36 protein-coding genes, 2 pseudogenes and 1 riboswitch are annotated in these 45,411 nt (G+C 71.5%); of the genes and pseudogenes, 17 read left to right on the top strand and 21 right to left on the bottom strand.

Translation table 11 applies throughout. The features are described from left to right. Positions 1–38 precede the first annotated feature (38 nt). Positions 39–263 (top strand): annotated as a pseudogene (locus ACFWEE_RS29115) (helix-turn-helix domain-containing protein); the annotation flags it as partial. Between the two features lie 20 nt (positions 264–283). Here the strand turns inward: ACFWEE_RS29115 and ACFWEE_RS29110 are convergent. The 6 genes from ACFWEE_RS29110 to ACFWEE_RS29085 form a co-directional block, all read right to left on the bottom strand. Beyond that, the gene (locus tag ACFWEE_RS29110; protein ID WP_386893560.1) at positions 284–1,684 is read right to left on the bottom strand and encodes an aminotransferase class V-fold PLP-dependent enzyme; all 1,401 of its coding nucleotides are present in this window, start codon (positions 1,682–1,684) and stop codon (positions 284–286) included. A 172-nt stretch (positions 1,685–1,856) separates the two neighbouring features. Then, positions 1,857–1,974, bottom strand: a riboswitch (SAM riboswitch). Positions 1,975–2,102: 128 nt separating this feature from the next. Next, positions 2,103–3,167: an anthranilate phosphoribosyltransferase gene (gene trpD / locus ACFWEE_RS29105; RefSeq protein WP_386893558.1), complete on the bottom strand. Its 1,065-nt coding sequence runs from the start codon at positions 3,165–3,167 to the stop codon at positions 2,103–2,105. Between the two features lie 126 nt (positions 3,168–3,293). Then, positions 3,294–4,919 (bottom strand): cytochrome bc complex cytochrome b subunit, encoded by a 1,626-nt coding sequence (locus tag ACFWEE_RS29100; RefSeq protein ID WP_386893556.1) that lies wholly within the window; start codon positions 4,917–4,919, stop codon positions 3,294–3,296. Then, on the bottom strand, positions 4,916–5,971 hold the full coding sequence (locus tag ACFWEE_RS29095) for a Rieske 2Fe-2S domain-containing protein (protein WP_386893554.1): 1,056 nt from the start codon (positions 5,969–5,971) through the stop codon (positions 4,916–4,918). Before ACFWEE_RS29095 ends, ACFWEE_RS29100 begins: the two co-directional genes overlap by 4 nt. Next, a complete protein-coding gene (locus ACFWEE_RS29090; protein ID WP_386893552.1) occupies positions 5,968–6,777 on the bottom strand; it encodes a c-type cytochrome in 810 nt (269 codons plus the stop codon). The genes ACFWEE_RS29095 and ACFWEE_RS29090 overlap by 4 nt, the downstream gene beginning before the upstream one ends. A gap of 57 nt (positions 6,778–6,834) precedes the next feature. Next, positions 6,835–7,455 (bottom strand): heme-copper oxidase subunit III, encoded by a 621-nt coding sequence (locus ACFWEE_RS29085; protein WP_266703481.1) that lies wholly within the window; start codon positions 7,453–7,455, stop codon positions 6,835–6,837. Positions 7,456–7,642: 187 nt separating this feature from the next. Between ACFWEE_RS29085 and ACFWEE_RS29080 the strand changes: the two genes are divergently transcribed. Beyond that, the gene (locus ACFWEE_RS29080) at positions 7,643–8,053 is read left to right on the top strand and encodes a hypothetical protein (RefSeq protein ID WP_386893549.1); all 411 of its coding nucleotides are present in this window, start codon (positions 7,643–7,645) and stop codon (positions 8,051–8,053) included. A gap of 57 nt (positions 8,054–8,110) precedes the next feature. Here the strand turns inward: ACFWEE_RS29080 and ACFWEE_RS29075 are convergent, their stop codons facing one another. From ACFWEE_RS29075 to coxB, 4 genes are all read right to left on the bottom strand, one after another. Beyond that, positions 8,111–9,376 (bottom strand): Ig-like domain-containing protein, encoded by a 1,266-nt coding sequence (locus ACFWEE_RS29075; protein WP_386893547.1) that lies wholly within the window; start codon positions 9,374–9,376, stop codon positions 8,111–8,113. Positions 9,377–9,522: 146 nt separating this feature from the next. Continuing rightward, complete coding sequence (locus ACFWEE_RS29070) at positions 9,523–9,921, bottom strand: cytochrome c oxidase subunit 4 (protein WP_327175310.1); 399 nt, start codon at positions 9,919–9,921, stop codon at positions 9,523–9,525. Next, positions 9,918–11,651 (bottom strand): cytochrome c oxidase subunit I, encoded by a 1,734-nt coding sequence (ctaD, locus tag ACFWEE_RS29065; RefSeq protein WP_386893545.1) that lies wholly within the window; start codon positions 11,649–11,651, stop codon positions 9,918–9,920. Before ctaD ends, ACFWEE_RS29070 begins: the two co-directional genes overlap by 4 nt. Continuing rightward, positions 11,648–12,613 (bottom strand): cytochrome c oxidase subunit II, encoded by a 966-nt coding sequence (gene coxB, locus ACFWEE_RS29060; protein ID WP_386893543.1) that lies wholly within the window; start codon positions 12,611–12,613, stop codon positions 11,648–11,650. Before coxB ends, ctaD begins: the two co-directional genes overlap by 4 nt. A 272-nt stretch (positions 12,614–12,885) precedes the next feature. On the opposite strand from coxB, the gene ACFWEE_RS29055 reads away from it, so the two are divergent. Beyond that, positions 12,886–14,277 carry a cysteine desulfurase/sulfurtransferase TusA family protein gene (locus tag ACFWEE_RS29055; RefSeq protein WP_386893541.1) on the top strand — a complete coding sequence of 464 codons (1,392 nt, stop codon included), beginning with the start codon at positions 12,886–12,888 and terminating at the stop codon, positions 14,275–14,277. A gap of 60 nt (positions 14,278–14,337) precedes the next feature. Here the strand turns inward: ACFWEE_RS29055 and ACFWEE_RS29050 are convergent, their stop codons facing one another. Beyond that, positions 14,338–15,312: a carbohydrate kinase family protein gene (locus tag ACFWEE_RS29050; RefSeq protein WP_386893539.1), complete on the bottom strand. Its 975-nt coding sequence runs from the start codon at positions 15,310–15,312 to the stop codon at positions 14,338–14,340. A 156-nt stretch (positions 15,313–15,468) separates the two neighbouring features. Here ACFWEE_RS29050 and ACFWEE_RS29045 point away from each other — a divergent pair, with 156 nt between their 5' ends. Together ACFWEE_RS29045 and ACFWEE_RS29040 are read left to right on the top strand one after the other, a co-directional pair. Further along, positions 15,469–15,666 (top strand): hypothetical protein, encoded by a 198-nt coding sequence (locus ACFWEE_RS29045; RefSeq protein ID WP_327175315.1) that lies wholly within the window; start codon positions 15,469–15,471, stop codon positions 15,664–15,666. A gap of 275 nt (positions 15,667–15,941) precedes the next feature. Next, the gene (locus ACFWEE_RS29040) at positions 15,942–17,345 is read left to right on the top strand and encodes a hypothetical protein (protein WP_386893537.1); all 1,404 of its coding nucleotides are present in this window, start codon (positions 15,942–15,944) and stop codon (positions 17,343–17,345) included. 116 nt (positions 17,346–17,461) lie between these two features. Here ACFWEE_RS29040 and ACFWEE_RS29035 read toward each other — a convergent pair whose 3' ends face one another. Further along, positions 17,462–17,818: an iron-sulfur cluster assembly accessory protein gene (locus tag ACFWEE_RS29035; RefSeq protein WP_266703501.1), complete on the bottom strand. Its 357-nt coding sequence runs from the start codon at positions 17,816–17,818 to the stop codon at positions 17,462–17,464. Positions 17,819–18,082: 264 nt separating this feature from the next. Between ACFWEE_RS29035 and nadA the strand changes: the two genes are divergently transcribed. After that, positions 18,083–19,279: a quinolinate synthase NadA gene (nadA, locus tag ACFWEE_RS29030; protein WP_327175317.1), complete on the top strand. Its 1,197-nt coding sequence runs from the start codon at positions 18,083–18,085 to the stop codon at positions 19,277–19,279. Between the two features lie 88 nt (positions 19,280–19,367). Here nadA and ACFWEE_RS29025 read toward each other — a convergent pair whose 3' ends face one another. From ACFWEE_RS29025 to ACFWEE_RS29005, 5 genes are all read right to left on the bottom strand, one after another. Continuing rightward, complete coding sequence (locus ACFWEE_RS29025; protein WP_386893534.1) at positions 19,368–22,532, bottom strand: efflux RND transporter permease subunit; 3,165 nt, start codon at positions 22,530–22,532, stop codon at positions 19,368–19,370. Positions 22,533–22,749: 217 nt separating this feature from the next. Continuing rightward, complete coding sequence (locus ACFWEE_RS29020) at positions 22,750–23,439, bottom strand: response regulator (RefSeq protein WP_386893532.1); 690 nt, start codon at positions 23,437–23,439, stop codon at positions 22,750–22,752. Then, the gene (locus ACFWEE_RS29015) at positions 23,436–24,692 is read right to left on the bottom strand and encodes a sensor histidine kinase (protein WP_386893530.1); all 1,257 of its coding nucleotides are present in this window, start codon (positions 24,690–24,692) and stop codon (positions 23,436–23,438) included. The genes ACFWEE_RS29020 and ACFWEE_RS29015 overlap by 4 nt, the downstream gene beginning before the upstream one ends. A 207-nt stretch (positions 24,693–24,899) precedes the next feature. Further along, positions 24,900–25,178, bottom strand: coding sequence for a hypothetical protein (locus tag ACFWEE_RS29010; protein ID WP_386893528.1), 279 nt, complete (start codon positions 25,176–25,178; stop codon positions 24,900–24,902). Positions 25,179–25,186: 8 nt separating this feature from the next. Then, entirely contained in the window at positions 25,187–25,972 is a 786-nt protein-coding gene (locus ACFWEE_RS29005) for a PspA/IM30 family protein (protein ID WP_386893566.1), read from the bottom strand. A gap of 310 nt (positions 25,973–26,282) precedes the next feature. Here ACFWEE_RS29005 and ACFWEE_RS29000 point away from each other — a divergent pair, with 310 nt between their 5' ends. The 3 genes from ACFWEE_RS29000 to ACFWEE_RS28990 all read left to right on the top strand — a co-directional run bounded on the left by ACFWEE_RS29000 (position 26,283) and on the right by ACFWEE_RS28990 (position 28,986). After that, on the top strand, positions 26,283–26,879 hold the full coding sequence (locus ACFWEE_RS29000; RefSeq protein ID WP_386893526.1) for a DUF3043 domain-containing protein: 597 nt from the start codon (positions 26,283–26,285) through the stop codon (positions 26,877–26,879). Positions 26,880–26,938: 59 nt separating this feature from the next. After that, positions 26,939–27,682: a class I SAM-dependent methyltransferase gene (locus tag ACFWEE_RS28995; RefSeq protein WP_386893564.1), complete on the top strand. Its 744-nt coding sequence runs from the start codon at positions 26,939–26,941 to the stop codon at positions 27,680–27,682. Positions 27,683–27,903: 221 nt separating this feature from the next. Further along, positions 27,904–28,986, top strand: coding sequence for a S1C family serine protease (locus ACFWEE_RS28990; protein WP_386893524.1), 1,083 nt, complete (start codon positions 27,904–27,906; stop codon positions 28,984–28,986). 223 nt (positions 28,987–29,209) lie between these two features. Here ACFWEE_RS28990 and ACFWEE_RS28985 read toward each other — a convergent pair. Next, positions 29,210–29,416, bottom strand: a pseudogene (locus ACFWEE_RS28985) (hypothetical protein); the annotation flags it as partial. 283 nt (positions 29,417–29,699) lie between these two features. Here ACFWEE_RS28985 and ACFWEE_RS28980 point away from each other — a divergent pair. Next, entirely contained in the window at positions 29,700–30,902 is a 1,203-nt protein-coding gene (locus ACFWEE_RS28980; RefSeq protein ID WP_386893522.1) for a bifunctional adenosylcobinamide kinase/adenosylcobinamide-phosphate guanylyltransferase, read from the top strand. 73 nt (positions 30,903–30,975) lie between these two features. Here ACFWEE_RS28980 and ACFWEE_RS28975 read toward each other — a convergent pair whose 3' ends face one another. Then, complete coding sequence (locus ACFWEE_RS28975) at positions 30,976–31,947, bottom strand: SGNH/GDSL hydrolase family protein (RefSeq protein ID WP_386893520.1); 972 nt, start codon at positions 31,945–31,947, stop codon at positions 30,976–30,978. Positions 31,948–32,263: 316 nt separating this feature from the next. On the opposite strand from ACFWEE_RS28975, the gene cobT reads away from it, so the two are divergent. After that, the gene (gene cobT / locus ACFWEE_RS28970; RefSeq protein WP_386893518.1) at positions 32,264–33,388 is read left to right on the top strand and encodes a nicotinate-nucleotide--dimethylbenzimidazole phosphoribosyltransferase; all 1,125 of its coding nucleotides are present in this window, start codon (positions 32,264–32,266) and stop codon (positions 33,386–33,388) included. A 7-nt stretch (positions 33,389–33,395) separates the two neighbouring features. Here cobT and ACFWEE_RS28965 read toward each other — a convergent pair whose 3' ends face one another. After that, complete coding sequence (locus tag ACFWEE_RS28965; RefSeq protein WP_386893517.1) at positions 33,396–34,157, bottom strand: hypothetical protein; 762 nt, start codon at positions 34,155–34,157, stop codon at positions 33,396–33,398. Between the two features lie 88 nt (positions 34,158–34,245). On the opposite strand from ACFWEE_RS28965, the gene ACFWEE_RS28960 reads away from it, so the two are divergent. Next, positions 34,246–35,025 (top strand): adenosylcobinamide-GDP ribazoletransferase, encoded by a 780-nt coding sequence (locus ACFWEE_RS28960; RefSeq protein ID WP_386893516.1) that lies wholly within the window; start codon positions 34,246–34,248, stop codon positions 35,023–35,025. 67 nt (positions 35,026–35,092) lie between these two features. Here ACFWEE_RS28960 and ACFWEE_RS28955 read toward each other — a convergent pair whose 3' ends face one another. Beyond that, positions 35,093–35,944, bottom strand: coding sequence for an endo alpha-1,4 polygalactosaminidase (locus ACFWEE_RS28955; RefSeq protein WP_386893562.1), 852 nt, complete (start codon positions 35,942–35,944; stop codon positions 35,093–35,095). A gap of 357 nt (positions 35,945–36,301) precedes the next feature. Here ACFWEE_RS28955 and ACFWEE_RS28950 point away from each other — a divergent pair, with 357 nt between their 5' ends. The 5 genes from ACFWEE_RS28950 to aceE all read left to right on the top strand — a co-directional run bounded on the left by ACFWEE_RS28950 (position 36,302) and on the right by aceE (position 45,337). Next, positions 36,302–37,843 carry a leucyl aminopeptidase gene (locus ACFWEE_RS28950; RefSeq protein WP_386893514.1) on the top strand — a complete coding sequence of 514 codons (1,542 nt, stop codon included), beginning with the start codon at positions 36,302–36,304 and terminating at the stop codon, positions 37,841–37,843. Positions 37,844–38,236: 393 nt separating this feature from the next. Further along, positions 38,237–39,625, top strand: coding sequence for a dihydrolipoyl dehydrogenase (lpdA, locus tag ACFWEE_RS28945; protein WP_386893512.1), 1,389 nt, complete (start codon positions 38,237–38,239; stop codon positions 39,623–39,625). Between the two features lie 56 nt (positions 39,626–39,681). Further along, a complete protein-coding gene (sucB, locus tag ACFWEE_RS28940; protein WP_386893510.1) occupies positions 39,682–41,433 on the top strand; it encodes a 2-oxoglutarate dehydrogenase, E2 component, dihydrolipoamide succinyltransferase in 1,752 nt (583 codons plus the stop codon). A 150-nt stretch (positions 41,434–41,583) separates the two neighbouring features. Next, the gene (locus ACFWEE_RS28935; protein WP_386893508.1) at positions 41,584–42,207 is read left to right on the top strand and encodes a GntR family transcriptional regulator; all 624 of its coding nucleotides are present in this window, start codon (positions 41,584–41,586) and stop codon (positions 42,205–42,207) included. A 448-nt stretch (positions 42,208–42,655) separates the two neighbouring features. Next, positions 42,656–45,337: a pyruvate dehydrogenase (acetyl-transferring), homodimeric type gene (gene aceE / locus ACFWEE_RS28930; protein ID WP_386893506.1), complete on the top strand. Its 2,682-nt coding sequence runs from the start codon at positions 42,656–42,658 to the stop codon at positions 45,335–45,337. Positions 45,338–45,411: the final 74 nt, after the last annotated feature.

Here is a 45,411-nt window from a genome sequence, read left to right as displayed (position 1 = left end):
GTGCATCGGAATGGTCCACTGGTGAGGATGGTGATCGGATGGCCGAGACAGAGGCAGCCCTACGCACGCTTGCGCACAACGTCAGGACGGCCCGCACCCGCGCGGGACTGTCCCTGGACGAGCTGGGCCGGCGCGCGAAGGTCAGCAAGGGGGCTCTGGTCGGCCTGGAGAAGGCTCAGGGAAATCCGAACTTCGCCACCCTGGTCCGGCTGGCCGACACCCTCGGCGTCTCGGTGTCCGCCCTCATGGAGGGACCGGCCGAAGTGCTGCCGGGCCGCCGCCGTCAGAGCTGCGCGGCGCCCCGGTCCGGAACGCAACGGCCGCCCTCGGTGCGGTACTTCCACTGCGCGCCCTCGCTCACCAGCTCGGTGACGGCGCGGACGAAGCGGTCCACGTGCTCGTCCGGCGTACCGGCGCCGAAGCTGACGCGGATGGCGTTCAGGGAGCGCTCGCCCGGCTCGGCCTCCGGCGCCCCGCACTCGCCCGGGTCCTGCGGGTCGCTGCCGAGCAGGGTGCGGACCAGCGGGTGGGCGCAGAACAGGCCGTCACGGACGCCGATGCCGTACTCGGCGGAGAGCGCGGCGGCGAAGTGGGAGCTGTTCCAGCCCTCCACCACGAAGGAGATGACGCCGACGCGCGGGGCGTCGTCGCCGAAGAGCGAGAGCACCTTGACCTGCGGCACCTCGGCGAGGCCGGCGCGGACCCGGGCGACCAGCCGCTGCTCGCGGGCGACCAGGTTGTCGAAGCCGGCCTCGGTGAGGGCCTTGCAGGCGGAGGCGATGGAGTAGACGCCGATGACGTTGGGCGAACCGGCCTCGTGGCGGGCGGCGGTGGTGTGCCACTCCACGTCCACGCCGCCGTCGGTGCGCCGGGCGACCTTCTTCGAGGCGCCGCCGCCGGCCAGGTAGGGCTCGGAGTCCTGGAGCCAGTCGGCGCGGCCGGCGAGGACGCCCGAGCCGAAGGGGGCGTACAGCTTGTGGCCGGAGAAGGCGACCCAGTCGACGTCGAGTCCGGCGATGTCCACCGGGTGGTGCGGGGCTAGCTGGGCGGCGTCCAGCACGATGCGGGCGCCGTGCGCGTGGGCGGCGGCGGCCAGTTCCTTGACCGGCCACAGCTCGCCGGTGACGTTGGAGGCGCCGGTGACGCAGACGAGGGCCGGGCCGTAGGGGTCGCGGTCGGCGAGCGCACGCTCCAGGGTCTCGACGGCCTGCTGCGGGGTGCGCGGGGCGTTGAGGTAGGTGACCTTGGCGTCGCGCCAGGGCAGCAGCGAGGCGTGGTGCTCGGTCTCGTACACGAACACCTCGCAGTCGGCCGGGATCACGGCTGCGAGCAGGTTGAGGGAGTCGGTGGTCGAGCGGGTGAAGATCACCTGGTCGCCGGGGCGGCAGCCGAGGAACTCGGCGACGGTGGCCCGGCTGTTCTCGAAGAGGTCGGTGGAGAGCTGCGAGAGGTAGCCGGCGCCGCGGTGCACGCTGCCGTAGTACGGCGCGTAGGCGGCGACGTCGTCCCAGACCCGCTGGAGCGCCGGGGCGCTGGCCGCGTAGTCGAGGGCCGCGTAGGTGACTTCGCCCCCGGTGACGAGGGGGACGGTGACGTCCTTGCCGAGGACCGGCAGCGGGGCACAGTCCGCGTCGGCGGAGGCGGCGGGCGCGGAGGCGTTGAGGGCAGCAGAGGACACGGACATGGCGAACTCCCGTAATACGCAGGCGAATTCACCGCGCCGGCGGGTACGCGGCAGCGCGGTGCAAAAGGTGAAAGGGGTGCGGAGAAGGGCGTTGCGCCCTATCGCATTCGCGTGCTCACAGAAGGCTCCCTAGGGACCAGGACCCCGGGGGCTGGCATTCGAGATGCCGAGGGGCCCGCGCTTGCCGCAGACCTCGCTGCCTACGGCCTGGTCTTCACCCGGGGCACCCCGCCACGGACGGAGGGTTGCCGGACAGCGGGCCGGGGCCGTAGTCGCTGTCACTCATGACCTGCCAGCATCTTGCCACACGTGTCCACGAACGCAAGGGCGCAGTCCGCGATACGGACTGCGCCCCTTCGTGCACGTACGGACGGAAAACGCCGGGCGGCACGGAACCGCTCGGGCGTCGCCGGAGTTTTCAGGCGTTGCTGGCCGCCACCCAGCGCTCCAGCGCGCGGTGCGCGGCCCCGGAGTCGATGGACTCGGCGGCAGCGGCGATCTTGGCCCCGATCCGCTCGGTGAGCGTGCCCTCGCCCGGGTCCAGCGCCACCAGCGCCGCCGCCGAGTTCAGCAGCACCGCCTCGCGCACGGCACCCTTCTCACCGTCCAGCACCCGGCGGGCGACGTCCGCGTTGTACGAGGGGTCCGCGCCGCGCAGCGCCTCGACCGGCACCAGCTCCAGCCCCACGTGGCGCGGGTCGAAGGCCTCCTCGCGCACCTCGCCGTCCCGGACCACCCAGACCCGGGAGGTCGCGGTGGTGGTCAGCTCGTCCAGTCCGTCGTCGCCGCGGAAGACGAGCGCGGAGTTGCCGCGCTCGGCGAGGACGCCGGCCACGATGGGCGCCATCCGCAGATCGGCGACCCCGACGGCCTGGGCGCGGACGTGGGCCGGGTTGGTGAGCGGGCCGAGGATGTTGAAGGTGGTCTGGGTGCCCAGCTCCTTGCGGGCCTTGGCCGCGTACCGCAGGGCCGGGTGGAACTTCACCGCGAAGCAGAAGGTGATGCCCGCCTCGGCCGCCACCTCGGCGACCCGCTGCGGGGTCAGCTCCAGGTTGACGCCGAGCTTCTCCAGGACGTCGGAGGCACCGCTGGCCGAGGAGGCGGACCGGTTGCCGTGCTTGACGACCTTGGCTCCCGTTCCGGCGATCACGATCGCGGACATCGTGGAGATGTTGACCGTCTTCGCGAGGTCGCCGCCGGTGCCGACGATGTCGACCGAGGGTCCGGGCACCTCGATGGTGCGGGCGTGCGCGTACATCGCGCGGACCAGACCGCTCACCTCGGCGACCGTCTCGCCCTTGGCCCGCAGCGCGATGGCGAAGCCCGCGATCTGCGCGTCGGTGGCGTCCCCGCTCATGATCCGGTCCATGGCCCAGGCGGTGTCGTCCGCGTCGAGGTCCTGGCCGCGCAGCAGGGGCGTCAGTACGCCGGACCAGGAACGGTCCGCCGCGCTGTCGCCGCCGTTCGGGGTCACAACGTTCATGGTCCGCTCCAAGAATCCACAGCCGGAAAGGGGGGTGTCCGTCCACCCTATCGGGGCCCGGGAACGACGAAGAGCCCCGTCCGGCGAATGGACGGGGCTCTTCGCTGTGGCGATCAGTTCAGGCGATCAGTGGTGACCGTGGCCGCTGGTGATCTCCTTGTACTCCTCGGCAGTGGGCTTGGCGATCTGGTTGTGCTCGCCGTAGTAGCCCTTGCTGAGCTTGGCGCGCAGCTTCGTGAGGGCCGAGACCTTGCGCTCGACACCGTTCTCGTCGACCGTGGGGCCGATTTCGAGCGGGGTGTACTGCTCGTGCGCGGTGAGGGTGTGCAGCTGACCCGGGCTGAGCGGCTCGTGGACCTCCACGAACTCACCGTGCGGCAGGCGCTTGATGAGCCCGGACTCGCGTCCGTGCAGCACCTTCTCCTTGTCACGGCGCTGGAGGCCGAGGCAGATCCGCTTGGTCGCGATGAACACGAGCACCGGGACCACGAAGAACCCGACCCGCACGAACCAGGTGATGGCGTTGATCGACAGGTGGAAGTGCGTGGCCCACAGGTCGTTGCCGCCGCCGACGAGCAGGACGAAGTACCAGCTGATCCAGGCGACACCGAACGCGGTGCGCGTCGGCGCGTTGCGCGGCCGGTCCAGGATGTGGTGCTCGCGCTTGTCGCCGGTGACCCAGGACTCGATGAACGGGTACACCGCGATCGCGGCCAGCACCAGCGGGAAGATGACCAGCGGGATGAAGACGCCCAGGACGAGCGTGTGACCCCAGAGGTTGATCTCCCAGCCCGGCATGACACGGATCAGGCCTTCGGAGAAGCCCATGTACCAGTCGGGCTGCGCACCGGTGGACACCTGGTCCGGCCGGTACGGGCCGATGGCCCAGATCGGGTTGATCGAGGCGATGGCGGCGACGACCGAGATGACACCGAAGACCAGGAAGAAGAACCCTCCGGCCTTGGCCATGTAGACCGGCAGCAGCGGCATGCCCACGACGTTCTTGTTCGTACGGCCGGGGCCCGCGAACTGCGTGTGCTTGTGGTAGAAGACCAGGATCAGGTGGCCGACCAGCAGGCCCATCATGATGCCCGGGAGCAGCAGGATGTGGATCGAGTAGAACCGGGCCACGAAGTCGCCGCCGGGGAAGTTCCCGCCGAACAGGAAGTACGCGAGGTACGTGCCGACGATCGGCACGGACAGGATCGCGCCCTGCATGAAGCGGACACCCGTACCGGAGAGCAGGTCGTCCGGGAGCGAGTAACCGGTGAAGCCGGTGAACATGCCCAGCACGAACAGCAGGAACCCGAAGAGCCAGTTGATCTCACGCGGCTTGCGGAACGCGCCCGTGAAGAACACGCGCATCATGTGCACGAACATGCCGGCCAGGAAGATCAGCGCGGCCCAGTGGTGGATCTGCCGCACGAGCAGACCACCGCGGACGTCGAAGCTGATGTTCAGCGTCGACGAGTAGGCCTCGGACATCCGGATGCCCTGCATGGGCTCGTACGGGCCGTTGTAGACGACCTCGTTCATGCTCGGGTGGAAGAACAGCGTCAGGTACACACCCGTGAGGATGATGATGATGAAGCTGTAGAGGCAGACCTCGCCCAGCATGAAGGACCAGTGGTCCGGGAAGATCTTGCGCATGTTGGCCTTGGCCAGGCCGTAGATGCCCAGTCGGCCGTCCGCCCAGTCGGCGACCCGCTCACCCGCGGGGGCCTTGCGCGTGGTTTCCGTCGTAGTACTCATCCGCGCTCCCAGAAGGCAGGACCGACGGGCTCTTCGAAGTCACCGAGAGCTTCGAGGTCGCCCTCGCTGCTCACGCCGATCCGCAGCTGCGGAAGCGCGTGCCCGGCCGGACCGAAGATGACGCGGGCGCCGTCGGAGAGGTCGAAGGTGGACTGGTGGCACGGGCAGAGCACGTGGTGCGTCTGCTGCTCGTACAGGCTGATCGGGCAGCCGACGTGGGTGCAGATCTTGGAGAAGGCGACGATGCCCTCGTGCGCCCACTCGCGCTCGCGCTTGTCCTTGATGTCGTCCGGCTGAATGCGGACGATCATCAGGGCGGCCTTGGCGATCTGCGACTGGAAGTCCTCCGCGTCCTCCTCCAGGCCCTCGGGCATGGCGAAGGTCAGCGAACCGACCACGACGTCCTCGGGACGCAGCGGCTCCATCGTGTTCATGTTGATGAGCTTCTTGCCGTTCGCCCACAGGGTCGAACGGAGCTTCTTCTCCGGCAGCGGACCCAGGTCGCGCAGCAGCATGACGCCGGAGAGCGGCACCAGGGCCAGCGCGCCGAACATCGTGGTGCGGATCAGCTTGCGCCGACCGATCACCGACTCCTCGGCACCGGCCTTGAAGTCCGCGAGGACCTGCGCCTTGACCTCGGGCGTCGCCTCGATCGGGTGACGGTCCGCGGGGGTCTCGACGTCGGACATCAGGGTGCGCGCCCAGTGGACGGCGCCCGCACCGATGGCGAAGAGCGCCACGCCCAGGGTGAGACCCAGGGAGAAGTTCAGCGCGCTCACATGGCCGAACGGCCAGATGTAGACGATCTTGTCGACCGGGAAGATGACGTAGGAGGCGATGAACGCCACCGTCGCCAGCATGGACAGGATGAACAGGTACGCGACGACTCGCTCGGAGCGGTTCGCGGCACGTTCGTCGATGTCCTGGATGCGCGGCTTGTGGGCCGGCAGCCCCGGGTCGGCGAACGGATCGCCCGTACCCACGACCGCGCCGTGCGCGGCGTCCTGCTCGGTGAGCAGGCTCTTCTCTGGATTCTCTTCTTGGCTACTCATGACTTCTTGGCCTTAGCGGTGTGGGCCGCGACCCAGACGGCGACGGCGATCAGGAGGCCCAGACCGAAGATCCATGCGAACAGGCCTTCGCTGACCGGACCGAGGCCACCGAGCGACAGACCGCCCGGGCTCTCGCTGTTGTCACCGTTCACGGTCTTGATGTACGCGATGATGTCCTGCTTCTGCTGCTCGGGCATCGTCGTGTCGGGGAAGGAGGGCATGTTCTGCGGGCCGGTCTGCATGGCCTCGTAGATGTGCTTGGGGCTCGTGCCTTCCAGGCTCGGGGCGTACTTGCCGTCCGTCAGCGCGCCGCCCTCACCCGTGAAGTTGTGACACTGGGCGCAGTTGGTGCGGAACAGGTCACCGCCCTTGGCGATGTCCGCACCTTCGGGGCTGACCTGCTTCTCGGTCGGCGTGATCGGACCGGCGCCGAGCGACGCGACGTACGCCGCGAGCTGGTCGATCTCGTCCTGCGAGTAGATGACCTTCTTCGCAGGGATCTGGGCACCCGGCTGCTGCGCGGGCATCCGGCCGGTGCCGACCTGGAAGTCGACCGCGGCGGAGCCGACGCCGACCAGCGAGGGCCCGTCGGTGGTGCCCTGACCACTGGTTCCGTGGCAGCTGGCGCAGCCGACGGTGTAGAGCTTCTTGCCCTCCTCGATGGGGAGGGACTGGACGGATTCGTCTGCCTGCGCCTTGCCCGCAGGCGCAAACGCGGCGTACAGCCCCCCGGTAGCCGCCAGCGCGAGGAGTAGTACGACGACGGCCGCCAGTGGATGGCGTCGTCGTGCGGAGAGCTTTTTCACGGATTACCCCGGTGTCAGGATCTTCTGCGTCGATGATGGGTGGGTGCGAGCGCCCGGTTACTTGATCATGTAGATCGTCGCGAAGAGGCCGATCCACACGACATCGACGAAGTGCCAGTAGTAGGACACGACGATGGCTGCGGTCGCCTGTTCGTGGGTGAACCTCTTGGCCGCGTACGTTCTGCCGAGAACCAGCAGGAAGGCGATGAGACCGCCTGTCACGTGCATGCCGTGGAAGCCGGTGGTCAGGTAGAACACCGAGCCGTACGGGTCCGAGGACAGGGAGAGCCCGTCCGTCTTGACCAGCTCGGTGTACTCCACGACCTGGCCGCCGATGAAGATCGCACCCATGACGAACGTGATGATGAACCACGTCCGGAGCTTCTTCACGTCGCCCCGCTCCGCGGCGAAGACGCCGAGCTGGCAGGTGAGAGAGGAAAGCACCAGGATCGTGGTGTTCGTCGCGGAGAACGGGAAGTTCAGATGGTCGGCCATCTCCTTCCAGTGATCCGGTCCCATCACCGATCGCAGGGTGAAGTACATCGCGAAGAGGGCCGCGAAGAACATCAGCTCGGAACTCAGCCAGATGATGGTTCCGACGCTGGTGAGGTTCGGCCGATTGACCGACGGGTGCGCGTGCCCGGTTTCTACTGTCGTTGCTGTCGCCACGACCGACATTATGTCGGTCGCTTATCCCGCCCTCACTCCCGGGGGTGCCGTTCGGTGTGTCAGAGGGGTGTGTCCTCCCCGAACGGCCCAGCGAATCGACGTCATTAGCGGTGCTGACGGGCTGTCGGCGGGAGTACGATCCGCGCATCGGTTCATGCCCCGAGAGCCCCGACGACACAGCTGTCACGGAGGAACAATGCAGGCGACCGCCACGGTCCTGGTCTACAGCGACGACGCCAACGTCCGCGAGCAGGTGAAGCTCGCCACCGGGCGACGGCCCGCGGCCGACGTCCCCGAGGTGCGGTTCCTGGAGTGCGCGACGCTGCCCGCCGTGCTCTCCGCGCTGGACGCGGGCGGCGTCGACGTCTGCGTGCTGGACGGCGAGACGGCGCCCGTGGGCGGCATGGGCGTGTGCCGGCAGATCAAGGACGAGGTCTTCCACTGCCCGCCGGTGCTGCTGCTGATCGGGCGCCCGCAGGACGCCTGGCTGGCCACCTGGAGCCGCGCGGACGCCGCGGTGACCCTCCCGGTGGACCCGGTCGAGTTCGCCGACGCCCTGGCGGCCCTGGTGCGCGGGCGGCTCCAGCCGGCGGCCAAGGCCTCCTGAGGCCGTCCGCACACCGGGGCCGCACGGTCGTCCCGGGAGGCGGCGCACCCCCCGGCGTCAGACCTGGGGGCGCAGCCGCGCCGCCAGAGCCGATGTCTGGGGGTGTGCTCCGGCTCCGAGCGTGGCGTTCCGCAGGGCGCTGCCCTTCTGCCAGGCCTCCCAGGAGACGTTCCAGTCCCCGAACCCGTTGTCGAAGGGGGTCATGGTCTCCCCCTCGCTGCCGACGACCTTGACCACGTCGCCCTCGCGCACGGTGTCGAAGAACCATTCGGCGTTCTCCGTGCTCATACCGGTGCAGCCGTGGCTGACGTTGGCGCTGCCCTGGGAGCCGACGGACCACGGCGCGGCGTGCACGTACTCGCCGCTCCACGTCACCCGGGTGGCCCAGTAGACGGGCAGGTCGTACGACTCCGCGGAGCCCTCCGCGATGCCGACGGTCTCCCCGCGCATCCGGACGAACGCCTCCTTGCCGAGCACGACCTTGACGCCGTTGCGGGTGGAGAAGCCGGGCTTCCCGGTGGTGACCGGAATGGTGTTGATCACTTCTCCGTTGCGGAGCACGGTCATCTCGTGCTCGGAGGCGTCGGTGATGGCCTCGATGCGGTCGCCGATGCTGAGGTGCAGCGGCTTGACCTCGGCGCCGTAGAGGGCGTTGGTCACCTTGATGCCCTTGAAGTTGCTGGACACCTCGACCGCCGCACCGGCGGGCCAGTAGTCCTGGGGCCGGTAGTGCAGGATCTTGTCGTCCACCCAGTACCAGGAGCCGGTGACGGCGGGCGTGGAGCGGACCTTGAGGGCGCGTTCGACGGCGGCCCTGGCGGCCTTGTCGGTGACCGGAGCGCTGAGTTCCGCCGTGATGGGCTGTCCGACCCCGTACGTGCCCGCCTGCGGGCCGAAGGAGACGTGCAGGAGCTTCTTCGGGGAGGTGGTCTCGAAGGTGAGGGTACGGCGGCCGGGGGCGCCGTCCTCGTCCTCGGTGGTGACCTTCACCTCGTACCGCGCGCCGGCGGCGAGCGGGGCGGTGGAGTGCCAGCGTTTCCCGTCGGCGGCGAGTTCACCGGCCAGACGGCGGCCGGTGCTGTCCGCGGCCGTCACATCGGTGATGCGTCCCTCGTCACCCTTGACGGTGACTTCCAGGGGCTTGTCGGGGTCGGCCTTCCCGTTCGGGGCATGGCCGTTGAAGGAGACCTGGTCGGCCGCGTCGAACGGCTTGGCCGAGAGCGGGTGACCATCGGGCTCTCCACAGGCGGTCGCACCGGCGACCAGGGTCACGACCAGCAGGGAGCAACTCACTACGGAGCGGGTGCGCGGCGTGTCGTTCATGAACCCACGCTAAGAAGATTCATCCGATCCAGCGCGTTCTGTGACTGCAAACGAGGGGCCCGGACCGCTCGTGCGGAGCGGTCCGGGCCCCTCGGGGGGTCCTGCTGGTAATGCGGTGTCACCCGGCGGGTGTCACGGAGCGGGTGTCACTGGGTGCGGTTCTCACCGCGGTAGTACTCGAACACCCAGCCGAAGAGACCGATGGCGAGCATCGGGGCCGAGAAGTACGCCAGCCACCAGCCGAAGGCGATGCTCATGAAGAGCAGCGCGCCGCCGATCGCCAGGGAGAGCGGCTGCCAGCTGTGCGGGGAGAAGAACCCCACGTCGCCGGCCTCGTCGGCCACGTCGGCTTCCTTGTTGTCCTGGGCCATCTGGTCGACCCTGTTGGCCGTGAAGGCCAGGTAGAAGCCGATCATGATGGACAGCCCGAAGGCCAGGACGAGGGCGGTGGTGCCGACCGGCTCCTTCGACCACACGCCGTACGTGATGGCCATGATCAGGATGAAGACGCTCAGCCAGATGAACAGCTTGCCCTGGATCTTCACTTGCCTGCCTCCTTACCACCGGCGAGAACCTTGTCCTCGGAGTGGTGGCCGAGCTGCTCCAGCGCGGCGATCTCCGGGTGGTGCAGGTCGAACGCCGGGGATTCGGAACGGATCCGCGGCAGGGTGATGAAGTTGTGGCGCGGGGGCGGGCACGAGGTGGCCCACTCCAGCGAACGGCCGTAGCCCCACGGGTCGTCGACCTCGACCTTCTTGCCGTACTTGGCGGTCTTCCACACGTTGTAGAAGAACGGCAGGATCGACAGGCCGAGCAGGAACGAGGAGATCGTCGAGATCGTGTTCAGCGCGGTGAAGCCGTCGGCGGCGAGGTAGTCCGCGTAGCGACGCGGCATGCCCTCGGCACCGAGCCAGTGCTGCACCAGGAACGTGCCGTGGAAGCCCACGAACAGCGTCCAGAACGTGATCTTGCCGAGCCGCTCGTCCAGCATCTTGCCGGTGAACTTCGGCCACCAGAAGTGGAATCCGGCGAACATCGCGAACACCACGGTGCCGAAGACGACGTAGTGGAAGTGCGCGACGACGAAGTACGAGTCCGAGACGTGGAAGTCCAGCGGCGGCGAGGCCAGCAGGACACCGGTCAGACCACCGAAGAGGAAGGTGATCAGGAAGCCGACCGACCAGAGCATCGGCGTCTCGAAGGACAACGAGCCCTTCCACATCGTGCCGATCCAGTTGAAGAACTTCACACCGGTCGGTACCGCGATGAGGAACGTCATGAAGGAGAAGAACGGCAGGAGCACGCCGCCCGTCACGTACATGTGGTGCGCCCACACCGTCACGGAGAGACCCGCGATGGCGATGGTGGCCGCGATCAGGCCGATGTAGCCGAAGAGCGGCTTGCGGCTGAAGACCGGGATCACTTCGGAAATGATTCCGAAGAATGGCAGAGCGATGATGTACACCTCTGGGTGTCCGAAGAACCAGAAGAGGTGTTGCCAGAGCAATGCGCCGCCATTGGCCGCGTCGAATACGTGGGCCCCGAATTTTCTGTCCGCTTCCAACGCGAAGAGCGCGGCGGCGAGGACCGGGAAGGCCAGCAGGACCAGGACGGCCGTCAGCAGGACGTTCCACACGAAGATCGGCATCCGGAACATCGTCATGCCGGGAGCGCGCATGCAGATGATCGTGGTGATGAAGTTGACCGCACCGAGGATCGTGCCGAATCCGGAGAAGGCCAGACCCATGATCCACATGTCGGCGCCGACACCCGGCGAGCGGACGGCGTCCGACAGCGGGGAGTAGGCGAACCAGCCGAAGTCCGCGGCGCCCTGCGGGGTGAGGAAGCCACCCACCGCGATGAGCGAACCGAAGAGGTACAGCCAGTACGCGAACATGTTCAGCCGCGGGAACGCCACGTCGGGCGCGCCGATCTGCAGCGGCATGATCCAGTTGGTGAAACCGGCGAACAGCGGCGTCGCGAACATCAGCAGCATGATCGTGCCGTGCATCGTGAACGCCTGGTTGAACTGCTCGTTCGACATGATCTGCGTACCCGGACGGGCCAGCTCGGCGCGCATGAAGAGCGCCATCAGGCCACCGATGCAGAAGAACGCGAACGAAGTGACCAGGTACATCGTGCCGATCGTCTTGTGGTCAGTGGTGGTCAGCCACTTGACGACGACGTTTCCCGGCTGCTTGCGCCGTACCGGCAGTTCGTCCTCGTACGAGTCGTCTGCTGCCGCGGCACCCTGGGGTTCGTTGAGGATGCTCACAGTTTGTTGGTCTCCGCATTCCTGGCGGGGTCAGTCTGCTCGATGCCTGACGGCACGTAGCCCGTCTGCCCCTTCTCCGCCAGCTCCTTGAGGTGCTGCTGGTAACGCTCGGGAGAGACAACCTTGACGTTGAAGAGCATCCGGGAGTGGTCGACGCCGCAGAGTTCGGCGCACTTGCCCACGAAGGTGCCCTCCTTGTTCGGAGTGACCTCGAACGCGTTGGTGTGGCCCGGGATGACGTCCTGCTTCATGAGGAACGGCACCACCCAGAAGGAGTGGATGACGTCACGTGAAGTGAGGATGAAGCGGACCTTCTCCCCCTTCGGCAGCCACAGGGTCGGACCCGGGTTGCCGGTCTGGGGGTTGCGCGTGCCCGGGATTCCCGCGTCGTAGACGCCGCCGGCGCCCTTCGGGAAGTCCGCGAGGTAGCGGTCGGGAATCGAGGAGAGCTCCTCGGGCGTCTTGGTGGTGGCCGGCGAGCCGTCCACGTCCTCGACGTAGTTGAACGCCCAGCTCCACTGGTAGCCGACCACGTTGATGTTGTGGACGGGCTTGGTGGAGAGGGTGAGGAGCTTCGATTCATCGCGCGCGGTGAAGTAGAAGAGCACCGAGACGATGATCAGGGGGACCACTGTGTACAGCGCCTCGATGGGCATGTTGTACCTGGTCTGCGGAGGAACCTCTACCTTGGTCCGGCTACGCCGGTGGAAGAAGGCACTCCAGAGGATCAGCCCCCAGACGAGGACACCCGTGGCGAGCGCTGCCGCCCACGAGCCCTGCCAGAGGGAGAGGATCCGAGGGGCCTCTTCCGTTACCGGGGTAGGCATACCAAGGCGAGGGAAATCCTGCCAGTTGTACGAACAACCGGAGGCCGTCGCCAGGACCAGGCCCGCAGTCAGCACCTGCGGCAGCTTCCGCCGCATCGGGCGCCGCGACGAGCGGTCGGAGCCGTTGGGACTCACGTAGCGCCTTCCCGAGAGTCTCGCCCGCTACGGTCGGCGCGCCCGTATGTCTCTGGTCGGTCGCCGCCCTGTCGCGGGCAGGGGTTTGGATGTTTATGCGGACCAAACCCTACTGGACGCTATTTGGGGTCGCGCGGGGAGGGTGCCCAACGCGCCGTCCGACACCCCGAAGGGGTGGAATCCCGGCTTCCGGGCGCCATCTGACGTTCCTTCTCCTGCGTTCGCGGACGGCCGCGAGCGGCGGTGGCCGGCCCGCGGGCTAGCGTGACCGGGTGCCCTACTTCGACGCCGCCTCCTCCGCGCCCCTGCATCCCGTGGCCCGTCAGGCCCTGATGGCCTCCCTGGACGAGGGCTGGGCCGATCCCGCCCGGCTCTACCGGGAGGGACGGCGGGCCCGGATGCTGCTGGACGCCGCCCGCGAGGCGGCGGCGGAGGCGGTCGGCTGCCGCCCGGACGAGCTCGTTTTCACCCCTTCGGGGACGGCCGCGGTGCACGCGGGAATTGCCGGGGCTCTTTCGGGCCGTCGGCGTGTCGGCCGGCATCTGGTCGCGTCGGCGGTCGAACACTCGTCGGTTTTCCATGCCGCGGCCACGCACGAGGCCGCCGGGGGGTCCTTCACCGAGGTGCCGGTGGAACGGACCGGAGCGGTGGATTCCGCGGTGTTCGGCGCCTCCCTGCGCGCGGACACCGCGCTCGCCTGCCTCCAGTCCGCCAACCACGAGGTGGGGACCGAGCAGCCGGTGGCGGCCGTCGCCGCGCACTGCCGGGAGGCGGGGGTCCCCCTGCTCGTGGACGCGGCGCAGTCGCTGGGATGGGGGCCGGTCGCGGAGGGCTGGTCGCTGCTGACGGCGAGCGCCCACAAGTGGGGCGGCCCGGCGGGCGTCGGCCTGCTGGCGGTGCGCAAGGGGGTCAGGTTCGCGCCCCGGGGTCCGGCCGACGAGCGGGAGTCGGGGCGGTCGGCCGGCTTCGAGAACCTGCCGGCGATCGTGGCCGCCGCCGCCTCGCTGCGCGCGGTGCGCGCCGAGGCCGACGCGGAGGCGGCGCGGCTGCGGGCCCTGGTCGGCCTGGTCCGGGCACGGGTGGCGGCCGGGGTGCCGGACGTCGAGGTGGTGGGCGACCCGGAGCGGCGCCTGCCGCACGTCGTCACCTTCTCCTGCCTCTACGTCGACGGGGAGACCCTGCTGCACGAGCTGGACCGGGCCGGTTTCTCCGTATCGTCCGGTTCGTCCTGCACCAGCAGCACACTGACACCCAGCCATGTACTGAAGGCGATGGGGGTGCTCTCGGAAGGGAACGTCCGGGTGTCGCTGCCGTCGGGCACCGCCGCCCCGGACGTGGAGCGGTTCCTCGACGTGCTGCCCGGAGTGGTCGCCGGGGTACGGGAGCGGCTCGGGGTTCCGGCGTCCGCCGGGGCCGTCGGGGGTGCCACCGCGTCGGCCGCGTCGCTGGTGGTGGACGCGCTGGGCCGGCGCTGCCCGATCCCGGTGATCGAGCTCGCCAAGGTGATCGGTGACGTCCCGGTGGGCGGCACGGTGACCGTGCTCGCCGACGACGAGGCGGCCCGGCTGGACATCCCGGCCTGGTGCGAGATGCGGGAGCAGGAGTACGTGGGCGAGCGGCCCGCGGAGCGCGGGGCGGCGTACGTGGTCCGCCGGCTGAGCTGAGGCTTCTCCGTACGGTCCGGGCCGGGCCGGGCCGGGCCGTACGGAGAAGCCCGCGGCGGATCAGGCGAGGTGCGCGCGGACCTCGTCGGCGGCCTCGTGCCCGTACGCCTTGGCGAAACGGTCCATGAAGCGGGAGCGGCGCAGGGTGTACTCCTGGGTGCCGACCGTCTCGATGACCAGGGTGGCGAGCATGCAGCCGACCTGGGCGGCGCGCTCCAGGCCGACGCCCCAGGCGAGGCCGGAGAGGAAGCCCGCGCGGAAGGCGTCGCCGACGCCGGTCGGGTCGGCCTTCGTCTCCTCGTCGGGGCAGCCGACCTCGATGACCGGCTCGCCCGCGCGCTCGATGCGCACCCCGCGGGCGCCGAGGGTGGTGACCCGGTGGCCGACCTTGGCCAGGATCTCCTCGTCGGTCCAGCCGGTCTTGGACTCGATGAGCCCCTTCTCGTACTCGTTGGAGAAGAGGTAGGTGGCGCCCACCAGCAGTATCCGGATCTCTTCGCCGTTCATCCGGGCGATCTGCTGGGAGAAGTCCGCGGCGAAGGGGATGCCCCGGCTGCGGCACTCCTCGGTGTGGCGGAGCATCGCCTCCGGGTCGTCGGCGCCGATGGAGACGAGGTCGAGGCCGCCGAGGCGCTCGGCGACGCTCTGCAGCTCGATCAGCCGGGCCTCGCTCATGGCGCCCGTGTAGAAGGAGCCGATCTGGTTGTGGTCGGCGTCCGTGGTGCAGACGAAGCGCGCGGTGTGCAGCACCTCGGAGATGCGGACCGATCCGGTGTCCACGCCGTGCCGGTCGAGCCAGGCGCGGTATTCGTCGAAGTCGGATCCGGCGGCGCCCACCAGCACCGGGGAGGTGCCGAGCTGCCCCATGCCGAAGCAGATGTTGGCGGCGACCCCGCCCCGGCGCACGTCCAGGGCGTCGACCAGGAAGGAGAGCGAGACCGTGTGCAGCTGGTCCGCGACGAGCTGGTCGGCGAACCGGCCGGGGAAGGTCATCAGATGGTCGGTGGCGATGGAGCCGGTGACTGCGATACGCACGGGAGGCTGCTCCTGCGGGGGGGGCGGGGGGACGCGTGGGCGTTCCGGGACGGCGTGACATCTCACGCTACCCGTTTCCGCACCAAGCACCGATGGGTTGAAACTACCCGATAGTAGGTCTTTCTACCCAGGGGGATCGGTGCGTACGGTGCGGATATGCCCACACACAGCGTTGTGTCCGAGACCGAGACGAGCCTGGCCGATCTGAGGGGTGACTGCGTGCGGATGGCTCCGCACTGGGTCGTTCCGCCGAAGACTGCCACGCCGCCCGTCGCGCCGTCCCTGATTCACGGAGTCACGGTGCCGCCCGCGTCCGCCCGGCTGATCGAGGCGACGGAGGAGTACGGGGGCTGACGGCCCCGCCCCGGGACCTCGCGGAGCCCGGCCCTCCCGAGCCCGCCCCGGCCCTGGGGCCCCGCGAGCCCGACCCCGGCCCCCGCGCCCGCCCCGGTCCGGTCCGGTCCGGGCGGGAGGCTTCGCCGGTCCCGGGGCCGAACTCCCGTTCCTGGGGGAGAGATTGACCCCCGGGAAGGAACCGATCGCCGCTCCGCTCCGTCACATCCCCGTCCCCCACCCGGGGACGGGGCGGGAGCGTCCGCCCCCGGAAGCGACGGCGAAGGAGCTCTCCGGTGAGCATCGAGCGATCCGACGAGGAAGCGCCCGCCCCCCGACGGCCCACGGCCCTGATCGGCGCGGTGGTGGCCGCGGTGGTGCTGGCCGGGGGCGGCGGAGCCTGGTGGGCGGCCACGGCGGACGACGGCGGGCACGGGACGGAGAAGACGGCCGCCTCGGCACCCGCGTCCGCGTCCCCGGACCCCCTGAACATCTCCCCACCGGACGATCCGCCGGTACCGGGCTTCGCGCCCGGCGAACCCGCCCCCACGGGCGTGGTCTACCGCGCCACCGGCGACCTGCCGCGGGGCCCGGCAACGGCTCCGGTGAGCCGGACGGCCGCCACCGTGCCCCTCGCCGAGGCGGCCCGGCTCGCCCGGGCCTTCGGCATGGCGGGCACCCCGACGGCGCAGGACGGCTACTGGCGCCTGGGGGCGGGCGGCTCGAAGCCCTATCTGGAGGTCTCCCAGGAGGCACCGGGGACCTGGAAGTACCTGAGCGGCACCGGCGGCCTCTCCCCCTGCCCGTCGGACGCGGTGTGCGCCGACGGCGCCCCGGACCGCGCCCCGGTGAGCCCGCAGGCGGCGAGGGAGGCGGCCCGTCCGGCGCTCGACGCCCTGGGCCTGGGCGACGCCGCGCTCGGTGACGGCGGACTGCTGGGCGGGCAGCGGGTGGTCCGCGCCGATCCGGTGGTGGACGGGCTGCCCACTCTCGGCTGGTCCACCGACGTCCAGGTGGGGCCGGACTCCGCGGTGACCGGCGCTTCGGGCCGGCTGCTGCTGCCGACGGCCCGGGACGGCGATGCCGCCTACCCGGTGGTGGACGCGGCTGCGGCCCTGGCCTCGCTGAACGCCGCGCAGGGGTCCACGGCCGCCCCGGCCTGCGCGACGGCCGAACCCCTGGAGCGCGCGGAAGGCGGCCCGAAGACGGCCGGACCGGAGTGCGTACCGTCCTCCGGGCGCACCGCGCCTCCGACGGCGATGACGGTCCAGCGGGCGGTGTTCGGGCTCTCGGCGCAGCTCGTGGACGAGCGGCCGGCCCTCGTGCCGTCCTGGCTCTTCACCGTGCGGCCGGAGGCGGGCGGCCCGGTCTCCGCGGTCGCCCAGGTCGCCGTCGCCCCCGCCTCCCTGGAGGCGCCGTCGGCTTCGCGGCCGGCCCGCGGCGTGACGCCGGTCTCGTACACCGAGCACGGGCGGACGCTGGAGGTGACGTTCTGGGGCGGCGTGTGCGGCAGCTACACGGCGAGCGCCGAGGAGGACCGTACGGAGGTCAGGGTCACGATCACCGAGCCGCGGCCGGAGCCGGGGACGGCGTGCGTGGCGGTCGCCGAGCGGGTGACCGTGGCGGTGGTCCTGGACGCTCCGCTCGGCGGGCGGTCCGTCCTGGAGACGGCGTCGGGCGAGCCGGTCCCCCGCGCGTGAGAGCGGCGCGCACGCACGACGAAGGCGGCCCCGGAACTTCTTCCGGGGCCGCCTTCGTACGTTCTCGATCCGCGGCCGGTCCGTGGACCGGGCGCCTTCAGAGCACCGGTGAGGGTTTAGCTGAAGGAGTCGCCGCAGGCGCAGGAGCCGGTGGCGTTGGGGTTGTCGATCGTGAAGCCCTGCTTCTCGATGGTGTCGACGAAGTCGATCGAGGCACCGCCGAGGTACGGGGCGCTCATGCGGTCGGTGACGACCTTGACTCCGTCGAAGTCCTTCACGACGTCGCCGTCGAGCGAGCGCTCGTCGAAGAAGAGCTGGTAGCGCAGGCCGGAGCAGCCGCCGGGCTGTACGGCGACGCGCAGGGCGAGGTCGTCGCGGCCCTCCTGGTCCAGCAGGCCCTTGACCTTGGCTGCGGCGGCGTCGGACAGGAGGATGCCGTCGCTCACGGTGGTGGTCTCGTCCGATACGGACATCTGCTTCTCTCCCGGGTTGTACGGACTGCTTGCCGACGGTGCAACCGTCGCGCGCGCGGATTCATTCCGCGCCCGCGTCCGTCTGTTCTTTTTTCATGCTCGCACACGGCGCGCGCGAGGGTATGCGTCACATCGACGGTAACGACGTCGTCAAACTGACGCGATCCGGCTATCATAGATAACGTCAAATAGACGAAAAGACTCCCGGCGCCGACCCTCGGCCTCACCGAACGCCTCCGCCGCGCTCATCAATGACAAGAAAGGGTGCGTGACGTGACCACGGCCCACCCCCCTGTGGAACTCGATGTTCAGCCGTCGCCCCTGGCCCTGCTCCTGCTCGGCCGTGAGGCCGACCCGAGGAGCGAGCGCGGTGTGGAGTGCCCCGGCGACCTGCCCTCCCCCTCCGACCCGGACCTGGTGGAGCGCGCCCGCGCCGCCAAGGAGAAGCTCGGGGACAAGGTGTTCGTCCTCGGCCACCACTACCAGCGCGACGAGGTCATCCAGTTCGCGGACGTCACCGGCGACTCCTTCAAGCTGGCCCGTGACGCCGCCGCCCGCCCGGAGGCCGAGTACATCGTCTTCTGCGGTGTGCACTTCATGGCCGAGTCCGCGGACATCCTGACCGGTGACGACCAGAAGGTCGTGCTGCCCGACCTGGCGGCGGGCTGCTCGATGGCCGACATGGCCACCGCCGAGCAGGTCGCCGAGTGCTGGGACGTGCTGACCGAGGCGGGCGTGGCCGACCGGGTCGTCCCCGTCTCGTACATGAACTCCTCCGCCGACATCAAGGCGTTCACCGGCCGCCACGGCGGCACCATCTGCACCTCCTCCAACGCCGAACGGGCGCTGGAGTGGGCTTTCGAGCAGGGCGACAAGGTCCTCTTCCTCCCCGACCAGCACCTGGGCCGCAACACCGCCGTCCGGGACATGGGGATGTCGCTGGAGGACTGCGTCCTCTACAACCCGCACAAGCCGAACGGCGGCCTGACGGCGCAGCAGCTGCGCGACGCGAAGATGATCCTGTGGCGCGGGCACTGCTCGGTGCACGGGCGCTTCTCGGTGGAGTCCGTGGAGGACGTCCGCGCGCGCATCCCCGGCGTCAACGTCCTGGTGCACCCGGAGTGCAAGCACGAGGTCGTCGCGGCGGCCGACCAGGTCGGCTCGACGGAGTACATCATCAAGGCGCTGGAGGCGGCCCCGGCCGGCTCCAAGTGGGCCATCGGTACGGAACTGAACCTGGTGCGCCGCCTGGCGAACCGTTTCGCCGCCGAGGACAAGGAGATCGTCTTCCTCGACAAGACCGTCTGCTTCTGCTCCACGATGAACCGCATCGACCTGCCCCACCTGGTCTGGACGCTGGAGTCGCTGGCCGAGGGCAAGCTGGTCAACCGGATCGAGGTCGACCCGGAGACCGAGAAGTACGCCAAGCTGGCGCTGGAGCGGATGCTCGCGCTGCCGTAGGGCGCCCGGCACGGCCAAGAAGGGCCCGGCTTCCGCACTCCCGTGAGGAGAGTGCGGAAGCCGGGCCCTTCCGGTTGCCGCAGCGGGGTCAGACCCCGGAGTGGGCCGCCTCGCGGGAGCCGTCCGTGCCCGTGCCGGAGCCGGAGTCGCCCTGCGCGGGGACCTCGCCCTTCGCCGCGCGCTTGGCCGCCTTCCTCTTGGCCCGGCGCTCCTTGCGCAGCTCCACCATGGCGTACAGCGTCGGCACCAGCAGGAGCGTCAGCAGGGTGGAGGTGATGAGACCGCCGATCACGACGACGGCGAGCGGCTGGGAGATGAACCCGCCCTCACCGGTGACGCCGAGCGCCATCGGCAGCAGCGCGAAGATCGTCGCCAGCGCGGTCATCAGGATCGGGCGGAGCCGGTGACGGCCGCCCTCGACGACCGCCTCGACGACGCCCATGCCCTGGGACCGGTACTGGTTGATCAGGTCGATCAGCACGATCGCGTTGGTGACCACGATGCCGATGAGCATCAGCATGCCGATCATCGCCGGGACGCCCATCGGGGTGCCGGTGATGATCAGGAGGCCGAGCGCGCCGGTCGCCGCGAACGGGATGGAGACCAGCAGGATCAGCGGCTGGATCAGCGAACGGAACGTCGCGACCAGCAGCATGAACACGATCGCGATGGCCGCCAGCATGGCCAGCGCGAGGTTCTTGAACGCGTCGTCCTGGTCCGAGGTGACGCCGCCGATGGTGGCGGTCGCGCCCTCCGGGAGGTCCAGCGCCTTGAGCTTCGAGGACAGCTCGGTGCTGACCGCGCCGGTGTTCTCCTCGGTGGGCCGGGCGGTGATGGTGGCGGCGCGCTGTCCGTCGATCCGGGTCATGGAGACCGGGCCGGGGACCAGCGCGACGTCGGCGATCTGGCCGAGCTTCACCTGGCCGGCCGGGATCTCCTTGAGCTGGGCCAGAGTGGTGGCGGGCGTCGCGGACCGCACGACGATGTTCCGCTCGGTGTCGTCGAGCATGGCCTTGCCGGAGTTCGTACCGCCGACCGCGCCGGTGACGAGCGCACCGATCTTGGTCTGGTCGTAACCAGCGGCTGCGGCCTTGTCGTTGGCCCGGACCGAGATGCGCGGCACGCTCTGCGACAGGTCGCTCTGGACGTCGGTGACACCGTCGATCTTCGCGACCTCGGCGCGCACCGCCTCGGACGCCTTCTTGAGCACGTCGGCGTCGGCGGCCTTGACCACGACGCTCAGGTCCTGGCTGCCGAAGCCGCCGCCCGCCGCGATGCTGGTCTGGCCGATGCCGTCCAGCTTCGCGAGAGCGTCCTCGATCCGCTTCTGGGTGGCCTCGTACTCGCCGGAGTCCTTGAGAGTGATCTGGTACGAGGCCTGGTTGGCGCCCGTGCCACCGCCGAAGGCGGCCATGAAGCCGGAGGAGCCGACGGTGACCTGGTAGTCCTTCACGCCCTTGTCGGCGGCGATGACCTTCTCGACCTTGCGGGCCGCCTCGTCGGCCGCGGCGAGGCTCGTCCCCGGGGTCAGCTTCTGGGTGACGGAGAGGACGTCCTGCTCGCCCTGGTCGAAGAAGTTCGTCTTGAGCAGGGGTGCCATGCCGAAGGTGCCGAGCAGGACCACCAGCGCGATCACCACGCTGGTGACGCGGCGGCGGGTCGCGAAGCCCAGGACGGGGACGTAGAACCGCTGGAGCCGGCTCGTCGCCTCCTTCTCCTCGGCCTTGCGGCGGGCCTCGTCCGGGTCCTCGGCGGTGCCCTTGGGGGCACGCAGGAACCAGAAGGACAGGACGGGGACCACGGTCAGCGAGACCAGCAGGGAGGCCAGCAGCGCCGCGGTGACGGTGATCGAGAACGAGCCGAAGAGCTGGCCGACCATGCCGCCGACGAGGCCGATCGGCAGGAAGACGGCGACGGTGGTGAGCGTGGAGGCGGTGACCGCTCCGGCCACCTCCTTCACCGCGGCGACGATCGCCGCGTGGCGCTCCTCGCCGTAGCCGAGGTGCCGCTTGATGTTCTCCAGGACGACGATCGAGTCGTCGACGACGCGGCCGATCGCGATCGTGAGCGCCCCGAGGGTCAGCATGTTGAGCGACAGGTCGCGGGTCCACAGCACGATCAGCGCGAGGACCACGGAGAGCGGGATGGAGACCGCGGTGACGAGCGTGGAGCGGATCGACGCCAGGAAGATCAGGATCACCACGACGGCGAAGACCAGGCCGAGTGCCCCCTCGGTGGTCAGGCCGGAGATCGCCTTGGAGACGGCCGGACCCTGGTCGGTGACGACCGTCAGCTCGGCGCCGGAACCCAGGTCCTTGCGCAGGTCGGGGAGGATCTTCTCGACCGCGTCGGAGATCGCCACGGCGCTGCCGTCCTGGTCCATCGTCGCCATCACGGCGAGGCTGGGCTTGCCGTTGGTGCGGGTGATGGAGACCGGGGCGGCCTCCTCCTGCTTCACGGTGGCGATGTCACCGAGGCGGACCGGCTTGCCGGGCTTGCCGACCTCGGCACCGGGGACGATCCGGACGTCCTCGATCTGCTGGAGCGAGGTGAACCCGCCGCCGACCTGGATGGTGCGGCTCTTGCCGGACTCGGCGAAGGAGCCGGCAGCGGTGGTGGCACCCGCCGCCTGGAGCGCCGGGGTGAGGGACGACTGGGTGAGCCCGGCCGCCGCGAGCTTCTTGACGTCGGGGACGACGGTGACCTGCACGTCCTGGACGCCGTTGACGGCGACCTGGCCGACGCCGTCGATGTCCTCCAGCGCGGGCACCACGGTGTGGTCCAGCTGGTCGGCGAGCGCCTGCTGGTCCTTGTCCGAGGTGACGGCGAGGACCACGGTCGGGATGTCGTCGGTGGAACCGGCGATGACCTGCGGGTCGACGCCCTCGGGGAGCTGGTTGCGCGCCCGGTTCACGGCCTGCTGGATGTCGGCGACGAGCTGCTTGGTGCCCTCGTCCCCGAAGTCGAAGCTGGCCATGACGACGGCGTTGCCCTCGCTGGCGGTCGAGGTGACGCCCTCGATGCCGTCGACGGCCTTGATGGCGTTCTCGAGCGGTTCGACGACCTGCTTCTCGACCACATCGGGGGACGCCCCCTGATAGGGCGCCAGGACCGACACCATCGGCAGCTCGATGGTCGGCAGCAGCTGCTGCTTGAGCTGGGGGATCGCTATCGCCCCGAAGACGAGCGCGACGACGGAGATCAGCCCGATCAGGGCCCGTTGCGCGAGGCTGAACCTTGACAGCCAGGACATGGGTTACGTCTCTCTTCTGTGGCGTACGCGGTGACGGGCGGATGCGTGAGTCGAAGGGGACACACCCGGCCCACTCTTACGATCCCTGACGTCCCGCGGCCGGACGTCGGCCCCCCGGGTGCTTTTCACGGCCTCCGTGTACCGCAGCTGGAGTACGCCGTCTCCACCCGGTCCGCACCCCCGGCGGTACCTCCCGCCCGCGCCGCCCGGCGCCGGGTCACGCGCTCCGGGGGCGTACGAGTCCCGACTCGTAGGCGATGACGACCAGTTGGGCGCGGTCGCGGGCGCCGAGCTTCGCCATGGCCCGGTTCACATGGGTCTTGACGGTGAGCGGGCTGACGGCGAGGCGTTCGGCGATCTCGTCGTTGGAGTGCCCGGCGGCGACCTGGACCAGCACCTCGCGTTCGCGGACGGTGAGCGCGTCCAGCCGTTCGGCGTGGGCGGCGGCGTCGGGCAGCTCGTCCGAGGAGGCCGCCTGCGCGAGGAAGGTGGCGATCAGCCCCTTGGTGGCGGCCGGGGAGAGCAGCGCCTCCCCGGCGGCGGCGACGCGTATCGCCTGGAGGAGTTCCTCGGGTTCCGCCCCCTTGCCGAGGAAGCCGGAGGCCCCGGCCCGCAGCGACTCCACGACGTACTCGTCCACCTCGAAGGTGGTCAGCATGACGACCCGTACGCCGGACAGCGCCGGGTCCGCGCCGATCAGGCGGGTCGCGGCGAGGCCGTCGGTGCCGGGCATCCGGATGTCCATCAGGACGACGTCGGGTGCGGTGGCGCGGGCGAGCTCCACCGCCTGGGCGCCGTCGGCCGCCTCGCCGACGACCCGCATGTCGGGTTCCGAGTCGACCAGCACCCGGAACGCGCTGCGCAGCAGCGCCTGGTCGTCGGCGAGCAGCACCCTGATCACGCTCACGCGAGTCCCCCCGTACGGTCCGCAGCGCCCGGCCGGGCGTCCACCGGGAGGATCGCATGCACCCGGAACCCGCCTCCGTAGCGGGGGCCCGCCGTGAGGGTGCCGCCGAGCGCGGTGACGCGTTCGCGCATGCCGAGGAGGCCGTGGCCGCCGCCGAGTCCGCCCTGGGCGGGGACCGCGGGGGTGCCGCGGCCGTTGTCGAGCACGGTCACCTCGGCCACGGCTCCGACGCGTACGACGCTGACCTCGGCTCTCGTGCCGGTTCCGGCGTGCTTGCGCACGTTGGTCAGGGCCTCCTGGACGACCCGGTAGGCGGCCAGGTCGACGGCGGCGGGCAGCGGGGCGGCCTGCTCGGGGCAGGCGACCTCGACGGGGAGTCCGGCGTTGCGGAAGGTGTCGACCAGCTCGCCGAGGACGGCGAGGCCGGGCGCGGGTTCGGTGGGGGCGGTGGGGTCGCCGGACTGGCGCAGCAGCCCCACGGTGGCGCGGAGTTCGTCGAGCGCGGAGCGGCTGGCGTCCCGTACGTGCGCGAGCGCCTCCTTGGCCTGGTCGGGGCGCTTGTCCATGACGTGGGCGGCGACCCCGGCCTGCACGTTGACCAGCGCGATGTGGTGCGCGACGACGTCGTGCAGGTCGCGGGCGATGCGCAGGCGCTCCTCGGCGACCCGGCGGCGGGCCTCCTCGTCCCGGGTGCGCTCGGCGCGCTCGGCGCGTTCCCGGATCGCGTCGATGAAGGCCCGGCGGCTGCGCACGGCGTCCCCGGCCGCCCCGGCGAGGCCGGTCCAGGCGACGACGCCCAGATTGATCTGGCTGTACCAGGGGGCGGCGCCGAAGATCATCGCGGTGGCCGCGAGGGCACCGCTGGTGACCAGCCCGACCCGCCAGGTGGTGGGCCGGTCGGTGCGGGAGGCGACGGTGTAGAGGGCCACGACCGCGCTCATCACCACCGGTCCCGGCGGGTCCACGACCACGAACTCGACGACCGAGAGGCAGCAGGTGAAGCCGAGCACCTGAAGGGCCCGCCTCCGGCGCAGCGCCAGGGCCGCGGCGCCGAGCAGCATCAGGACGACGCTGGAGGTGGCGGGGGTCCGCGAGCCGAAGGAGGGCCCGTGGTGTCCGGGGCCGCCGGAGTCGGCGAAGGACGCCACGAGCATGGTCCCGAGGACGGCGAGGGCGAGCGCCGCGTCGAAGGCGAGCGGGTGCTCCCGCAGCCAGCGGCGGGCGCGCGCGAGTCCGGTTCCGAGGGTGGTCACGTCGGGCAACGGTACGGCGTGCGGGGAGCGGGGCGGCCGGGACGGCCGGCTGCGCGCTCCGGTACGCCCCCCGCGCGCGCACGCACGCGCCCCGTACGCGCCGCACCCCGGTCTCCGTACCCACACGCGCCGCCGCCCGCCCAGGGTCCGGGCGGGCGGCGGGGTGGAGTCGGTGGAGTGCTCGGTGCGGGAGTGCGGTGGGTCCGGTCAGCCGGGGATGAGCCCGTCGTCGTGGAGCATGGCGCGGACCTCTTCGAGGGTGGCGTCGGGGGACGGGAGGATCAGCTCGGACGGCTCCAGGGAGTCGTCCGGCAGCGGCGAGCCCAGCTCGCGCACCCGGCCGAGCAGGGCGTGCAGCGTGGTGCGGAAACCGGGTCCGTCGCCGCGCTCCATCTCCGCGAGCAATTCGTCGTCGAGCGCGTTCAGCTCGGCGATCGTGCCGTCGGCCAGTTCCACCTGGCCCTCCCCCATGATCCGTACGATCATGACCGTCCTCAGCTCTTGTCGTACCGGTGCGGTGACTTCTGCTGGGAGCCGGGCGCGGTGTCCTGGGAGCCGCCCTCGATGGCCTGCTGGCCCGCCGAGGTGCCGCCGGCCAGTTCGGCCTTCATCCGCTGGAGCTCCAGCTCCACATCCGTACCACCGGAGATGCGGTCCAGCTCGGCGGCGATGTCGTCCTTCGCCGTGCCGGTCGGGTCGTCCAGGGCGCCGGAGGCCAGCAGCTCGTCGATCGCACCGGCCCGTGCCTGCAGCTGCTGCGTCTTGTCCTCCGCCCGCTGGATGGCCAGGCCGACGTCGCCCATCTCCTCGGAGATGCCGGAGAACGCCTCCCCGATGCGGGTCTGCGCCTGGGCCGCGGTGTAGGTGGCCTTGATCGTCTCCTTCTTGGTGCGGAAGGCGTCGACCTTGGCCTGGAGCCGCTGGGCCGCGAGGGTGAGCTTCTCCTCCTCGCCCTGCAGGGTCTGGTGCTGCGTCTCCAGGTCGGTGACCTGCTGCTGGAGGGCGGCGCGACGGGAGAGCGCCTCGCGGGCGAGGTCCTCCCGGCCGAGCGCGAGGGCCTTGCGGCCCTGGTCCTCCAGCTTGGACGACTGGCCCTGCAACTGGTTCAGCTGCAGCTCCAGCCGCTTGCGCGAGGTCGCGACGTCGGCGACTCCGCGGCGCACCTTCTGCAGCAGTTCCAGCTGCTTCTGGTACGAGTAGTCGAGGGTCTCGCGCGGGTCCTCGGCCCGGTCGAGGGCCTTGTTCGCCTTCGCGCGGAAGATCATTCCCATCCGCTTCATGACACCGCTCATGGGCTTCGCGCGCCCCCTTCTTGACGACTGAGCTCCAGCACTCCGACAGAACCCACAGTACGGGCCCCGCATCCATTACCGCACTGTTCGGGGCCCGATGTGCTCCTCCCCAAGGACGACTGCGGCGGCCTGCCGCTCCCGCCCGAGGAGTACGAGGCGGACGCGGGCCGACCGGGGCGGATGCCCCGGTTGTCCCGGTGTCGCCCCGCTGGGCACACCGCTGAGGACGCGGGCCGTTGCCGGATCGTTCCCGCCCGGTCCGACTGCCCGCCCGCCGGACCCCGTACCCTTGGGTTTTGTGTTCCGTAGCCGTTCCAAAGAAGAGAAGGCCCCCACCGACAAGGTGACGGCGGACCTCTCCACCCAGTCCCGCGACCCCCAGGCTCCCAAGGGTCGCCCCACGCCGAAGCGCAGCGAGGCGCAGACGCAGCGGCGTCGCGCCTCGACCACGCCGGTCGACCGCAAGGAGGCGGTGAAGCGCTCGCGCGAAGCACGCCGGGTCGACCTGGCCAAGCAGCGCGAGGCCCTCGCCTCCGGCGACGAGCGCTACCTCCCGGTCCGCGACAAGGGCCCGGTGCGGCGCTTCACCCGTGACTTCGTGGACTCGCGCTTCAGCATCGCCGAGTGGTTCCTGCCGATGGCCGTGATCATCCTGGTCCTCAGCGTGATCCAGATCCGGAACATCCAGAACATCTCGCTGCTGCTCTGGCTCGGCGTGATCGTGCTGATCGTGCTGGACTCGATCGGCCTGGCGTTCCGGCTGCGCAAGCAGCTGCGCAGCCGCTTCCCGGACACCCCGCAGCGCGGCGCCGTCGCCTACGGCCTGATGCGTACGCTCCAGATGCGCCGGCTGCGGCTGCCGAAGCCGCAGGTCAAGCGAGGAGAGCGGCCCTGACCGCCGGGGCCTCGGGATTCTCCGGAGGCTCCTCGACCTGGCTCGCGGGGCTCGGCGGACTGCGCAACGTCGTCCGCCAAGAGCTCGTGGCCCGGCAGCTGGACGAGCAGATAGCCGCCCGCTTCCCCGTGGGGCGGCGCCTGCGCGTCCTCGACGTCGGGCTGGGCCAGGGCACACAAGCCCTGCGCCTGGCGCGCGCCGGTCACTCGGTGACCGGTCTGGACTCCGACCCCGAGATGCTGGCTTCGGCCCGTGCGGCGCTGGAGCACGAGCCCGAGGGCATCCGCGAGCGCGTCCGGCTGATCGAGGGCGACGGCTCGGAGACCGGCGTCCACTTCCTGCCCGGCACCTTCGACATGGTGCTCTGCCACGGCGTACTGATGTACGTCGAGGAGCCGGACGCCCTCCTGGCGGGGCTGGCCCGGGTGCTGGCGCCCGGCGGCCTGCTCTCGCTGCTCGTACGGAACGGCGACGCGCTGGCGATGCGCCCGGCGGCGGCCGGCGACTTCGGCTCGGCGCACGCCGCGTTCGACGCCGCCCGCTACACCAACCGGCTCGGCCTCCAGGTCCGGGCCGACCGGCTCGACGCGCTGACCGCCACCCTGGCGGGGATCGCGGCCCCGCTGCACGCCTGGTACGGGGTGCGCGTCTTCACGGACGGCGCGCCGGGCGACACCCCGCTGCCCGAGCCCGCCGAGCTGGAGCAGATCTTCGCCGCCGAGGAGCGGGCGGGCCGGACCGACCCGTACCGGCGGGTCGCCGCGCTCCTCCACCTCTGCGGCGTACGCGGCGAACGGACCTGAGGCCCGAGGACCCGACGGCCCTCCCCCGCCGGGGCGGGTCTCCGGGCGACCGGGGCCGTCCAGCCGCGACGGCCGGCCGGTCACTGCGCCGACTCCGCCCGGTCAGGTGGGTCCGGCCGTTCGACGCGGCCGTTCCCCGCGTCCGGTGCCCCGGTCTCCGTACGGTCCGTTCGGCCCAGCAGCACCCGCCGCCCGGCAGGGGCGAACGGGATACTCCGGACATGGACGCCTCCCCCTCCCGCCGCCGCGCGCGCCGGCTGCCGCTGTCCCTGGCCGCAGGTCTCTGCTCCCTCGCCCTGGTGAGCGGCTGCTCCGACTCCGGCACGGCCTCCCCCGAGTCCTCACCGTCGGCGGCCCGGCAGGGTTCCGCGTCCCGTGCCGTGGCGGAGCTGGAGTCCGACTACCAGCGGGTCATCAACGACGTGCTGCCCTCCGTTGTCCAGATCCAGACCGCCGACGGGCTGGGCTCCGGCATCGTCTACGACGACGACGGCAACATCGTGACCAACGCGCACGTCGTCGGCGACGAGAAGTCCTTCAAGGTCAGCGTCGCCACCGGGGAGAAGGTGCTCGACGCCTCGCTGGTCTCGTCCTACCCGGACCAGGATCTGGCGGTCGTCCGCCTCGACGACAAGCCGGACGGGCTGCGGGCGGCGAAGTTCGGGGATTCGGAGAAGGTCGAGGTGGGGCAGATCGTCCTGGCGATGGGCTCGCCGCTCGGCCTGTCCAGCAGCGTCACCCAGGGCATCGTCTCGGCGCTCGGCCGGACGGTCAGCGAGTCCCGCTCCGGCGGCGGCACGGGGGCGACCCTCGCCAACATGGTGCAGACCTCGGCGGCGATCAACCCGGGCAACAGCGGGGGCGCGCTGGTCAACCTGAACAGCGAAGTCATCGGCATTCCGACGCTCGCGGCGACCGACCCCGCCCTCGGCAACAGCGCGGCGCCCGGCATCGGCTTCGCGATCCCGGTGTCGACGGTGAAGACCATCGCGGACCAGATCATCGACAAGGGCAAGGTCACCGACTCGGGGCGGGCCGCGCTCGACATCACCGGCCGCACGGTCGTCGACGACGACTACCGGCCCGCCGGTGTGGCGCTGGTGAGCGTGGTCCGGGGCGGGGCGGCGTACGACGCGGGGATGCGGGTCGGCGACATCATCACCCGGATCGGTGACACCGAGGTCACCACGATCACCTCGCTCGCGGAGGCGCTCGCCGCCGAGCAGCCCGGGGACCGGGTCCGGGTGACGTACACCCGCGGCGGTGCCACGCGGACGGCCGAGGTCACGCTCGGGGAGATCTGACCCCGTCGGACGGGCGGGTACGGGAGCGGGCGGTCCGGGAGTCTTGGGGCCGCCCGCTCCCGTCGGGTCAGACGGTCTCCGCCTCCGGGCCGGACGCGGCCGGCGCGTCGGGGGCGGCGGGGGCGTCGGGGGCGGCGGTGCCTGCGCCATCGGTGGCGCCGTCGGCCGTGCCGGGTTCCGGGTCCGGCTCCGCGTCGGGCTCCGGGCCGGGCTCCGGCTCGGCCGCCGTTTCCGCGTGGAGGCTCATCGGGCCGTAGATCTTCGTGGAGTCGTCGAAGAGCGTCACCTGGTCCGCCCCGCCGTCCAGGAGTTCCTTCCAGAACTCGCCGATCCAGGACTCCGCGTCACCCTGCGTCGTGAATTCCTCCGGCTGCAAGGCCGGCTCCGTCTCCGTACCGTCGGACTTCTCGAACCGCCACGTCCACGCCATGTCAGCCTCCTGGGTCCTGTCGCTGCCCCGAGCCTAGGGCCTCGACCCGCGATCCCGCCGCGATCGTCGGGAAGATTGCCGCCGGGTGTGCCCGGAACCCGCCCGCGGCCCGTCCGGTGGGAACCACGACGACCGCCAAAACGGGCGGCGCGTGGCGCGGCTCGGGGGGGTGCCGCAGGTCGCGCCGCCCGCCCCGCCGGACGGGCGGGACTTTCGGTACCCGCCCCGGGGACGCGCCAGGGCCGGGCGCGCACGCCCGGCGCACACGCGGCAGGATCAAGACGTGGAACTGACTCTCCTCGGCACCGGAGCCCCCGGCGGGCTGCCCCGGCCCGACTGCCCCTGCGCCGTGTGCGCGACCGCCCGCGGCACGTCCGCGCGGGCCACGACGGCCCTCCTCGTCGACGACGCCGTGCTGCTCGACCTCACGCCGGGCGCGGCGCTCGCCGCCGCCCGCGCGGGGCACTCGCTGGCCGGGGTGCGCCAGGTGCTGCTGACCCGCCCGCAGAACGGCCCCGCCGTCGAACTGCCCCCGGGGCTCCCCCGGCCGGGCCGGGTGCCGGACGGGCAGGTGCTGACGCTGATCAGCGGGCACCGGGTGCGGGCGGTGCCGATGGACGCGCCGGGCACCGGCTACGAGGTCACCTCCCCCACCGGTGAGCGGCTGCTCTACCTGCCGCAGGGTGCCGCGCCGGCCGGGCTCGCCGAACCGTTCCCGGAGCCGTACGACCTGGTGGCCGGAGACGTGGTGGGGCGCCCCGACGCGGTGGCGCGGCTGCGGGCGGTGGGCGCGGTCGGGCCGCTCACCGAGATCGTCGCCGTCCACCTGGACCACGACGCCCCGCCCGGGGCCGAGCTGGACCGCAGGCTCGCGGCGGCCGGGGCCCGGGCGGTGCCCGACGGGGCGACGCTGGTGACCGGGGAGTACCGCCCCCTCCCCGAGGTGCCCCGCCGCACCCTGGTGACCGGGGGCGCCCGCTCGGGGAAGTCGGTGGAGGCGGAGTTGCGGCTGGAGACCTTCCCCGACGTGGTGTACGTGGCGACGGGCGGCCGGCGGGACGGGGACATCGAGTGGGCCGCGCGCGTCGGGCTGCACCGGGAGCGCCGGCCGTCCGCCTGGCGCACCGAGGAGACCTGCGAGGTCGCGGAGCTGCTGCGGGCGGACGGGCCGCCGCTGCTGATCGACTGCCTGTCGCTGTGGCTGACCGACGCGATGGACCGGGTGGACGCCTGGGACGACGGCCGGTGGGCGGACGGCGGCGAGAAGGCGCTGCGGGCCCGGGTCGCGGAGCTGGTCGCCGCCGTGCGGGAGACCTCGCGGACCGTGGTGGCGGTGACCAACGAGGTCGGTTCCGGTGTGGTCCCGGCGACGGCGGCGGGCCGGCGGTTCCGGGACGAGCTGGGGCGGCTGAACGCGGCCTTCGCGGCGGAGTGCGAGACGGTGCTGCTGGTGGTGGCGGGCCTGCCGGTGGTGCTGCGGGGGTGACCGACGGGGCCGGGGGCCGGACGGCGCGTCCGGCCCCGCGTGGCGACCGCGCCCGGACCGCGCGGGACCGCCCCTACCTCAGCCGGTTCAGTACGGCGGTCGCCATGGCCTGCTCGCCCTTGGCGTTCGGGTGGGCGGGAGCCGCGGGCGAGGCCGGCACGAGCGGCTCGATCCAGCGGTCCTCGGGAGCCTTGCACATGTCGCGCCCGACGGTGGGCCCGTAGGTGTCCACGTACTCGGCGCGGTTGCGGACCGCCACCGCGCGGAGCATCGCGTTGAGCCGCTTCTCGGTGTCCCGCAGGTAGGGGAAGTCCCCTGCCGCGAAGGGCACCGCGGGAAAGCAGCCGCTGCCGTCGTCGGGCAGCAGGTCGGGGTAGCCGACGACCAGCACCCGCGCGTGCGGCGACCGCGCGTGCACGGCCCGCAGGACGCGCTCGATCTTCGGGGCGGTCTCCGCGACGGCCTCGGTCAGCCGGTCCGTCCCGGAGGAGGTGTAGTGGTTCCGGCAGGGACCGCCCGCCGGATCCTGGACGCCCAGACCGGCGCAGGTGGCGATGATGGACCCGAACCCGATGTCGTTGCCACCGATCTGGAGGGTGACGAGACCGGTGTCGCGGCCCAGCGCCCGCAGCTGCGGGGGGTTGGTGCCCTGCGCGGTCCACATCTGCTCGGTCGTCGCACCGCCGCAGCTGACGTCCTCGAACACGGACGCCTTCGTCCGCTCGGCGACCAGGGAGGGGTAATTGCGCGCCGAGCGCGCGCAGTTCGCGTCGGTCTGCGGGAGTATGCCGGGCCCCGACGTGTACGAGTCCCCGAGCGCGACGTAACGCGGGCCGTGCGCCGCGCCTCCGCCGTACCCGTGGCCGCGACCGTGCCCCGAACTCCCGTGTCCGGCACCTCCGCCGTGCCCGGATTCCCCGCCGTGCGCCGCGGCCGGCGTCACCGAGGCCATGAGCAGCACGCAGCTTCCGAGCGCGGCCCCCGCCGCCACCGCCCGTGCCCGCCGCGCGGCCTTGCCCGTACCCGTGAGTCCGTCGTCCGCCATGTGCGTTCCTCCCCGTAGGACCTGGGCGCCGCCACGCGGGCCGGCACCGCACGACGGAGCTTGTATACCGCCGGGTAGCTCCGCGCGGCCAGAGGCGGGCGGCGGCGATTTCGCCCACCGGCCGCCCCGGCCTCTGCCGCCCGTGCCTCGCCGCCCGCAGCGCGCGCGGCCCGGGGGGCGTGGGCGGAGCCGTCGGCGGGGTGCCCTCGGGGGCGGTCGGGGGAAGGGGGCAGCGGATACTGTCCGGATACTGTTCCGCAGGGAGCCCGCCCGCGGGCTCCGGCCCCCGACGCAACGACCCGCGAGGCAGACCTCCGTGAACCTGGACGACTTCTCCGACCTGATCGAGCGCCCCGACGGCGGTGTGCGGCGCGACGCCGAGGACCGCCGGGGGCGGCTGATCGTCCCGCCCGGCGCGCTCGGCCGGCTCGACGAACTGGGCGAATGGCTGTCCGCCGCACAGCAGACCGTGCCGGTCCGGCCGGTGGACCAGCCGCGCGTGGTGCTCTTCGCCGGTGACCACAAGGTCGCGGAGCTCGGCGTCTCCGGCCGCGCCGCGGGCAGCGCGTACGAACTGGTCCGCGCCACGCTGGACGGGGCGAGCCCGCAGGCGGTGCTGGCCCGGCGGTTCTCGGTGCCGGTACGGATCGTCGACGCGGGTCTGGACTGCGACCCGGAGCTGCTGCCGGAGTCCGTGGTGCGCAGCCGGGTGCGGCGGGGCGCCGGCCGGATCGACGTGGAGAACGCGCTGACCGCCGAGGAGGCCGCCGCGGCCGTGGCGCTGGGCATCCGGATCGCGGACGAGGAGGCGGACTCCGGTACCGACCTGGTGGTGCTGGGCGACCTCAGCGTGGGCGGCACGACGGCGGCGTCCACGCTGATCGCCGCGCTGTGCGGCACCGACGCGTCGGTGGTGACCGGGCGCGGTGGCGCGGGGATCGACGACCTGGCGTGGATGCGCAAGTGCGCCGCGATCCGGGACTCGCTGCGCCGGGCCCGTCCGGTCCTCGGCGACCAGCTGGAGCTGCTGGCGACGGTGGGCGGCGCGGACCTCGCGGCGATGACCGGGTTCCTGCTCCAGTGCGCGGTGCGGCGGCTTCCGGTGATCCTGGACGGCGTGGTCTCGGCGGCCTGCGCGCTGGTGGCGCAGCGGGCCGCGTTTCGGGCGCCGGACTGGTGGCTGGCCGGGCACGCGAGCGGTGAGCCCGCGCAGGCGAAGGCGCTGGACCGGATGGCGCTGACGCCGCTGCTCGACCACGGGGTGACGGTCGGCGGGGGTACGGGCGCGCTGCTCGCCCTCCCGCTCGTGCGGGCCGCCGCCGCGTTCGCCGCCGAACTGCCGGAGCGCGAGCCGGAGGAGCCCCCCGGGGAACCGGATGCCGAGCCGGACGAGAAGCAGGACGCCGGGCTGGGCGCCGAGGTGGCGGACCCGGCGCTCTGAGTACGGGTCAGGGCTTCGGGCCGGGCAGCGGTACCCGGTCCGGGGCCCCGCCGATCAGGTCCTGGAACCTGCGGCGGGGCCCGGCCCAGCGCACGTCGTGGTGGTAGGCGCGCAGCACCGCGCGGGCGCGGGCCCTGTGGCGGCGGCCGTAGAACCGCTTGGCCCACGGAGAGGCGGGGCGGGCCAGGCGCAGCGCGCCGATCAGCGCCACGAAGGGGACGAGGGCGCCGACGACCGCCATCCGCGCCTTGCCCTTGAAGAGGGCGATCAGCACGAAGAGGAAGTTGACGACCATCGTCAGGACGAGGCCGAGCCGGCCGTTCTCCTGTTCGTCCGTCAGCTCGTCCACCCCGAGGGGCGAGAAGCCCGCGAGGGCCAGCAGCACGAGCGAGGTCGTCAGCACGACCATCTCCACGCTCTGGCGGCCCTGCTCCGTCCAGTAGACGTCGTCCAGGTGCAGGATCAGCGCGAACTCGTCCAGCACCAGCCCCGCCCCGACCCCGAAGACCACCGCGAAGACCATCGCGGTGACCCCGTGCTGGCCGCTGGCGACCGCGCCGAAGCCGCCGAGGACGGAGAGCACGACACCGGGGACGACGTGGTGGACGTGGACCCCGCCCGGGGTGATGTTGCGGAACGGCCCCTTCCCGGCCCGGATCATGCGCGTGATGGTGCGGGTGATGGCGAAGGTCAGCACGAACGCGGCCAGCGCGAGGAGCAGCGGCAGCTTTCCCGGTTCGGTGATGTTGGTGTACCACCAGTGACCCATGCCACCCTCTCCCGATCGGTCACCCTCATGCATATTCGTCATATCTTGTCCGATTGACTGGCGTTGCGCACGGGCTACCGTGCTCGCGGTGACCTCCCTGAACAGCCACGGCCTCCGCTTCGCCTTCGGCACCCTCACCGTGCTCCCCGTCCGCGTCACCCGCTGGGACCGCGACACCGCCCGTGCGGGCATGCTCCGCGCACCGCTCGCCGGGCTCGTGGTGGGACTGCTCGCGGCGGCGCTCGGTTCGCTGGCGCTGCTGGCCGGCTCGGGTCCGCTGCTCGCCGCCCTCGCCTCCGCCGCCGTACCGGCCGTACTCACCCGGGGCCTCCACCTGGACGGACTCGCGGACACGGCGGACGGGCTCGGCAGCGGCAAGCCCGCCGAGGACGCGCTGCGGATCATGAAGCAGTCGGACATCGGGCCGTTCGGCGTGATCACTCTGCTCTTCGTGCTGCTGGCACAGGTCGCCGCCGGTTACGAGCTGTACGCGCGCGGCTGGCAGCAGGGCGCGGCGGGCGCGGTGGCGGCCGGTGTCGTCGCCCGTCTGGCCCTGACGCTCGCCTCGCGCCGGGGCGTACCGGCAGCCCGCCCGGAGGGGCTGGGCGCGGCGGTGGCCGGCACGGTCCCGGGGCCGGGGGCGGTCCTGGTGGCGGCGGTCGCGGTCGCGGCCTGCGCCGCGGCCGGGGCGGTGTCCGGGGCGGGCGGGGCCGCGCACCACGCGCTCGCCGCGCTGCTGGCCCTCGGGGCGTCCGAAGTGCTGCTGCGGCACTGCGTGCGGCGGTTCGGCGGGGTGACGGGGGACGTGTTCGGCGCGGTGGAGGAGACGGCGGCGACAGCGGCCCTGGTGGTGCTGGTGCTCGGCTGACGGGAGGCCGGGGGCCGCAAGGAGCCGCTCGGGGCCGTACGGGAGGCCGGGGGCCGTACGGGCCGGATCAGGGTGCCGCGGGCTCCCCCGGGTCCGTCGCGCAGCTCCTGCGCCAGGCACCGAGCTCGTACTTCTTCTCCAGCGAGCTGAGCCCGAGTGCGCGCGAGCGGGCGCAGAACGCGGCGGCCGGCAGCTCGTACTCGACGTGGAAGACGGCCTTGTCCGCCTCGACGAAGGGGACCAACTCCTCGCACTCCTCGTACTGGGCGCACTGCTCGTTCACCGCGAAGTCGAAGTCCGGTTCGAGGGCGGGGATCTGGTCCAGGTCGTTCTTGAGGCCGACCGCCAGGCCGTGGCGGTGGGCGATGCGGGCGATCAGCCGGTTGTACGCCAACTGGTCGGCGGCCGTGAGCGGGAAGCCGGTGTCGTTGCGGTAGCCGTCCATGTTGTCCGGTTCCACGGCGTCGAAGCCCTTCTCGGCGCACATCGCGATCCGGGTCTCCATCAGGGGCTCCAGGAGGTCGGTGCGCCTGATGTCGAGCCAGCGCTCGCCCTCCCAGCCGTTGCCCTTGCCCAGCAGGGCCGCCGGGAACGCCTCGGCGTCCGGACGGAAGTCCTCGTGGGCACCGGTGGAGAGGTAGCAGATGACCTTGCTGCCCCGGTCGTGCAGACCGGCGACCGCGGCGGCGTCGTGGTCGAAACCGTCGATGTCGTGGACCGGGACGTCCACGGCGGGGTCGAGCCGCCCGGAGAGCTGCCACTGCCAGTCCAGGCCGGGCCGGGGGTGCCACCACCCGGCCGCCTGGTCCGCCGGGTCCGCCGGGTCAGCGGGAGCCGTTGGGGAACCCGGAGCCGCCGAGACCGTCGGGGCTTTGCCGGATCCTCCCGAGGTGCAGCCGGAGAGCAGCGGAGACACCATCAGGAGGGTGACCGCCACCGGCCGGCCCAGCCTCGTCCCGTACACCTTTTCCGACCCCGTTCCCGTATCCGTACATGCCGTACATGCCGTGCGCGACGCGGCACGCCCTCGTCCCGCCGTCGCCAACGACCCTATGTGACCGGCCGGTTCGTCCCGCGCACCGCGTGGAGCGGCCCGGGCGGGCGGCCGGGCGCGTCCCGGACGCCTCCCGGCCGGTCAATACCGCCGTGGTTGCGCCGAAACGGCGCGCGTAGGCTCATTCCCTGCGCATAGCGGGCGCATCTACGATGCGCCGGGCACGGTCGGCCCACCCCCTCGACCGATCCAGTTACTCAACGGAAGCGAGAATTCACCACCGTGACTGCTCTCACTCTCAGCACCGCAGGTGCGGCGACGCTGCGCGCCGACGCACTCGTCGTCGGCCTCGCCAGGGGTTCCAAGGGGCCGGTGCTCGCGCCGGGCGCCGAGGCCGTGGACAAGGCCTTCGGCGGAAAGCTCGCCGCCGTCCTGGAGACCCTGGGTGCCACCGGTGCCGAGGGCGAACTCATCAAGGTCCCCGCCGCCGGAGGCCTCAAGGCTCCCGTCGTCATCGCGGTCGGCCTGGGCGCCGTCCCGGACTCGGACGACGCCTACGACTCCGAGATCCTGCGCCGCGCCGCCGGTGCCGCCGCCCGCGCCCTGGGCGGCGCGAAGAAGGCGGGCTTCGCCCTTCCGGCCTCGACCGTGGAGGACGCCGGAGCCGTCGCCGAGGGCGCGCTGCTCGGCGCGTACGCCTTCACCGCCTACCAGGGCGGCGAGAACAAGCTCGCCCCCAAGCCGGTCAAGGCCAACGGCCCCAAGCTGCCGCTCGCCGAGGTCACCGTCCTCGGCGCCAAGCCGCGCGACAAGGCCTTCAAGGCCGCCGCCGCGCGCGCCGTCGCCGTGGCGGAGGAGATCAACCGCGCCCGCGACCTGATCAACACCCCGCCGAACGACCTCTTCCCCGAGTCCTTCGCCGCCGTGGCCACGGCCGCCGGCAAGGAGCACGGCATCAAGGTCCAGGTGCTCGACGAAAAGGCCCTGGTCAAGGGCGGCTACGGCGGCCTGATCGGCGTCGGCCAGGGCGCCGCCCACGGCCCCCGCCTGGTGAAGCTCGCCTACACGCACCCGAAGGCGGAGAAGACCCTGGCCCTGGTGGGCAAGGGCATCACCTACGACTCGGGCGGCATCTCGCTCAAGCCGGCCGGCCACAACGAGACGATGAAGTGCGACATGAGCGGCGCCGCCGCCGTGTTCGCCACCGTCGTCGCCGCGTCCCGTCTCGGCCTGCGCGTCAACGTCACCGGCTGGCTGGCGCTCGCGGAGAACATGCCCGGCGGCAACGCCACCCGCCCGGGTGACGTGCTGCGCATGTACAGCGGCAAGACCGTCGAGGTCCTCAACACGGACGCCGAGGGCCGGCTCGTCCTCGCCGACGCGCTGACCCGCGCCTCCGAGGAGGCCCCCGACGCGATCGTCGACGTGGCGACCCTGACCGGCGCGATGGTGCTGGCCCTGGGCAACCGCACCTTCGGCATCATGGCCAACGACGACGCCTTCCGTACGACGATCCACGAGATCGCCGAGGAGGTCGGCGAGGCGTCCTGGCCGATGCCGCTCCCCGCCGACCTGCGCAAGGGCATGGACTCCCCGACCGCCGACATCGCCAACATGGGCGAGCGGATGGGCGGCGGCCTGGTGGCCGGTCTGTTCCTCAAGGAGTTCGTCGGCGAGGGCATCGCCTGGGCGCACCTGGACATCGCGGGCCCGGCCTTCCACGAGGGCGCGCCGTACGGCTACACCCCCAAGGGCGGCACCGGCTCGTCGGTCCGCACCCTGATCCGTCTCGCGGAGCGCACCGCCGACGGCGACCTGGGCTGACCACCCCGGTCCGCCGGGACCGGAAGTCCAGGACCGAGGTCCCGGACTTCCGGCCTGTGACCAAGTCGTACAGCCCCGGGCGGATGTCCGGGGCTGTACGCATTGCGTGCGCCGCGGGAACCGCGAGAGGCGCCGCCCGGCCGGGTTTCGCTCTGGACGAACTCGGCTGAATCCGTACGTTTCTACGCGGAAGCGACCCGCGGCGGGGCCCGCGGCGCCCCGTCCGGACCGGGCCCCGCGTCCCACCGACGGTCAACAAGTGCGAAGATGGGTTCTCGGCAGGACAGGGCCCCCACCACAGGGCCGAACGACTCAAGCGGCCGAACACCAGCCGACCGGCCGGTCACACCCCACGGGGCCCGGCGTACGGCGCACATGCATGGAGGACGTGACGTGGCGAACGACGCCAGCACCGTTTTCGACCTAGTGATCCTCGGCGGTGGCAGTGGCGGTTACGCCGCGGCCCTGCGCGGAGCGCAGCTGGGCCTGGACGTCGCCCTGATCGAGAAGGGCAAGGTCGGCGGTACCTGCCTGCACAACGGCTGCATCCCGACCAAGGCGCTGCTGCACGCCGGCGAGATCGCCGACCAGGCGCGCGAGGCCGAGCAGTTCGGTGTCAAGGCCACCTTCGAGGGCATCGACATCGAGGCCGTCCACAAGTACAAGGACGAAGTGATCTCCGGCCTGTACAAGGGCCTGCAGGGTCTCATCGCCTCGCGCAAGGTGACGTACGTCGAGGGTGAGGGCCGCCTGTCGTCCCCGACCTCGGTGGACGTGAACGGCGAGCGCATCCAGGGCCGCCACATCGTGCTGGCGACCGGCTCCGTGCCGCGCTCGCTGCCGGGCCTGGAGATCGACGGCAACCGCATCATCTCCTCGGACCACGCGCTGAAGCTGGACCGTGTCCCGAAGTCGGCCATCGTGCTCGGCGGCGGCGTCATCGGCGTCGAGTTCGCCTCGGCGTGGAAGTCCTTCGGCACCGACGTGACCATCGTCGAGGGCCTGAAGCACCTGGTCCCGGTCGAGGACGAGAACAGCTCGAAGCTTCTGGAGCGCGCGTTCCGCAAGCGTGGCATCAAGTTCAACCTCGGCACCTTCTTCGACAAGGCCGAGTACACGCAGGACGGCGTCCGCGTGACCCTCGCCGACGGCAAGACCTTCGAGGCCGAGGTGCTGCTGGTCGCCATCGGCCGCGGCCCGGTGTCGCAGGGCCTCGGTTACGAGGAGGCCGGCGTCGCGATGGACCGCGGCTACGTCCTCGTCGACGAGTACATGCAGACCAACGTGCCCACCATTTCGGCCGTGGGCGACCTCGCCCCGACCCTCCAGCTCGCGCACGTCGGCTTCGCCGAGGGCATCCTCGTCGCGGAGCGGGTGGCCGGCCTGAAGGTCGTCCCGATCGACTACGACGGCGTGCCGAAGGTGACGTACTGCCACCCCGAGGTCGCCTCCGTCGGCATCTCCGAGGCCAAGGCCAAGGAGATCTACGGCGCGGACAAGGTCGTCGCCCTCAAGTACAACCTGGCGGGCAACGGCAAGAGCAAGATCCTGAAGACCGCGGGCGAGATCAAGCTCGTCCAGGTCAAGGACGGTGCCGTGGTCGGCGTCCACATGGTCGGCGACCGCATGGGCGAGCAGGTCGGCGAAGCACAGCTGATCTACAACTGGGAGGCGCTGCCGGCCGAGGTCGCGCAGCTCATCCACGCCCACCCGACCCAGAACGAGGCCATGGGCGAGGCCCACCTCGCGCTGGCCGGCAAGCCGCTCCACTCCCACGACTGATCCAGTCCCGGGCGACGACCGACCACTTCCGCAATTCGTAAGGAGCAACCGAAACCATGTCGGTTTCCGTAACCCTTCCGGCGCTCGGCGAGAGCGTCACCGAGGGCACTGTCACCCGTTGGCTGAAGGCCGAGGGCGAGCGCGTCGAGGCTGACGAGCCGTTGCTCGAGGTCTCGACCGACAAGGTCGACACCGAGATCCCCTCCCCCGTCTCCGGCGTCCTGGCCTCCATCAAGGTCGCCGAGGACGAGACCGTCGAGGTCGGCGCCGAGCTGGCCGTCATCGACGACGGCTCCGGCGCCCCCGCCGCGGCTCCGGCCGAGGCTGCCGCTCCGGCCGCCGCGCCCGCCGCCGAGGCTCCGACCGCCCCGTCGACCGAGACCGAGGCCCCCGCCCCGGCCCCGACCGCCGAGGCCACCGCCGGCGCCTCCTCCGCCGAGGGCACCGACGTCACCCTGCCGGCGCTCGGCGAGAGCGTCACCGAGGGCACCGTCACCCGCTGGCTGAAGGAGGTCGGCGAGGAGGTCACGGAGGACGAGCCCCTGCTCGAGGTCTCCACGGACAAGGTCGACACCGAGATCCCGGCCCCGGTCTCCGGCGTGCTGCTGGAGATCGTCGTCGGTGAGGACGAGACCGCCGAGGTCGGCGCCAAGCTCGCCGTCATCGGTGCCAAGGGCGCTGCTCCGGCCGCCCCGGCCGCTGCCCCGGCCCCGGCCGCCGCTCCGGCCCCGGCCGCTGCCCCGGCCGCCGCCCCGGCCGCTCCGGCTCCGGCCGCTCCCGCCCCGGTGGCGCCCGCCGCTCCGGCGCCCGTGGCCGCCGCCCCGGCCCCGGTCGCCGCTCCGGCCCCGGTCACCCCGGTCGCGACCTCCGGTGACGACGGCGCGTACGTCACGCCGCTGGTCCGCAAGCTCGCTTCGGAGAACGGCGTCGACCTGGGCGCGGTGAAGGGCACCGGCGTCGGTGGCCGCATCCGCAAGCAGGACGTCGTCGCCGCCGCGGAGGCCGCCAAGGCCGCCGCCGCCGCTCCGGCCCCCGCTGCCGCCGCCGCTCCGGCCGCCTCCAAGGCGCCGAAGCTGGAGGCGTCGCCGCTGCGCGGTCAGACCGTCAAGATGACCCGCATGCGCAAGGTCATCGGCGAGAACATGATGAAGGCGCTGCACTCGCAGGCCCAGCTGACCTCGGTCGTCGAGGTCGACATCACCAAGCTGATGAAGCTGCGCAACCAGGCGAAGGCCGCGTTCGCCGCCCGCGAGGGCGTCAAGCTGTCCCCGATGCCGTTCTTCGTGAAGGCGGCGGCCCAGGCGCTGAAGGCCCACCCGGTCATCAACGCCCGGATCAACGAGGACGAGGGCACCATCACGTACTTCGACTCGGAGAACATCGGCATCGCCGTGGACGCCGAGAAGGGTCTGATGACCCCGGTCATCAAGGGTGCGGGCGACCTGAACATCGCCGGTATCTCGAAGAAGACCGCCGAGCTGGCCGGCAAGGCCCGCGGTGGCGGCCTCACCCCGGACGACATGTCGGGTGCCACCTTCACCATCAGCAACACCGGTTCGCGCGGTGCGCTGTTCGACACCGTCATCGTGCCCCCGAACCAGGCCGCCATCCTGGGCATCGGTGCCACGGTGAAGCGCCCGGCCGTCATCGAGACCGCCGAGGGCACCGTCATCGGCATCCGTGACATGACGTACCTGTCGCTCTCCTACGACCACCGTCTGGTGGACGGCGCGGACGCCGCCCGTTACCTGACCTCGGTCAAGGCGATCCTGGAGGCCGGTGAGTTCGAGGTCGAGCTCGGCCTCTGAACGACCCGGCTGTAACGAGCCTCACCAGCAGCGCCCCCGTCCGGACCACCTCCCGGGCGGGGGCGCCGCCGTATTGTCTAGACACCGCGGCCACCCCGGTGGCCGGGGCCGGTCGCAGTCGGCGCACCGGTTCGCCCGAAGGAGCACCTCATGACCCCGCCCGTCGTCCACTCGCTGCGCGAACAGATCCGCGAGCACATCGTGGACGGGATCGTCAGCGGGCGCTGGAAGCCGGGCGAGCGGATCGTGGAGCGGCGGATCGCCACCGAGCTGGAGGTCAGCCAGACGCCGGTGCGCGAGGCGCTGCGCGAGCTGGAGACGCTGCGGCTGATCGAGTCGGCGCCCAACAAGGGTGTCCGGGTCCGCAACCTCACCGCGGCGGACCTGGAGGAGAGCTATCCCGTGCGGGCGGGCCTGGAGCAGATCGCGGCGGAGCTGGCGGCCCCCGCTCTCGTCGCGGACTGCTCGGCCCTCCAGCCGCACGTGGCGGCCCTCTACGAGGCCGACCGGGCGGCCGACGGAGAGGCGCAGGTGCGCCACACGGTGGGCTTCCACCGGGAGCTGGTGCGGGCGGCCGGCAACGCGGTGCTGCTGCACACCTGGGAGGGGCTGGGCATCGAGGTGTTCACGGCCCTGTCGATCCGGTGGCTGGGCACGGTGCAGAAGTCGTACGCGGAGGAGCACGAGGCGCTCATCGACGCCTTCCTGCGGCAGGACCCGCAGATCGGGCCCCTGGTCAAGGCGCACGTGCTGGGCTGCGCGCCGCGCGCCTGAGGCCCGGTGGCGAGGGCCGTACGCACCCCCGTGCCCGGGTGTGCGAGGGCGGGGCGCGAGGGCGGGGCGCGAGGGCGGGGCGCACCCCTTTCCGCCCGGGTGCGCGAGGGCCGGCCTCGTGGGTCGTGCGTACCGCTCGCCCAGGTCCTCGGCGGTCGGAGCCGTACTTGTTATTTCTCACGCCCGCGTTGCCGTCAGATTTCCCATCTGTCACCGCCATCGCTCTTCCGAGCGAACCGTGACCGTTTTACACCACTAAATCCCGTCACTCCGTGCCCCATTTGGCGGCACCCCATGCCATTTTCTTCATATCGAGAAGTTTTCCCTTTCAACCCTTTGATCGATCATCGATCAGGGATTTACAGTTCTTCGCGGGCCCACCGGCCCGTCGCCCTGTCCTGCCAGTCAGGGATTTCTCCACCCCCTCCCACTCCGGAAGGCGGCGATCATGACCGACCCCGTAGGAAAGCGTCCGAGCGAACTCGACCAGTTCCCGGACCGCGACCCCGAAGAGACCGCTGAATGGGCGGCCTCTCTGGACGCCGTGACCAAGGCCGCGGGGCCGCATCGCGCCGCGTACCTGATGAGGCGTTCGCTCGAACACGCCGAAGGCGCCGGTCTCGCGCTGCCCAAGCTGCTGGAGACCGACTACGTCAACTCCATCCCGACCGCCGCCGAGCCCGAGTTCGACGGCGACCTGGAGATGGAATCCCGCATCACCGCGTGGAACCGCTGGAACGCGGCGGCCATGGTGACCCGCGGGGCGAAGTACGGCGTCGGCGGCCACATCGCCACGTTCGCCTCGGCCGCCTGGCTGTACGAGACGGGCTTCAACCACTTCTTCCGCGGCAAGGAGGGGGACGGCTCCGGTGACCAGCTCTACATCCAGGGCCACGCCTCCCCCGGCATCTACGCCCGCGCCTTCCTCGACGGCCGGCTGAGCGAGCAGCAGCTCGACAACTTCCGCCAGGAGTCGGGCGGCGACGGCCTGCCGTCCTACCCGCACCCGCGGCGCCTGCCCTGGCTGTGGGAGTTCCCCACCGTGTCGATGGGCCTCGGCCCGCTGTCGGCGATCTACCAGGCGCGCTTCAACCGCTACCTGGCCAACCGCAACATCAAGGACACGTCCAACTCGCACGTCTGGGCGTTCCTGGGCGACGGCGAGATGGACGAGCCCGAGTCGACGGCCGCCCTGGCGCTCGCCGCCCGTGAGGGTCTCGACAACCTCACCTTCGTCATCAACTGCAACCTGCAGCGTCTCGACGGCCCGGTCCGCGCCAACTTCCGCGTGGTCCAGGAGCTGGAAGGCGCCTTCCGCGGGGCCGGCTGGAACGTCGTCAAGACGCTCTGGGGCAACGCGTGGGACGAGCTGTTCCAGCTCGACACCACCGGTGCGCTGGTCCGCCGCCTCCGCGAGGTCCCGGACGCGCAGTTCCAGACGTACGCCACCCGTGACGTCGCGTACATCCGTGAGCACTTCTTCGGTGCCGAGCCCGCGCTCGTCGAGCTGGCGAAGCTGCTCACCGACGCGAAGATCGCCGAGTGTTTCTACACCTCGCGCGGCGGTCACGAGGCCCGCAAGGTCTACGCGGCGTACAAGGCGGCCCTGGAGCACAAGGGCGCCCCGACCGTGATCCTCGCCCAGACGGTGAAGGGCTTCACGCTCGGCAAGGGCTTCGAGTCCAAGAACGCCAACCACCAGATGAAGAAGCTGTCCCTGGACGAGTTCAAGGACATGCGCGAGCTGCTCGGCCTGCCGATCCCGGACAGCGCCTTCGAGAGCGGTGTGGTGCCCTACGGTCACCCCGGCGCCGACTCCCCCGAGGTCCGCTACCTCCAGGAGCGCCGCGCGGCCCTCGGTGGCCCGGCCCCCGCCCGCCGGGTGCACGCCGCGGCCCTGCCGCAGCCCGAGGAGCGCGCGTTCGCCGCGCTGAAGAAGGGTTCCGGCAAGCAGGAGATGGCCACCACCATGGCCTTCGTCCGCCTCGCCAAGGACCTGATGCGGGACAAGGAGACCGGCAAGCGCTGGGTTCCGATCGTCCCGGACGAGGCCCGTACCTTCGGTATGGAGTCGCTCTTCCCGTCGGCCGGCATCTACTCGCCGCTGGGCCAGACGTACGAGCCGGTCGACCGCGACCAGCTGATGTACTACAAGGAAGCCAAGGACGGCCAGATCCTCAACGAGGGGATCACCGAGGCCGGCTCGATGGCGGACTTCATCGCCGCGTCCACGTCGTACGCGACGCACGGCGAGACGATGATCCCGTTCTACATCTTCTACTCGATGTTCGGCTGGCAGCGGACCGGCGACCAGATGTGGCAGCTCGCCGACCAGCTCGGCAAGGGCTTCATCGTCGGCGCCACGGCCGGCCGTACGACCCTGACGGGTGAGGGCCTTCAGCACGCGGACGGCCACTCGCACCTGATCGCGGCCACGAACCCGGCGTCGCTCAACTACGACCCGGCCTTCGCGTACGAGATCGCGGTGATCGTCAAGGAGGGTCTGCGCCGGATGTACGGCGAGCCCGTCGAGGGCGAGGACTCCAACGTCTTCTACTACCTGACGGTCTACAACGAGCCGAAGCCGCAGCCCGCGATGCCGGAAGGCGTCGAGGAGGGCATCGTCAAGGGCCTGTACCGCTTCAAGGAGGGCACGCCGGCCAAGGCCGACGCGCCGCGCCTGCAGCTGCTGGCCTCCGGTACGGCCATCCACTGGGCCCTGGAGGCCCAGGAGCTGCTGGCCGCCGACTGGGGCGTCACCGCCGACGTGTGGTCCGCCACCTCGTGGGGCGAGCTGCGCCGCGACGCGCTGGAGGCCGACGCCGCGCTGCTCCGGGGCGAGGAGCGGGTGCCGTACGTGACGCAGGCGCTCGCCGGTGCCCCCGGCCCGGTGCTCGCGGTCAGCGACTGGATGCGGCAGGTTCCGGACCAGATCAGCCAGTGGGTGGAGCAGGACTGGTCCTCGCTCGGCACGGACGGCTTCGGCCTCTCCGACACCCGTGACGCCGCCCGCCGCCACTTCGGCGTCGACGCGCAGTCGGTCGTCGTCGCGGCCCTGGCCCAGCTCGCCAAGCGCGGCGAGGTCCCGGCCGCCACGGTCAAGGAGGCCCGGGAGCGCTACGGACTCTGATCCGCAGGCCCTGACGCCCTCGCACCGAACGCCGTGGCCCCTCCGGAACACCGGAGGGGCTGTCTCTTATACAC

The organism is Streptomyces sp. NPDC060184, assembly GCF_042728795.1.
Lineage (GTDB): Bacteria > Actinomycetota > Actinomycetes > Streptomycetales > Streptomycetaceae > Streptomyces.
The sequence above is the reverse complement of the archived record's forward strand: the minus strand, read 5'-3'. Positions and strand labels throughout refer to the sequence as shown.

Coding starts and splice junctions, on each gene's coding strand:
- ACFWEE_RS29110 (WP_386893560.1), bottom strand. CDS start 1,684: ATGTCCGTGTCCTCTGCTGCCCTCAACGCCTCCGCGCCCGCCGCCTCC.
- trpD (WP_386893558.1), bottom strand. CDS start 3,167: ATGAACGTTGTGACCCCGAACGGCGGCGACAGCGCGGCGGACCGTTCC.
- ACFWEE_RS29100 (WP_386893556.1), bottom strand. CDS start 4,919: ATGAGTACTACGACGGAAACCACGCGCAAGGCCCCCGCGGGTGAGCGG.
- ACFWEE_RS29095 (WP_386893554.1), bottom strand. CDS start 5,971: ATGAGTAGCCAAGAAGAGAATCCAGAGAAGAGCCTGCTCACCGAGCAG.
- ACFWEE_RS29085 (WP_266703481.1), bottom strand. CDS start 7,455: ATGTCGGTCGTGGCGACAGCAACGACAGTAGAAACCGGGCACGCGCAC.
- ACFWEE_RS29080 (WP_386893549.1), top strand. CDS start 7,643: ATGCAGGCGACCGCCACGGTCCTGGTCTACAGCGACGACGCCAACGTC.
- ACFWEE_RS29075 (WP_386893547.1), bottom strand. CDS start 9,376: ATGAACGACACGCCGCGCACCCGCTCCGTAGTGAGTTGCTCCCTGCTG.
- ACFWEE_RS29045 (WP_327175315.1), top strand. CDS start 15,469: ATGCCCACACACAGCGTTGTGTCCGAGACCGAGACGAGCCTGGCCGAT.
- ACFWEE_RS29035 (WP_266703501.1), bottom strand. CDS start 17,818: ATGTCCGTATCGGACGAGACCACCACCGTGAGCGACGGCATCCTCCTG.
- ACFWEE_RS29025 (WP_386893534.1), bottom strand. CDS start 22,532: ATGTCCTGGCTGTCAAGGTTCAGCCTCGCGCAACGGGCCCTGATCGGG.
- ACFWEE_RS29010 (WP_386893528.1), bottom strand. CDS start 25,178: ATGATCGTACGGATCATGGGGGAGGGCCAGGTGGAACTGGCCGACGGC.
- ACFWEE_RS29005 (WP_386893566.1), bottom strand. CDS start 25,972: ATGAAGCGGATGGGAATGATCTTCCGCGCGAAGGCGAACAAGGCCCTC.
- ACFWEE_RS28990 (WP_386893524.1), top strand. CDS start 27,904: ATGGACGCCTCCCCCTCCCGCCGCCGCGCGCGCCGGCTGCCGCTGTCC.
- ACFWEE_RS28975 (WP_386893520.1), bottom strand. CDS start 31,947: ATGGCGGACGACGGACTCACGGGTACGGGCAAGGCCGCGCGGCGGGCA.
- ACFWEE_RS28965 (WP_386893517.1), bottom strand. CDS start 34,157: ATGGGTCACTGGTGGTACACCAACATCACCGAACCGGGAAAGCTGCCG.
- ACFWEE_RS28955 (WP_386893562.1), bottom strand. CDS start 35,944: ATGGTGTCTCCGCTGCTCTCCGGCTGCACCTCGGGAGGATCCGGCAAA.
- sucB (WP_386893510.1), top strand. CDS start 39,682: ATGTCGGTTTCCGTAACCCTTCCGGCGCTCGGCGAGAGCGTCACCGAG.
- ACFWEE_RS28935 (WP_386893508.1), top strand. CDS start 41,584: ATGACCCCGCCCGTCGTCCACTCGCTGCGCGAACAGATCCGCGAGCAC.
- aceE (WP_386893506.1), top strand. CDS start 42,656: ATGACCGACCCCGTAGGAAAGCGTCCGAGCGAACTCGACCAGTTCCCG.